Origin of the sequence: Flavobacterium caseinilyticum (genome assembly GCF_004349085.1) — a bacterium.
GTDB lineage: Bacteria > Bacteroidota > Bacteroidia > Flavobacteriales > Flavobacteriaceae > Flavobacterium > Flavobacterium caseinilyticum.
The window spans coordinates 230,686-287,070 of the sequence record NZ_SMFM01000002.1 but is presented as its reverse complement, the minus strand read 5'-3'; the positions used below and the strand labels follow the sequence as shown (position 1 = coordinate 287,070).

The window sequence follows — 56,385 nt, the reverse complement described above, 5'->3', positions numbered from 1 at the left end:
AAGCGAGGTTTAAAATGTATTTTTAAAGTGGTCGAATTTGACCACTTTAGATTTTATAAATTTTGCTCTACGATTTTGAGCAGGTCCTTAACGTTTACTGTATGTTCATAGTCTTCATCCGGAATGGTACATTTAAACATTTCTTCCAACTCTATAATGATCTCCACTATATCCAGACTATCTATTCCAAGGTGGTCTTGTAGATTAGAATCTTCAGTGACTTTCTCTAAATCAACATCTGTTTTATCCGCAATAACTTGTTTAATTTTTGTAATTTCAAACTCTTCTAATGCTCTCATTTTAATTTGGGTTTTAGGTATTTATTTATGGTTACTGTTTTGGTGCCAACATTGCTACTTTGATTTCAGCATCACAAGTGTAGCCTTTTAGTTTAAACATATTAATGTCTGTTAGCTGCATTAATGTATCTAAAGTGATTATTCCTCTTGCAAAACCTTCGCAATTTAATTTGAATTCGTCGTTTATTTCTAGTTCACAATTTTGATGGTGATCCGGATCTCTTTCTAATAATTCCTTTGCCGCTTCGTATTGATTATCATAAAAGTGAACACATTTTAAAGTTCCTTCGATTGCTAATGCTTTGAATCCCGTTATTTGCTCTAACATTTTAGCCAGTAATCCATAAGAAGCAATATTTAATGGAAGTCCCAGAAAAGTATCTACGCTGCGCTGGTTCCAATGCAATTCAAAACCAAAAGTTCCGTTTTCTAATGGCACGCCAATAATCTGAAATTCAGAATGGCATGGCGGTAATGCTGTTTGGTCCAATTCGCTAGGGTTCCATGCATTTACTTTTAAACGGCTTGACATAATATCTTTTTTCATGCCGTCAATCAGCAATTGGATCTGATCTGTTTTGCCGTTGAAGTTCCTCCATTGTACGGAGTAGTTTTGGCCTACCGAACCTACGCCGCGTTCCTGGAAATTCTCAAACGATACTACGTGATTCGCGTATTTTTTATGCCAGTTATAGGCGTCTTCATTCCAGAATACGATTCCGTTTTTGTTCAGGTATTCTACGTTGTTATCGCCACGTAAAAACCAGATTAATTCTCCGGTGGTTCCTTTCCAATACAATCTTTTGTTGGTAATGGCCGGGAATCCGTCTTTGAATTCATGGCGAAGCGTAAAGCTTGGAATCTGGAGTCTTTTTACGCCTCTGTTCTTGTTGTTGTATTCAACGCCAGCAGTAAGGATTAAGCGGCATAATTCGTGAAATTTGTGATCTATTTTTGACATTGTTTTTTTTGGTTAAAAAAGGTTATTAAATTCTTGTTCTTTTTTTATTTCTGAGTATTCTTTAACTTCTGCAATCAGTTCGTCAATTTGGCTATCTAATGGACTGGTTCCTATTTCGCATAGCAATGCAAATAATTTGTATTTTTCTGGATCAATTTGACTTTTTGCTTTTTCAATATTTTCCAGTCTTCTTGTTCTCTCGTCTGCAATTCTTCTTTGTAACCTTTGCATTTTGAAATAATAATGATCTGCTACTGCATCTGGATCCGTTATTAATTCTAATTGACTCAACATTATTTTTACGTCTGCAATTTCTTCACATAAATGACTGAAGTTTTCTGGGTTTGGCTTTCTGTTCTGTTTGCTTATCGCCTGCATAAGTTCACCTATTTCTTCATGAAGCAGCTTTATCTGAGCATCATTTCCCCACAAGTGGATCGCTTCCTGCAGCGTTTGTCGTACTTTGTTTTCGTTCATTTATATTTTTTTTATCGATTTTGTACACATGATTTATTTTGTACAGATACGTTTTGTACGTCATGTAATTTTCTTTAGGAACGTTTAACAGATAGGCTTTGGCAACATTTCCTTTCGTTTTTAATAAGGCCTTCTCAATCAATCTTTTTTCATGGAAGGCCAGATTCAAATTTTCAGTCATATTATATTATTGGTATAAATAATTTATACTAAAAATTATACTTCTTTATTGAAATAAGCCAAGTAATAATACATTTGGCGCTCTTCGTCCCAACCTTTCTCGATAAACTTTTCGGCATTTTCCGGGTTGATAAAATCCAATCTGATACTGATATTGGTATCCAGATTAATCACGTTTTTGAACTTCTTTCTGGCATCGGTAACTGCTGAGTTTGATATTGGAAAGGAAGAGACGTCTTCGATGCTGTATTTTTCTCCTTTGTCTGCTTTGTAACTTTTGAATTCCGGTATTAGATCTGGATTGTCAATTACTTCATTTAAAAATGCTGTCTCTTCGAATTCGTCATTTTTGGCGAAATAATTCATCGAACGATTCATAAACATCACCTCTTCTTTTTTGTCTTCGGCTGGCGCGATCACTTCTTTACCAAAATCCTGACAAAACTTAAGATACTTCTTTGTTAAGAAATTTTCGTCGTGAAAAGCATCTACAGATAAAAAATGCTCTAACCAGTAGCGGCTGTCGTATCGATTGCTATCTACAGTAAGGATCTTATATCCTTCCTCTTTTTTATAATTGAAAATGATGCAGCCTTTGTCTAGTTTGTCCAAAGAAATTCCTTGTTTCAAAATCATATCCAAATGACTTTCGTTTTCATTGAGTTCAATGAAGTCATTTTTTATTTCTGATTTGAAAATTCCAATAGCGTCAACCACATTGTTATCAATAGAAACATTTGTCAAGTACGTCACGTAAACTTCTCCGTTCTTAATGTGCGGATGATTGGATTGTTCGAATAAATGTTTGGTTATAACTTTAGAAACATCATGAATATCACTTGGATTATTAAAGATTTTTGTAGCAAAAAGATACATATCATTATACTCCAGGTCAATATCATGAGCGAATTGAAAATAGTTTTCTTCTTTTTCGCGGAACGGTTTAAAGAAAAATTCTTTGATCAACGGCGTAATTTCGTCGTTTAGGCGGTACGGTTCATTGGATAAAAAAATTGGCTCGTTGCGGCTTTTGTTTCCAACTTTGTGGAGTGACAAACTTTCGATTTGTGTGTTATATAAGTTAATCATTTTTTGGCTGTGTTATTTTAGTTAATTCGTTTTTTAAGTCTAAGGCGCTGCGTTTTAAAGCTCCTATTTCTTTCGTTCCGCTGCATGGATAATAATTGTCTGATTTAATCCTTTCTTTGGCTGCGTCAAGGCGTTTCATGAATCGATAGACTTCTTGTTCTACTTGATTAATTGTTTCTAATGTCATGGTTTTCGTTTGGATTAATATTCGTCTCTATACCAGTTATTGTCATACTTTAATTCATCAACAACTACTTCAACTTGTGCAGAATATAGCCTGAACACTTTATGTTCTATACTTGATAATTGAGTCATTTTGCTTGGCGATACATTTCCTAAATTTGATAAATAAGAAGAGGATTTAAAAGAAAATATTTTCTTTCTACTATCTGAAATGATAAATTTAATTCCGCAATTATGCTGTTTTGTATTTGCATCTAAGTCTAACCATACTTCTGTCCAACCGTGTTTTTCATCGACTTCCACAATTACTGTAATTTCTCCGTTAGAGTCAGAGCTATCTTCCATGGCAGCATCTTTAAACATTTCAACTATATCGGAAAGTTTAATTGTCTTTTGTTTAACAAAACCAATAGCGTCTTGGCATAAATCCATAATTGGCTGTACATTTACCAATTGCATCAAATTGTCGTTTATGGCTTTGGATACTAAATGATTGTAATCTACCAAATCAAATTCTTGAAGGTTTACATCTAGTTTTTCTTCAATTTTAGACTTTATAGCTTTGGCTGTGTCACTGTAGCTTCGGAATACATCATCTAAAACATCATTAACCATTTTAGACACTTTTTCTTCTACTAATTGTGGTAGTTTTTCGGCAAGGAACTTGTCTGTTGCTACTTGAATTTCATTGTTTAAGTTCATAATTTTCGTTTGGTTTTAGATTGCGTTTAACATTGCCGGCATAACGATTGCGATAATTTGCCTATCGTAATCTAAATTAGTGGTCGTGAATAAAATTGCTTTATTAGCAGTTGTGGTTTCCATTCTCAACGTTTGTGGATTTGCACTTGGAATCCCTAAAAGCATTTTTTTTAGAATATGAGCATTTATGCCAACTTCTGCAGGTTTCTCTGGAAAGTCTTTTGGATTTGGAATTATAGCTGGATTGTTATATTGAGGGTATTTACCTTCGATATATTTACATCTGTAAATCATTTCTCCGAACCAGTGAATCTCCGCATAGGTATCAGTAAGAATATATTCAATATCTAATGTCATTTTGCTTTTAGTAGGCAAAGCAACCATGTATCGCAGCCTATTAAAATATTCTACAGGAACAATAACGCCTTCTAATTCAGAATCGTTATCTGTAATTTCAATTGGATAGGCTATTAGCACATGAGCATCTGTAGCTACTAATTTTTTTTCTTTGAAGTCAATGTAAACTCCGCACATTACCGGACGTAGATCATCGTTACTTGCGATGTTTTTTAAATGAGTGTATTTAACCTCCGTCGAATTGATAAATTTTACTTGCATAATTTTCGTTTTTATTTGATTTCCCAATCGGTTTAAAATAAGGCTAATTGTTCGTTAGCTTCTGGTTGTTTTGGTGGAAACATTTCTATATACCTGTTGAGGTAATCTATCATTGCTTCCGTGAGTATTTTGTGGTTTGGGTAATAGCAATCTAATATTAAAACCACTACATCAAGAAAACCTTCATTTGTTTGAACGGTTTCAAAAACCACGCAATCTTGCGTATGAAAATGATCGTGATGCAGGGATTTAATTAGCATGGTTAATCTAATATGTTACTCCAGAAACCCTTTTTTGTTAAATCCTCCTGATTCTTCTTAGCACGCTGTTCCGCTTTCTTAATCTCGGCATCGGTAAACAACAAGCAACGCTCATTTATACCGTTAGAATCCTCTACCCAAATAGCTTTATACGATAAAGCTGCACCAAACTCTCTTTTCGAATTATCAACGTTGATAAGACGACCTTTTTTTACCTTTGCCATAAGCGTTGTAGCACTTTCCCTTGCAATCGGGTTTTTAATTTTTATTTTTTTTGTAGAAACATACCAGCACGATTCTCTTTCCTTGGGTTATTTCTTTAGGATATTTACTATGGAAGCTTTGTGCATTGTATTTTAGTAATCGGTTTGGGTAACTGGTGACTACATCTGTTTTTTCCCATTTGGTTTCGTCGTTTGCGTCTTCAATGATTAACCGATCAAACTCTTCGTTTGTAACTGCTGCAGTAAGTTCAGGACCATGAGTTTTATGATTATAAAAACAAGTGCCGTTTGGAGTAGTTCCCAGTTGCTCGTTGATATACAAAACTGAAGCAATTGCTGTCTTGTGGCCGTTTACCAGATTATCAGCGTGAATGTTTAGATCCATATCGAAACCAGCGTAAGCACTTCGGATAAATGTCAGTACCAATTCGTATCCCGGAATTTTAAAAAATTCCAGTAAATATTTTGGAGTATCCAGTACTGAAAATTCTCTGTCTGCTGCTTTTACAATCTGGAATTCATTTGCTGCACAGTATTCCTGCAGGTCCTTGAATGCTTGTTTTGGTAAAAAGTTGTTGGTTACAGTCATGTTAAATTATTTTTTCTGCTTTTAATGAAATTTGCTTGTCGAAGTATTCCTTTAGGATATTTCTTTTGGCCCGGATAATGATTTTTGGCGAATAACCTGCTACAATTTGTTCCATATCTACTTTGATGCGCTGGCGCTCTAGTTTATCTGTAGATGTTTTTTTAGATTGCTCTTTTGATAGTTCTGTTTTGGCTTGCTGCAGTTTCAATTGGTAATACTCCAGCAATTTCGGATTATTGCTATTTTTTATTTTTCCTTTTTCAACCAGGAAGTCAAAAATATATTCACTTGGATCCGATATTGTGTTAGTTTCCTGATATTCCTGAAAAACTCTGTTTACGCCATCAATCAGGATTTGTTCCTTTTGTCCTTCGGTAACTGCAGCAAGTTGCAAAGTGCTGTTTTTCGATATATCGTGATTCATTTTCATATTCAGTTTCCAATTTTTGTATTTTTTCAGAATCTTAGCGATGTAATCCGCATTAAAAAGCTGAAAATGTTCTGTTTTGTCCTCGAAGCTTCCGTATCTTTCTAATTCAAACGCTTTGTATATTTCTTCCAAGGTTAGATCAGCATACGTGGTTAAAATCATCCTCATAATGTCTTGACCTACCAAAGAATCTATTTCATTTTTTATGCCGGCCAGCGTTCCAATTTTGATAAGCATGGTCCCAATAGTGATCTTAATATCCGGCTCCGTTGTTCTTTCTCTTAACTTTTTGTTATCTAAGTTCGATTTTAAGAACTGGACCGGAGCGAGCATGCATTTTTGTTCGATTATAGCAATGGAATCACTTACTCTTATTTCTTGCTGCACCTGTAGCGCTGCGGTATCTATTCTGTAATGATTGTTTTCCATTTGCTTATATAAATGCGTTGATACTGTTTTTGATTGCTGTCTCGGTCATTCGTCCGGCTAGTGGCTTTTCTTTTTCCGCGGAACTTTTTTTGTTTTGGTAATTACCTTCAAGTATTTTTACGAAATTGTTGGTTTTTAATATCCAGTCAAAATCTGCTTTCCATCCTGTAGGTCCAGCTCCGTTTAAAAAATCACTTTCAGAAACTTTTTGGAATGCCTCTCCTAATTTTTCTAGTCCATTTTCCTTAATTATTTTTCTGAGAGCTGTTTTCCTTGACTCCGTTATTTTTTCCACTTGTGGAGAGTTATTACAAACCATATTAAAAGCGTCAACTATTTTTTTGAAATCAATTTTTGCTTTTTCTCCTTTTTCATTTGTATTTTCAATTTCATCTTCAATTTCAATTTCATTTTCCATATGTTTATCATATGATTTAGATATGAAACCGTCTTTATTAATATCTTTTAAACCTTTTTTTCTATTGGTAGAGCGACTTTCGGAGTATCTTTTTCTTTTTTCTATCTCCGTTTTTAATCTTAAATTTTCGAATAAATTTGTTTCTATATTCAAAACAAACTTGCTTTTGATTAAATTATGTATATCACTTGATTGACATATGATTGACATATGTTTTTCAGAAATACCGTTTTTTGAAGCCTGAATACACATGCATTTTATGTAAGCTCCGGTTTCTTCATTTGTCATGTCTGAAACTCCGGTGAAGAAGTCTTGGTGATAAAACAAAAATGCTGGATCTTTACTCATGAGTAATTGATTTTGTTAATTCTAAAATTGTATATGGGTTCATTTTACTTACCTCTAATAATAAAAGATGTAATTCAGATAATAAGTCTGGATAAATAAACTCTTCATCAATTATTCTTTTCACCTCTTTTTTCTTCCAAGTAACTTCTGCATGACACGTTTCGCAAAGTGTTATTAAAGAATCATTTTCATATTCCCAAGGATCAGTATTAGCTAAGTATTTTGTATGATGAACATGAAGACTTGTTTCAAAATCGCCACAACATTTACAAGAAAAATTATCTCTTTCTAATATTTCAAGCCTTTTTTTTTGCCATTTAGGACTTTTAAGTTTTTCTAAATAAGTCATAAATTATTTATCGAGTTATAGATTGCAATTGCGTTTTCAATTTCATTTTCTTCTAAATGATGTTCAACATAGGTAATTGTGCGGCCAAACTTATTTTTAGCATTCACCGGTTTTGATTTCAGTATTAATCCATGTTCTAATGTCAATTCAGAAACTCTGGTCCTGAAACCGGATAAGTATGGATAATCTTCAATTGATACTTTGCCGTTTTTTATTAGCGTTAGTAACACTTCTTGCCGGTTGCTTTTTGGTTGAGGTAATAGACTCATATCATTAAAAAACAAAACCTTTAAAATCAACCGGCATCCACTCCGTTTCATTTAAAGGTTGTTTTGGTTTAAAAACCAGTAGCTCTTAATGTAGGTGGATGATCTACGGAGCAAACTTAGGAAAGTTATACTGATAATACAAATTATTTGTACTAAAAATATCATGCAAAATTCTCTTTTATGAATGTGACTTCTCCTGGTAATAGGTAGCCTTTGCCAATTATTCTTATTGTTCCTGCTATGACTGTGAATTTTATTTCAATTGCATAATCTCTGAACAGAAAATACGTGCTTTGATCATAGAGTGCCGGAACGATAAAAAAATCGGTTTCCATTTATATTAAAAAGGCAAGTCGTCGTCTTCTTCCTCTTCTGAAGGTAGAGCAGCAGCCGGAGCCGGAGCTTTGTATTGTGCTGCGTTGTCAGCAGCTGGTTGTGGGTGCTTTGACGTATCCTGGCGCTCAATTCTCCAGCCTTGGATCTGGTTGAAATATTTAGTTACTCCTTGTGGATCTACCCATTCACGGCCTCTCAAATTTATAGAGACTTTTACCGCTTCGCCTACTTTGTACGGATCTACTAAATCAACTTTATCCTGAACAAATTCAATTAGAATATGTTGTGGGTATTGCTCTTCGGTGGTCACTACCAATTCTATTTTGACAAAATCACCGGCACCTACCTTTTTTACTTCTCCAATCATTTTAATTTTTCCTTCTACTTGCATTTTTTTTATTTTTAAAAGTTGTTTTTATTATCTAGTTAATGTTTGCATGAATTCGTACATGCCAATTTTTTCTGAATTTTTCCAATCCTCTTTTTTGTTTTGCTCGTACATTGCTGTAAGCTTCTCCCAGTTTTCGGCTAAATTTTTCCAAGGAAGAGATAGTTTCGAAAGTTCTAATATTCTTCCTTTCCATTCCGGGACCGCTTCTAATAATTTGTAACATCTGCTAAAATCATCTGGATCATGCGGATGGTTAATTAGAGGGTTATCTTGGTGTAGAAAAAACAGCCACATTGTTTTCGAACTTAAACCTACGTGTCCGTTTGCGATCCACCATAAAGCCTTTGTTTCAATATCTTTTGATTGATCCGCTACTGGCTCTACATACGTTTGTTCGCAATCTTTGTGTAAATCGGCAAATAATTTGATTTTGCTATTCATTTCAGGAATCTGTAAAGGAAATTTTAAAGTAAATTCACCGCCACAATTAGTGCAAAATAATTTTTCGTTTTTTATTGTTGTTGACATTTCGTTTGAGATTATTCAATACCGTCAGGATCAGTCGCGAATCCTTTTAGATATTTAGGTTTAAAAAGTGTACGTTGTGAATGATCAAAGAAATTATAACTTTCTTCCCATCGGTCCTCTGCAGCGCATTTTTCGAGCATGGATAAAAGGTATTTGTATTCTCGTTTGCCGTATTCGATAAATGAACGATCAATAACAATATCACAAAAATTCCCTTTGGCATCAAAAGCAATGATTACATATTTATCCAGTGTTCCTGGTGTAGCATCATCATACATTCCGGCCTGCATGTAATATTTCATTTTGACAATATCACGTTCAAAAGCATCCGGATTGGCATTCTTGGTGTATTTTAGGTCAAACTTTAAACCGGTAATTTGGCCGTCAATATATCCTAAGAAATACCAGCCGTTTGCTACCCATTTTACCTCGACTTCTACATCTGATAATACTTCCAGGTATTTTAAAAATAAAGGAGTACTAATGAGATAATCAGTTAGTTTTTTTGCTTTGTCGTACACTTCATTCGTGATGATCTCTTTACCAGATTGTACTGCTGCAAAATAATCTTTCAGTTCCTCGTAAATCTTGGTATGACTCCCTGTTTTATAATTGTTGCTATAAGCCTCTTCAATTGGTAATCCGGATAAATAATCTGCAGCAAAAGCAATCTGATTATCTGTTGAAGGTCCTTTGGAAACTACTACAAATTTTTCGTCAAATAAATGCGGCTGCAAAATAAGCACGTGGCATAAGGATCCAAAAATCATATCTGGACTTGCTTTGAATTTTTTTAGTTTGTATTCTAAAAATTCTTTTGGAGAAGTAAACGATTTTAAAGAAGAGAATGACAATCGCAATTGTTTCTTTCTAATTTTCTCTATTAAAATTTCTCTTGGAGTTGGTTCTTGCTCCGGTACTGGAATAATCTGTTCTTGCTGCTGGTTCATATCTTCGAATGTTTGTTTAGACAATCCCATTATTAAACTACTTTTTCTAATTTAGCTAGCTTATCTTCCAGTAATTTTAAATCACCAGCTCTGGCTTTAAGCTTTCCTTTTTTGATCACATTAATAGTTGACTTCAATTGCTTCACTGTACTTTCTAAAGCTGTATTTACCTGATCCGGTGTAATCCATGGCGATTCTGGTCCTTCTGAAGTCATTACTTTTTCCGGTTCTGGTTCTGCTGGCGTTTCCGGCGCTGGTGTTAGCTCTACAATCTTGTTTTGTATCTGCAGGATTTGTTCAGCTGTTGCAATCACTTTTTTATTAGTGATCCCGTCAATGGTGGCATTCAATCCTTTTAAATCACTTAGCAATATTGCTTTTAATGATGTGGCATCAATTACTTTAGGTGGCTTTGGCGGTTTTGGAGCTGGTGGCACCGGAGCTGCAGGAGGATTGAATTCGTTTTTCATTTCTTCTACATATCGGGTATCATCAAATTTCCCTAGAAAAATATCAGCATTAAAACCAAGTTTAGATATTGCTTTAGTCAGCGTATCTGTTTCCAGTTTTTTAGCAAAATTATCGTCCAGTTTCGTCATGTCATTGTTAGTGAATAAACTAATGGAGTTAATTATTGGGAATTCCCCTCCAGGATAAAAGAAATCAGCTTTGAATACTACTAAACCCATATAAGCATCTTCGGTTCCAACTATTTTTTTATTTGGATAAACTCCTTCTGATTTTTCTCTTTTAAACGCTGTAGCAACTAATGAATAATCCAACTCTATATTTTTAAATCCCCAGGTAGCTCCATAAGATCCAAACTGTTCCGTTACATTCATTATCTGAAATTGTGGACCTATGCTAGTAATTTGATTGCCTTTTACGTTTGCGCTCTTAGTGTACTTTGGATTTGTTTTTTCAACTTTATGCCAAAGTTCTAAGTGATCTATTTTTTCTACTTCCATAATTTCAATTTTTTTAAGGTGGTTGACTGATAAGAAACTTTGTATTTCTCGATTAAAATTTCATTTGTTTCTTTTACACATTGTTCGTCTGTAAAATAGAATGTTTCTCTTTTGGTATCGATAAAAAGCTTATCAGCTAATTCATCTGGAGAAACAACTTCGTCCAATTCTGTATAACCTTTTTCAATTAGTAGGTTTGCTATGTCTTGTAATTTTTCTGAGGCAACGTAAAATCTATTGTTCATTGTTTATGTATTTGTTAAAGTTTTCTTCAGTTATTAGCCAGCTTTTACCCACTTTATCCGCTTTTAGAATTTTATCTCTAATGTGTCTGGCGATAGTGTTTTCTGTTTTTTTAGTCCATGCCGCTACTTGCTTTACGGTAAACAAATTGGATTTTGATTCGGTTTCTGGCTTAGGATTATTTTGATTTTGAATTTCGACTACTCTTACCGCTATAGCGTTAATATTTTCGTCAGAAAGTTTCATTGTGACTTCCATAATTATTTTGGGGTTGGTGGATTATAATTTTCTTCTAAGAAGCTTAAGAAGCTTAGAAGAGTAGGCTCTTCCATCGCACTATTGAAGTACTCCAATACGATAGCGGGCCAGCCTTCTAGTATAACTTCTTCCGGCTCTTCAATTGTTGTTGCTGCTGCGGTTACTTTTATAGGTTTTGGCTGTTCGATTATCGGTGTTGCTGGAACAACTACTTTAGCTTCAATTACTACTATGTTTTCTGCCGGGATACTTACTTTAGGAATTACAGCAGCAATTTCTTCTACAGGTTCCGGAATTGGTTTTTTGTCCTCTTCTATTAATAAATTCCAGTCTTTTATAAGATCATTCCAATGAACATCTGTACCTGATTTGATATGACTAAAAAAGCATTCAATTTTTGATTTGTCTTTTAGCTCAAAATCATAACTTTTATTCTCTTTATTTAATACAAAAGATAAATCCTTGATTTGTTTTACCCTGGCTTTGGAACGGTCTTCTAAAATTTTAGCTTCGTTGGCTTTATTTACTTTAATAAATGAATTACAGCAGATATTCCAATCTTCTACAGTCATTGACTTTAGATTTTCTTTAGAAACAAATTCAGAAGGATCTTCTGTAGCGGTATTAACTAGTGTAATTCCAAGTTCAGAAATAGTGGCGCCTATAAAAAGTAATGCTTCTAGTCTAACATTATAGGCAAGTAATCGTTCGTTTTCTAGCCTTGTTTCTTCGTTTTGAGTAAGAAGTGTCACGGACGATTTTAAACGATCTAAAACAGCTTGATGCTTTACTGAAAACTCAATTTGAAACTCTTGAAAGTCTTCTAAAACTAAATCTTCAGTAAATTTGGTAAATTCAGCGTCAAGTGCTTCAATACCGTTATAATCCAGTTTCGTAAGTTTATCATTCCAAGTGTCCTGAAATTCAGCAATCGTATTTTTGATTGTTGATTTTCTCAACTCTTCCGCTTCGGCTTTGGCTTTTTCGATTGCAGCAATTTTCGCTTTCCAGGCTTCACAATTGGCATCGTGTAGCTCTTCCAGTGGTTGTGTCATTGTAGCAATCTCGTCGTAGGTAGCTATCAAAGGTTCAAGTATATTGTTTTTTAAAGCATCAATATCAATTTTTTTGGAAGCGTTTGTAGTTGTTCTCCCTTTTTTTAATGCTTTCCTGCTGGTGTCAGAAATTTTAAAAGTGGCTTCATCTACAATTTCAATAACCGGGTTGTTATCGATCAATTGTTGTTGGTTGCTTTTGAAAAGGTCCACGTTTAAGAAATTAGCAGGAGTCAGATCCTGGATACTAATTAATCCTTTCTCGGTAATAGGTAATTCTTTTTTTTCGTTTTCGTTTGACATAAAAATAATTAAGATTTAAATTGATATTAATAGTAACAATAATTTATATTATTTATTCCAAAAAAAAGGTTTTTGAAATACTTGATTTGCATAATTCTGAGAAAGAAGTTTGAAAAACTACGTCTGCAGGATCCGTTGTTGAACCAGCTTCAATCAGCTCTGTTCCTATTGGAATTCTTTTATTAGTCAACTCTAAATTGTAGTTGTTGAAAATTTCAGATGTAGTCATATTTTCGTTCTTTATCGTTTATAAACGTATTTAAACAGATATTTCTTTAAATAAATTGAAAGAAATAATTAAATTTGTATCTTAGTTTATATGCTTTTTCGTTGAAGCAAATATATAAACACTATTCTAATACGCAAACAATATTCTAATTTATTTTAAAATAAATTGAAAGAATATTCTAACTAATTGATAATGAAACCAATAGACAGGGTAGAAAAACTAATAAAATTTAAAGGGATTTCAATAAGCGCATTTGAACAAGAAACCGGCATGTCTAACAACAGTATTCAGACTGCGATTAAAAGACAATCTAATTTAAAAGACAGTACTATAAACAGTATTCTTGATACCTATAAAGATATTTCACCAATATGGTTGCTAAGAGGTGAAGGAGAAATGCTGAGAGAGCCTGCAGAAGTAAACATTGAACGCTCCGTCTTGCAAAATATACAACACGAGAACGATTATACCAGATCGTTAATTGAACTTCTTTTCAATTCTATACTATTTAAAGAAAAAATTACCGAATTAGTAAAAAACGAAATCCCTACAGGCGAAACTGATAGGGATCTTAATTTAATTAAAGACTTGGAACAATTAATGAATAATAAATCAGTTACTGATTAACTCTTTTTTTTCCTTCCATAAACATTTTTCTCAATAACAGTATGTATTGAGTTCTCTTAGGCATCATAGTTTTTTATTTTTTAATTTGGTGGCTGCTAAACTATAACGATTTAGGCTAGTGTGGTTACGAGAAACCTCATTATCACAAAAAGCTTAACTTTTGTTATATTTCTATTTGTTTTACTTCGTTTGCGTGGATAAATTGTCGGGATCTGGTCGGGATATTAAAAAGCATAAAAAACCCCAACTCCTTTGTTTTCAGGGGTTGGGGGATGTTTTTGAGATAAAAAAGTGACCTTGACTGGATTCAAACCAGTAACCTCTTGAGCCGTAATCAAGTGCGCTATTCAGTTGCGCCACAAGGCCTTTATGCGGGTGCAAATATAAGGATAAATGTGTAATTTGCAAGTCTAAAATTATAAAAAATAAAAAAATATGCCACTAAAAAATTATATACGTGATATTCAGGGATTTCCAAAAGAAGGAATTTTGTTTAAAGACATCACACCCTTGCTAATGAATCCTGATGCAAGGAATAAATGCCTTGAAATATTGATTTCATCCCTAAAAGATAAAAATATAAACAAGGTGATAGGAGTGGAGAGTCGCGGTTTTTTCTTTGGAATGCTGATTGCACAGGAATTGAATGTTGGTTTTATTCCGGTTCGAAAGCCAAACAAGTTGCCTTACGAAACCATTTCAGCAACCTATGATTTAGAATATGGAACGGATACTCTGGAAATTCACACCGATGCGATTCAAAAAGGAGATCGAATTTTAATTCACGATGATGTTTTGGCAACCGGAGGAACAGCGAAAGCAGTTTGTGAATTAGTGGAGCGATTGGGTGGCGAAATCGTGCAATGCAATTTCCTGATGGAAATAGCTTTCTTAAATGGAAGGGCAAAAATCAAAGGCAATGAAATTTTTGCCGCAATTACGTATTAATTCAGTGCACGTGTGGTTACGTAATATCTAAAACCAATAATTGCCATCTGCCATTTCTTGGCTTTGGCCAAATCCAGACGCTGCTTGGTAAAACTGGGTAAAACGACTTTGTTGATTTTTGCCAGTATTTTATACATAAAGTTTGTTTTGAACAAAGATATAAAAAAAGACGATCTTGTTTGGGACCGTCTTAAATTGTAGCGTATTTTTTATTATTTTGTGTATACTTTTATAATTCGTTTCTGATTTTTAGTTCTACTTACATCAAGTCGTTCAATGGTGTTATGGTCTAATTTTTCAATTTTACTTCTAGTTACTTTTTTGTCATTGATATAATATTCTGCATCTTTGGGTAAAGAATTGATTTTATCATAAGAAACTGTCATTTCCCAAGTTTTACTATTGTTTTGATCGTTAACCGTCGATTTAGTGTTGTTCTTTTCAAAATTCGGTTCCTTGATTTCTGTGGCTATGACTGTAAACGCAGTATTAGCATCATCATTTTCTGAAATTTCAATGTTTTTTTGATTGCGTTTTTTATTTGATCTCTTGGAATCATTTTCAGTCAATGATGCATTTTTATTGTACACCACATTCTTAATATTTTGGGTTCTCGTTATATTATTTTGTGGCGTGGAAGTTCCAAAACTAATTTCCCAACCTTTATTATCCTTCGTTACAACTTCGACAGCTCCATAAATAGCCTGGTCACCATATTTATCAACTGCATTTTTATCCTTTAATACATTCACAGTAGCTATAGTATTCGGGTCAATATCGTTTAAATTTACATCAGGATCTGCTTTTTTACCATTTATAATGATTATCGGTTTCTCATTTCTATCATTTATTTTGACTTCTTTTGCGTTTGGTGGCGTTGGAGGAATTGGAAATTCTTTAACATCAAGATTCGGCATCACTTCCTTTTTGTAGTCTTTTAAAGAATTTAAATGATCATAATGAATTTTCAGATGTTGATTGTCTTTTAAATTAGCACTAAAACCGAAGTTTATTTTATTTTCATTGTCCTTTTCTGCAAAAATATTAAAAGGTTTAATAGGTGACTTCCCATCAATTTGATTTGTTTTTTTAATTCCTTCTTTGTTTTTCAATTCAACTTTAATGGCAATAATTTCCTTGTTTTTATTTAATTTAATTTTCGAAAAATTCATTTCCAAATTATATTCTTCTTTAAAAAAATCTTTTTCAGCATTTAGTTCTTCCTCCGTTGAATTTGAAGTAACATGAAGTTCTACCTTAATGCCATTGGCTACAACGGTATACTTTTCTGCTTTCTCTTGCGCAACAACATTTATTTGAAAAAGCATCACAAATGCTACTAAAGCTGGAAGCACTATTGCATACTTCCAGGAATTCGATTTTTTTGATTGATTTTTGTTTAACATAACGATTCGTTTTTTGATTAATGATTGATAAAAATGATTGGTAATCGCAACACAGTTTTCGTGCGTTGTTATTTTTAAAAGCATGAACTGATACGCTTTTTTATCGGATATCTTTTTTGTGGCTTCACTGTCAGCAATGAATTCTAAGTTTTGTATGATTGCCTTTTTGTACAACCAAATTATTGGATTGAACCAAAAAAGGGCACAAAAAACTCTCGAAATCAATACGTCAACAGTGTGATTTTGTTCGCTGTGTACTTTTTCGTGTTCCAAGATATTTTCTAATTCCGAAGAACTGTATAATGACGAATTGTAAACAATAGTGTTAAAAAAAGAAAATGGAGCTACATTTTCAGTGGTATCAATAAATTTAAAATCAGCGTGATTTTGAATGGTTTTTCCTTTTAAAAGGGTATTTAAACTATAAAAATCGCAAACAAATTTGGCCAGAAAAAATAGGATTCCTATTCCGTAAACTACTGAAAAAATTAAATACCAATTGATCTCAAAAGCTTCATTTTCCGAAATATTTGCTACAGGAATTTTAGACCAATCGATGTTTTTGGAACTTGATTCGACTATTATAATTTTCGTATAAATGACTAACGGCAAAACCACAGAAGTAAATAAACCCAATAACAGAAACCAACGATTGCTCGTAAAAAAGGTTTCTTTTCGCAATAAAATATGATAAGCCAGATAAAACAATGCGATTAACCCGCTGGATTTGATGAGGTAAATGTATAATGCTTCCATAATATCTATTGTCAAACTAACGTTTATTTTTCCTCTTTTTTACCTTCAATCATTGCCAATATTTCCCGTAATTCGGCTGCAGAAATTTTCTCTTCCTTGGCAAAATGAGATACCATATTTTTATAGGAGCTATCAAAGTAATTATCGATGGCTGTGTTCATAAAGCGTTTTCTGTATTCCTCTAAACTTACTATTGGATAGTATTGGTGTGTGTTTCCAAAAGCATTGTGCGACACAAATCCTTTTTCTTCCAGATTGCGCACAATCGTCGAAAGTGTGTTGTAATGGGGTTGCTCTTCCGTGATTTCCGCCATGACTTCTTTTACGAATGCTTTTTTGAGCTTCCATAAAATGTGCATGATTTCCTCTTCTTTATTGGTTAACTTTTGCATGAGTTTTTATTTGAATCAAACCTACAACTATATTTTTAGTTATGCAACTAAAAATATAGTTAATTAACTAAAAAAACAGGTTTAACGCTAAGGTCATATTTATAAAGTCCAAAAAAGAAGATCAAAATAGTAAAAGCGGAACTATTTGTTTTCTAGTTTAATTAATTTTTGAAGCCAAATACAACCAGCTACCGATAGAATACCTAAAGTGCCCATGACAAACCAATTGGTTTGGTAGCCACATGCTGCAATGACTTCCAGTCCGGTTTTGGAACTCGCAATGTGCGCTAAGCTGAAACTCATTGTAAACAAGGCCATGTAGCGGCCTTCGTGGCCTTTTGGCGCGCGGCTTAACGCAAAAGAATTGGAGAAAGGGAAAATAAACATTTCACCAAACGTGATAAAAAGAATACTGACAATTAATATTCCTGCCCACATATTGATCATTAATACATAGAAACTAATGGACATCAGTAGCGAACCCCAAAGTATGATTTTGAGTTTATCGATGTTTTTTCGCTGGCTAATGCTAACAATTGGCATTTCCAGGAAGAAAATCAGCAACCCATTTAAGGACAATAAAAGTCCGCTTTGAAACTCTGTCAGACCAAATTTTTCATTGTGATACAATGGCAAAGTGGTGAAAAGTTGAAAGAAGAGCATGGCGGTTAAGAAACATACAAAAAGAAAAATCCAAAATATTTTGTCTTTAAAAACAGAAACCGGAATTTCTGTTTCGCTACCTGCAGTATCTAAATCGGCTGGTTTTTTACGATCTTTTACCAATAATGTAAAAATTAAAATAGATACAATACACGAGCTTCCATCGACCCAAAATAATCCACTGTATCCTATATTCATAATGATTAAGCCTCCTAAAGCCGGCCCGGCTGTAAAACCTAAATTCACAGCTAAGCGAACTAAAGTTAGTGCTCTGGTACGATTTTCAGGCTTTGCATACGTGCCCAGAGATACAAACATCGCCGGACGAAACATATCGGCAACGGTCATGATGAAAAACATTCCAAAACACAATCCCCAAAACGTCCTGATGTATTGTACTAGAAAAAATAAAATCCCGGTGGTAAATAAACTGAAAACCATGATTCTGTAAAAACCTATTTTATCGGATAATTTGCCGCCAAGCCAAGATCCCAACATCGAACCAAGTCCAAAAGCGACCATGATCCATCCTACCTGAGCATAGGAAAAACTTAAATCTTCTTTTAAATATTTGGATAAAAAAGGCAAAACCATCGTGCCTGCACGGTTAATAAAGGTAATCAGAGTAAGAATCCAAACTTCTCTTGTAAATCCTCTGAAATTATTGATGTAGCGTTGAAAAGCAGTTTGGAGCATATATAAAGTTCTAATTTTGCAAAGGTAGAAAACTTTGTACCGATGCGCCTTTGTGTCCTAGTAACTTTTAAACTATTTTTGCATAAAATTATAGATGATTGTCCGCTAAGCAGACAAAAAAATCACTTTATTTTTTTTACCATTAAGAAATTAAGAAAATTAAGTTTTTTATCCTTAATGAACTTTAATTTCTTAATGGTTTAAGAGAAAATAACTTTATTTTTTTAAGACCAACAAAATCTCGATTATTATTAATAACGGATAGTCAAAAAATTATAATTATGAAAACGCTAATTACTTTATTTCTTTTGCTTCAATTGAATTTTGGTTTTGGCCAAGATAAATTTGATGTTTCGGCTGTAGCCAAATTCCAAACGGAATTGAACGAAGAATATGCGGATGCCAAGAAAAGTCCGTTGACTGCAGAAGATTTAGCGATTTTCAAAACACTTGATTTTTATCCTATTGACGAAAAGTTTTTTGTGGTCGCAAAGTTTATCAGAACTCAAAATGAGAAGCCTTTTGAAATGAAAACATCAACGGATAGGAAACCATTGTATGTAAAATATGGTGAACTTTCTTTTACAATTGATGATCGGGATTTTAAACTGAACGTCTATAAAAACATTGAACTTTCCAAAAAGAAGGACTACAAAGACTATTTATTTCTGCCGTTTTCCGATTTGACTTCTGGAAAGGAAAGCTACATTGGCGGGAAATATATCGATTTAAGAATCCCAAAGGGTGATACCATTGTGATTGATTTCAATACCTCGTACAATCCATATTGCGCTTATAATTCTAAATATTCCTGTCCAAAAGTCCCGTTGGAAAATGATTTGGATATCGAGATAAAAGCAGGAGTTAAAAAATTTCATGACTAATGGAATTGTTTAATCTTCATACTCATAAATGGACTAATCAACCAAATGTGTTGGAATTAGTGAACCAATATCCACAGGAATTTGACGCAACAATTCCCTATTATTCCATCGGAATTCATCCGTGGTTTATCGTTGAAGAACGCATAGAAACTGATTTGGCGATAATCGAAAGTAAGTTACAAGACGCAAATTGTCTTGCTATGGGCGAATGCGGATTGGACAAGCGCATCGAAATTCCGATGGAACTGCAACAAATGGTTTTCGAAAAGCAATTGCTTTTGGCACAGAAATATCAGAAACCGGTTGTAATACATTGTGTGGCAGCTTTTCAGGAATTGATTGCAATTAAGAAGAAATTGAATATTTCAGTTCCACTGATTATTCATGGATTCTCGAAAAATATACAAGTCGCCAAACAATTACTGGAGAATGGATTTTATATTTCGTTTGGGAAATATTTATTGCTCAATAAGGAGTTAGAAACGGTTTTTAAGAGCGTTCCTGATAATCGATTTTTTCTGGAAACAGATACGGTGGATGAAGGAATTGAAGCTGTTTATGAATTGGCAGCGAAATACAAAGGAATTTCCGTTAAAGAAGTACAGGAACTGGTGAATAATAATTTTTTGGAAGTATTCAAGATTGAATATTAATTGATTTAAGAATGTAGATTAACGATTGTTGATTTCAGATTTTTTAGAGCAGCAAACTATAAACAATAAACTAAAAAAAATGGCAGAGTGGACAGAAAGAGCCGAACTTTTATTCAAAAAAGAAGGTTTAGATAATTTGAAAAATGCAAATGTATTAGTTGTCGGACTGGGAGGTGTAGGGTCTTTTGCGGCCGAATATTTAGCACGAGCAGGAGTAGGAACCATGACTATTGTAGATGGTGACATAGTTGATATTACGAATATAAACCGACAATTACCGGCTTTACACTCTACCGTGGGACAACCCAAAGTGACTGTTGTTGGGGAACGATTGATGGACATTAATCCGGAATTAAAACTGACTCGCGTACAAGAATTTCTTTCGCCGGAACGTGCCTTCGAAATTGTTTCGGAGGAATTTGATTATGTTTTGGATTGCATCGACAGCGTGACTCCAAAGCTGAATTTGATTATTGGCGCCAAGCGAAAAAGAGTAAAAATCATCAGTAGTATGGGCGCTGGCGGAAAAATGGAAGCTTCTAAAGTGAAAGTGACGGATATTACCAATACCGTGAATTGCTTCTTTGCTAAAACTATTCGAAGACGATTGAAAGAATTTAAAATTGACAAACTGAAAGTAGTTTTTTCTTCTGAAATTCAGGACGAAACGAGTTTGAAAATGACCGACGGATCCAATTTCAAAAAATCATTTTATGGAACCAACAGTTACATGCCGGGATTATTCGGTTTATATGCAGCAGAAACCGTAATCCGCTATTTAATTAAGAAATAGTGTTCAGTCTCAATATTCAGTATTCAGTTCTGGAAATCAAATAATCTAAGTAGTCTAAAAATCAAAAAAAAAAATGATACAAACTGTAATTTTTGACATGGATGGTGTAATTGTCGATACTGAACCTGTACACCGTTATGCTTATTTCAAACAATTTGACGAGTTGAATATTCCAGTGACAGAGGCGATGTACACTTCATTTACCGGTTTTTCTACTCGAAATACATTTCAAAAATTGAAAGAGGTCTTTGTAATTGAACACGAAGTTGAAGATTTAATCCAGCGAAAAAGGACAATTTTTAATGATGCTTTTGACAGTAAAGCTGATTTGGAATTATTAGAAGGTGTTGAAAATCTTATTAAAGAATTGCATCAAAACGGTATGCAATTGATTTTGGCTTCTTCGGCATCCAAAGTGACTATTGAACGCGTGTTTAACAGGTTTAAGTTGCATGACTATTTTACGCATGTGGTCAGTGGGGAAGATTTTCCGAAATCGAAACCACATCCTGCTATTTTTGAACATGCCGCCAGTTTGTCAATTGCTCCAAAAGAAAACTGTATTGTGATTGAAGACAGTACAAATGGTATTAAAGCGGCGAAAGCTGCCGGAATTTTTTGCGTGGGATACAACAGTATTCATTCAGAGGCGCAAGATTTATCAGAAGCGGACGTTATTGTTAATCATTTCAACGAAATGGATTTTAAAAGGATAGAGAATTTTCATTCTAAATTAGGAAATTATTAACATTTTAACGGGACTGAATTTGTAAATTTGGACAACATAAAAAAATTTTAACATGAAAAAAATACTTATTGCATTAGCAATTATCATTGCAAATTTCTCTATCGAGGCGCAAGTAAAGACGCCACAGTCTAGCCCTAAAGCTAAATTAATGCAAACTGTTGGATTAACGGATGTCGAAATTAATTATTCCAGACCTAGCGCGAGAGGAAGAGCGGTTTTTGGGAATTTGGTTCCTTTCGGAAAAGTATGGAGAACCGGAGCAAATGAAAATACGACAATTTCATTTAGTGATGATATAATGATTGACGGTAAAACATTGAAAAAAGGAAAATATTCCTTATTTACCATTCCAAAAATTGAAAGTTGGGAAGTGATTTTTTATAAAACTACTGACAATTGGGGTAATCCAGAGGAATGGAAAGAGGATAATGTGGCATTGAGAACGACTGTTAAACCGGAAACTTTAAACAGAAGAACGGAAACATTTACAATCGGAATAAGTGGTTTGGATGATAATTTTGCATTTTTAGAAATTTCTTGGGAAAATTCTTATGCAGCGTTAAAATTTGAAGTTCCTACTCAAAAAACAGCAATAGCAAATATTGAAAAAGCTTTGGCCGGACCTACTGCAGGAGATTATTTTTCTGCCGCTCAGTTTTTACATCAATCTAACGGTGATAGCACTAAAGCATTGATGTATGTCAACAAAGCATTGGATATGTCTAAAGATAAACCTTTTTGGTACAACAGATTAAAGTCATTAATTCAGGCAAAACTTGGAGATAAAAAAGGTGCCATCGAAACTGCTAAAGCATCACTTGCAGCAGCTGAAATTGCAAAAAACCAAGACTACGTGAAAATGAATAAAGATAGTATTGAAGAATGGAGTAAGAAATAATTATTCTAACTTTTTTACAAAAAAATCCCGTTTCAAATATATGAAACGGGATTTTTTTTGTTTGAAAAAGAAGGAGTTATGATTTTAAATGTAGAACTTAATACCATTTTCCTTTTGTAATTACTGTAATAAACAACCGCACAATTTGTCGTTCCTACGAAGGAGCAATCTCATCAAGTTAATCAGAATGTGTGATTCCTCCTTCGTTGTAAGTACAATAGAACCAATAAATATTCCAATGTTTCAATAATAAAATGGCATTTTCAATATAATTTTCGAATCTTCTGTTAATGGATTTTAAAAATTAAAACACAATTATTTAGTTTAGAAGTTATAGAGCGACACTACTTTTTTTTAAGCTGTAATCGCTCTCTGTTTTCTGAAAATCGTCCATTGTAAGAGCAACGAAATTACAATCGTCAACATTGCTCCAATGAAATTAAGCCACAAATAACCCAGTTTTTCTTCCCCGCTTGGAAAAATATAAATAGCGTAATAATAAATAATAAAGATCGTAATCTGACTTACAACCGCACTATAAAAAATAGCTTTAGAGTGTACGTTGTGGATGTAAAAACCAACCAGGAATATACCCAAAACAGTACCGTAAAATATGGATCCAATGATATTTACCAATTGGATTAAGTTTTCAAAAAGCGTTCCGACACAGGCAAAAAGGATTGCGATAATTCCCCATAATAAGGTGAAAAATTTGGTAGCGTAGAGGTAATGTCTTTCTGATTTTTCTTCTTTAAGATTGCGTTTATAAATATCTATTGCCGTTGTAGAGGCCAGTGCATTCAGTCCGGAAGCGGTAGAGGACATAGCAGCTGAAATGATAACGGCCAACAATAAACCAATAAGTCCTTTTGGCAAATAATTGAGGATAAAATGAAAAAAGACATAATCTTTATCGTTGGTTTCACTGTTGCTGTCGGCTTTCATAATTATTTCTTTAGCCCGATCTCTTAAATCTTTTTCTTTATTGGATAAAGCCACTAATTCTTTTCGAAGAATTGGATTGTCATAATCCTGATTGAGCTGATCGATATAGAGTAGATTAATTACTTTTTTATCTTCAGATAAATCGTCTAATTTTTTCTCTAAGGTATTGTATTCACCTTTGAAAGCCGATTTTTCAATCATGGCTTTGTTGTTTGGATTAAAATTTAAAGGGACAGGATTAAACTGAAAAAAAACAAAAACCATAACTCCGGTAAGTAGAATGAAGAACTGCATGGGAACTTTTAAAAGTCCGTTCATAATCAGTCCCATTTGACTTTCCCGCACTGATCTTCCGGATAAATAACGTCCTACTTGCGATTGATCGGTTCCAAAATATGCTAGTGCAAGGAAAAAACCTCCTGTAATTCCGCTCCAAAACGTATATTTTTCTTCCGGATCAAAAGAGAAATTGACAATGTTCATTTTGTCATTTGCACCGGCAATATGCAAGGCACTGGTAAATGTCATATCGTTTGGTAAATAATGCAATATCAGGAAAAACGTGATAAACATTCCGGACATAATCACAAACATTTGTTGTTTTTGAGTCACATTAACTGCCTTTGTTCCTCCCGAAAAGGTATAAATGATGACTAAAACCCCAATAATAATATTCATGTAAGTAAGATTCCACCCTAATATCGCCGACAAAATAATCGCTGGCGCATAAATGGTTAATCCGGTTCCTAATCCTCTTTGAATCAAGAAAAGTATGGCGGCAAGCGAACGGGTTTTTAAATCAAATCTTTTTTCAAGATATTCATAAGCGGTGTAAACTTTGTATTTGTGGTATAAAGGGATAAAAGTGACGCAAATTACCACCATGGCAATAGGCAATCCAAAGTAAAATTGTACAAATCCCATTCCGTCATGATAGGCTTGCCCGGGAGTAGAAAGAAATGTAATTGCGCTGGCTTGTGTGGCCATAACGGAAAGCCCGACAATGTGCCAAGGCGTTTCGTTGCCACCCAAAATAAAGTCTTCTACATTTTTACTTCCTTTAGTTTTCCAAGCTCCATAAATTACAATAAATAATAGCGTCGCTACTAGTATAACCCAATCAAATAACTGCATAACTTAAGAGTATAATTTCATTATGAGACAAAAAATTAAGATATAAATAACATTGGCTATTAACACCCAAGTATAGTTTTTCGTCCAGGTTTTTATTTTTTTTGTTTCCATTTTACACTGGTTTAGTTTTTGATTTTTTGGGAAGGATTATTTTCGGAAGATTTCAGTGAAATAATATTTGAAATTAATTTGTACGCACCAGTAACACCTTCGGGTAATTCTCTAAAAAAACTTAAACCCGTATAAACGTAATGTCCTTTTCCGTGAGATGCAATGAGTAGAGCTCCGTTTTTAGGGCTTTCACCGCGATCATTTGACGATAAAATAGGAGTGAAGGCTTTGTCATATTCACTTGGGTAATATAATCCTTGCTCTTGCTTCCAACCTTGAAAATCTTCAGCTGTAATTTTATTTGGAAAATTCATAACGGGATGGTTTGCCACCAAAAATCGAACTTCCGCATCTTCTTCAGTTACTCGGTCGCGAGACAGTTTCAATGGATAAGGCGCAATATTTTCGGTGACAAGATCGCCCGCTGTGTTATACTGAACCACCATTGTTTTTCCTGATTTTACAAAATCAAAAAGTATGTTTTGTTTGCTGGCCAATGCCGTAACCGTATTATAAGCGCGAATACCAGTGATGACTACATCAAAATTTCCTAATTTTTCAGCTGTTATTTCTTCGGGTTTAAGTAGTGTAACAGAGTAGCCCAATTGAGTCAGGCTGCCAGGAACTTCATCTCCTGCACCCATAATGTAAGCGATTTTCTCACCATTTGTCTTCAAATCCGTTTTAATGCATTTGGCTTCAGCAGATTTTAGAACTTGCTGCTTAGTAATATGGTCATAATTAATAATAATTTGCTCTTTGTCAAATCGTTTATTGTTAATGATTGCAACACTTTTGGCTATTGCTTCTTCAGATTTGTTTGGTGCAGTTACTTCAAAATAAACAATTTGTTCCGTTCCTTTTTTTAGGATATTGAAAGGAATTGATTTTGGAGAAACACTCCAGTTTTTTGGTAGTTCAAGTTGTAAATTCCCTTTTAGAGCATCTTTCCCCGCTTTAATTTTTACCCCTACGTATTTAATTTTCGTATCCTTAAAAATCAATACTTTGTCAACGATTGAAGTGGTGACCTCAGGGACTATGTCGAGATAATTATACACTTCGCCTTTTACATCATCATTATATTTGTAAACCACGGTTCGCTCAAACGGGATTTCAATTCCGTTAATTTGAACATTGAATACCACTTTAGCTTCCCTGATAATATCTGGAATACCTATATTTTGCTGTTGATTTACGGCATACATTCCATCGGTTCCATTTTCCATTAACCAATACGGTTGTGTGTAGTTAATTGATTCAGGTAATTTTAAATCTAAGCTGATATTATTTAGAATATTATTTTTTAAGTCCCGGTTATGAGGAGTGTTTGTTTCTATTGGCAAAGCCGTCACACTGATCAGCTGCATTGGCGCGGAGCTTCTGTTAATGGCTTCGAGTTTTACTTTAATAATACTTCCGGGAGTTGCTTCCTGATTTTGGGCTACTGCTTCAAGATAAAGTCCAGAGCAGGATGCTATGATTTCTTTGATGGCTGCAGATTTTAAAGGTGTCCATTGATTCTCTTCCAAAGCATTTATCATAGCATAGGCTTTCGCCAAATCTGGAATGCTAGCCGAAGGATTCTTATGGTCAAATGCAGCTGCAATGGTTGTCAATAATTCTCCAATTGCTTTTCCTCCTTTGACCCGATTCCAAGAGGTATCAATGCCCTCGAAAAGAGATTTTTTTTCTTTTAAAGCGTCTCCATTTATAAACTCTAAATATTCCGTTTCTTCACCGCGAGCACCAGTGCTGCCAAATCCTTGCGACTGATGGCGACTGCGACTTAATGCTGCTATTTCTTGATTTGATTTGCCTTTAACAGAATAATACACTCCAGTTTGTAAAGCAATTAAATTCGTTTTATCAGCGGCATTAAATTTCTCTAAACTTCCGTAAAACCACCAAGAGGTATTAAAAAACTGGCGTTTAGTTTGCCACGGTTTCACATATTGTAACTGTTCTGGAAAAATTGTCGGATCATTGGCTAATTCAAAACTTTCGACACTTAACATTGCCGACGCTGTGTGGTGTCCGTGTGTGCTTCCGGCTGATCTGTGATCAAATCGGTTGACAATAACGTCCGGTTGAAATTTGCGGATGGCCCATATAACGTCAGCCAATACCTTTTCTTTATCCCAGATTTTTAGCGTTTCTGTTGGGTTTTTGGAAAATCCGAAATCATTGGCACGAGAAAAAAATTGTTCGCCGCCATCGATTTTTCTGGCTTCAATAAGTTCCTGTGTGCGTATCACTCCCAATAATTCCCGTAATTGAGTTCCTATTAAGTTTTGACCACCATCACCGCGTGTCAAAGATAAATAGCCCGTCCTTGCCTTTTGTTCATTTGACAAATAAGAAATTAATCGGGTATTTTCATCATCAGGATGAGCAGCGATATAAAGAACTGATCCTAAAAAATTTAGCTTTTGAATTTGATTGTAGATTTCAACTGAATTTAATTTTTGCGGTTCTTGACCAACTGATATTTGAAAACAAAAAAGTACTATTATAACAGTTAGAATATGTTTTTTTCGCATTTTTTTAAATTTAATTTGCAATAGCTTCAAATGTAGGGATTAAATGTTTTTTTCTGAAATGTTTTTAGTTTTCTTTAAAAATAAAAATTTCCTTTAATAAATAAAGAGAGAAAACTAATTTTTGGTTCTCTCTCTTTTTGATTCTTTTGCAAAAGTTAAATTGGAATTAGTCTCTGTCATTGTCTCGCTCATCGCTATAACCATTTCCACGTCCTTTTCCATTGCTATGTTTATTTCCGTGTTTAATTCCATGACCGTTATTTTCATAATTGTAATTTTTACTTTCTCTGTAATTCCCATATTGTATGCGGTCATTATAATTTCTGTGATAATTATTGTATCCTACTATTCTTTGCTCTCTTCAACGATATTCTTTGTAGTAAGTAACTCGGTGTTTGTTAAAGTTGGTATAAGGCTTCGAACCATGATAATCATTTAAAACCACTTTATAACCCCGATGTAAATCATAATTTCGGTATTGATTTGGTAAATATCTTGATCGGATCCATCTTCCTCCACCGAAATAAATAAATTGATTAGCTTTCACGTCATAATATGTTTCAACATCCGGTAAATAATACCGTGCTTCTGTAAAACCTACAGGTCCCAAGATGGCGCTGAACCCATGTTTTACGTTTACAGAAACTTATGCCTGTATAGCTTGCCTGGATACTAAAAAGATAACTCCGAACACGATTAATTTTAATATTCTCTTTGTTTTAAATTTAAATCGGATAATTTTAAATCGGACTTCATTTAATAAATATTTTTCGAAAATTTAAAAAATTGTGCCAATATGAAATGATTAACATTCTGTTTAAGATCTAATTAAAAATTTTTTATGCAAAAAAAAAGAACCTTGATGAGAGGTTCTTTTTTTAAACATGTCAATATATTATTTGTTTTTTCCGTTTCCATGGCCTTTATTTCCATTTCCGTGCCCTTTATTTCCGTTTCCTTGTTTGTTTCCATTTCCTACACTTTTATATTGTTTAGCGTTGGTGTTTCGATAGGAACCAATTGTTTTTTGGGGTTTGCCTTTATATCCTTTATAATATTTTGCTTTATGACTCTTAAAGTTAGTGTATGGAGTTGAACCACGGTAATCATTTAATACAACTTTATAACCGTTATATAAATTATAGTTTCTGTATTGTGTTGGCAAATTTCTGGAACGAATCCATTTTCCTTGACCCAAATAGATAAACTGAGATGCTCGAACATCGTAATAAGACTGAACATCCGGTAAATAATAATAGTCTACTGCGGAGTAGCCTGCCGGACCCCATGCTGGAGGAGTACCTGTATTTACATTGACCGTAACTTGGGCCTGCATCGAATGACCAGATACCAAAATAATTATTCCTGCAATGATTAATTTTAAAGCCTTCATTTTTAATTTTTTTAATTAAAACTCATTTGTTTGTACTTACTTAATAATACTTGTTGTCAAAGCCAAGAACTGTGCCAATAAAAAATTAGTATGGCTCTATGGTCTTTAAAATTGGGCATAAAAAAAGGAAACGAATGTTTCGTTTCCTTTTCTCTTGTTCTTCTAAATTCGTTTATTTTATAATAAAAGAATTAATAAAAGAACAACTATGATAATTGCACCAACAGACAAGTAAATGCCATTTCCTGAAGATTTTAATTCCTCTTTAATAACACGAACTTCTTTACGCAATTCTTTTTTCTCTGCAGAATTTAATGAAGATTTGTCCATTGCTTTTATTTCGTCAAGTCGGTTTAGCAAAACTTTTACTTCAGCAGGAACTTCTTTTGGAGTGTTTGCAATAGAAGTTGGAGTTTTTTCAGCCGCTAACATTTGTGTAGGAACAACGCTTAATGATAATACCATCATCATTAAATAAAAGGAAACTTTTTTCATTTTTTTAGGTTTAGGTTATAAATTTTTATAAAATAAAAGTAAACATTAATAACTAATAATTCCTTACACAATTGCTTTTTTTAGTTATATAATTCACACTACAACTCATATTGTAAGTAGTTTGAGGTTTTGTAAACTGTAATTTGTAAATCATAGCAACTGATAAATACGAAATGATGCTTTTATTTATTTTATTTAAAAAGTACCGTCCGTGGTTTACCAAATTCAAAATCCTGAAAACCAAAATCAGTAGTTTCAAAAGAATTAGTTTTAAAAATATTTATTCCATTTCCTGGAATAGAAGGATAATAGGAAAGAGAAATCTGAAACGAACTAAATACTAAAAAGTCATTGTTCACAATAAATCCAATTCCAATTTTTGAGTAGGTTTTGTTTTCCAGCATACCTTTGCTGGCATTACCAATCATTGCAACTGAATAGTTTAAAAATGGATTTAGTCTAAAGCCCCAAAGATCCCAAGGAGCATATGCTTGAGTTTGCAGGGTCAAAATTGCTTTTTCTGTTCCGTAAGTAGCGGTATTAAATCCCTGCAAGCCGTAATTATTGTTTATTGTAAGCAAATCGCCGATGGCATCGACACGATTTAAGCCAATTACCACTTGGGGTTTTACAAATTGTCGTACTTTCCACCTTCCGATAGTGAGCAGATTCGTAAAATAATTGGCCTGAAAAGAAAAGGCAGTTTGCTTGCTTTCGGATTTTTCAAAGAAGCTTCCAAGTTCAAAATTTGCACTTAGGAAACCCCATTTGTAAAAATTTCCAAATGCAGCACGAGCACCCAAATAATATCTTCCCGCATCATTTTTATATTGATATCCGGTAGTCAGACCATATATTTTTCCAATGGGCACATCTTCTATAATTCCATTTTTGAAAATGTATCGGTCTCGTATAAATTTACGGGATGATATACCTAAGCCCAAAATCCCGAATTTTTCATCGGAATAGAAATCACTGCTGTCGTATTCGAACACAGGACTTTCCGGGAATTTTACACTCAGATATCGACTGCTTATAATTAAATTTGTGGTTCTTTCACTTTCAGTATTTCCTTTGAAAATTCTAAAAGCCCGTCCCAGCCATACATCCAATGAATTGTATTTGAAATTCTGATAGGCAAAAACTAAGTTGGAATCCGGGAGTGTATCACGTCTAAACTGCTGGTCTGCATATAGCCCTCCGGCCCATTTTGTCAATGGGGAATAAAAAGGACGTTCCACGTCGATACTTTTGGCATAATAATTATCTAAATCAACGTGATAGCTAATTCTAGTTTTGATAAACGTATTTTTTATATTTGGAATACTGTAAAATACACTATAGGCAGTTTTGCCGTCAACGAATCTGTTTCTTACCGTATTATTAAACTCATGGCCGGATCCTAAAAAATTTCTGTCGTTCAGTCCAAAACTCAACCTTGAGCTGGATATTGAACCTTTTGGAATAATACTCCAGGAATCTAAAACCCGAATAGAAATGTCAACAGAATCCGGACTGTTTTGAATTAATTGAGGTGAGATATCAACTCGATTAATAAAACGCTGGGTCCTTATTATACGTTCAGATTCTTTTACAAGTAAGGAATCGAAGGGCCTGTTTTTTTTGATCAGCAGTAAATTACGAATAGCCAGTCGATTCGTTTTAATGTGGATTCTGTTTCCATAACTTTCAGCCCAGTTTTTCGGTTTTCTGCTCGTGTCAATTTCAGAATATCCAAACGGGTCAAGGGTTGTAATCACTATTTTGCGAATGATTTTTCCCTCAAAGGTTTCGTACTTTTTTTGTATTTTTTTTATTTCTGCAGTTTTCAGCACTGGAGTTCTAAAAATCATTTTATGCATCAACCTGGTTAACTTATTTTTTTGCGAGTAGTTTTTAATATTAGAATAAAAAGTAGAGGAGTCCTTCTTTGTTTCGATAACTTGTGAAAAAGTAATCTGACAAAAAAAGAACATCAAAATAAACAAAAGAGGTTTTGTCTTTTTATACATTATTAACGAATAAACGTCAGAAACGCAGATAATAAAAATAGATTATAGCTGATAATATAGTTTAACTGCGTTTTGGCAATTGAATCTTATTCCTCTGTTTTGCTGGGTTCCGTTATAGTTGTGGTTTCTGTAAAAACAGGAACAACAATATCCGTTTTGATGATATTTTTTTTTGATGGTGCTTCCGAGTCAAAAAGAGGTAATTTTATTTTACGCCAGGTGTAAGTTTTAGGTAAATGATCGCCCATTAAATAACCCCAAGGCTCCAGTGATTCTACTCTGTCAAAAATTACTTTAAGGACAGCTAGTGTCGGAAGGGCCAAAAACATACCTGAAACTCCGGCAATTGCGCCACCAATAATGATTCCAACAATCGATATAAACGCATTAATTTCAACTTTAGAACTTACAATCATTGGTACAACAATATTGTTATCAATAATCTGTACCACAATAGTAACTACAATAACACCAATTATTATCGATAAGTCAGGTGAACCTGTTAACGATGCAACGATACTCAATAAACCTGCAAGCAGGATGCCAATGTATGGGATTAAATTTAAAATTCCAGTAATTATTCCCAATAAAATGGCATACTTCACGCCGATTATCATAAACCCAAGAGTGGTCATGGCAGAAATTAAAATCATTTGGATAATTAAACCTACGATATAACTGTTGATAGCGACTCTGATGTGCATTAATATATCTTTTAACAGTTCATGATTCTCTTTATTGATTAATTTGGACAAAAACAGTAAAAAGTGAGTTCTGTACAACAGAATTAAAAAAGTATAAATCGGAATTAAAGTTAAATTAATCAATGTATCCGTAAAGGACATTAAGGTTGAGCCAATCATTTCCTTTCCTTTTTCCATGGAATCTGCGGTGGCGGTATCGATGTATTCTTTTTGTTCTCTGGAACTTAAATGAAAATTTTCCCTTATAAATCCTTGAATATTTCTAAGATGGATGTTAATATTTCTTTCAATTTTATCAAAATCGTTAGCGAAATCACTAATCTGAATGGACAGAAATACGAATAGACCGATAAAAAACAGAACAAATAGTATAACAGCCAGCATTACCGCTAGTACATGAGGAAAACGAAGTTTTGATTTTAAAAATAACACAATTGGATACAATAATACCGCAAATAAAAACGACATCATTACAGGAATTAATATGTCTTGACCTATATAAAAGATAAACATAATAGCAATTAAACCTAGTAAAGTCAGGGTTATTTTAGCATAAAACGGAAATTTCATGATGTCGTTCATATATTTTTAGTTTTTTTAGGAGACTATATTTAATATTTTAATAAATAGGTTTTTAACAGACAAATATGTGGTATTTGAAAAAGAAAAGTATTATATTTTTTAAAACATTAGTTATATAATTGTCACATTTGTAGATTTAAATATGGAAATAAAAGAAAAGTAATTCTGCACACCTTTCGAATTAATCCATAAATTCTTTATCATCAAAATGATTTTTAATAATTGAAATTCCTTTTTGCAAAAGTAAAGTGTTGGGATAAATGATCTTTTCCCCTTCATGAGTGTTCAGGAAAACATGAAAAGCACCAATATCTTCGATTTCGGCTTCAATTGGGAAATCCTTATCATGGATTTTTATAACGTCACCAATTTTAAACGGAAAAGAAAAAAATAAAATAACACCAGAGGTAATATTACTCAAAATAGACCATTGAGCGAACATCGCAACACCTACAACGGTTGTGATAGATGAAAGCGCAATGAAAATATCTTTAGTCTGAACTCCCCAAATGACAATTAACGCAATAATTACCAGAATATGAATAAAAAGATGGAGGTATTTGATTATTAAATTGGTTCTGTGCTCGAGATTATGGTTTGATGCTGCGTAGCGACGAACCATTTTTGTAGCACCGATTCGAAATACAATCAACAAAATCCCCAGAATTGCAGTTGCAATTATTTCTCTTGTATATTCTTGAAAGAAACTCATGTCCATAATTTTGTTACGCTAATTTACTTAAATATTCGTAGACTTTATCCGTTGGCATTCCCATCACATTAGCATAAGAACCTTCAATTTTTGAAACGCCTACAAACCCAATCCATTCCTGGATTCCATACGAACCTGCTTTATCATACGGTTTATAATTTTCCAAATAATAGCGAATTGATTCATCGCTTAATTCATTAAAAGTAACTTTTGTTATTTCGTGCAAAAGCTCAACTTTCTCATTGGTTTTAAAACAAACCGATGTGATTACTTCATGAGTAGCATTCGATAATGATTTTAGGATTTCAAAAGCATCCTGTTCGTTTTTTGGTTTTCCCAAAGCCTTAAAGTTATGCCAGACAATCGTGTCGCTGGTTATCAGAATTTCATTTGGTTTTAATTCTCCTTCAAAAGCACGGGCTTTCAATTCAGCCAAATAATTAGTGATTTCGTGCGCTTGTAATTCAGGTGGAAAAATTTCTTCAATTTCTTTCAATCGTATTTCAAAATCCAAGTCTAAATCTTTGAAAAATTGTTGGCGTCTTGGTGAACCCGAAGCCAGAATTAAAGTGTATTTTTTTAATTTATTTCTAAGCATTGTATTTTATATTTAAACTGATAACAACAACGGAGAGGATTCCAAAAAACAGAATCCATTTTAAAAGTCCACTCAAAATGTGCAATTCTTTTTTGGTTGTAGCTGTCCACATTTTTACGGTAAAAAAAAGTAGCAGACTCACAACAAAAAGCAACAGATAAATGGTAACGAATAGTAATTCAAATAAGTATTTATTTATGTAAAACAAAATAAAAAAAAGTGGAATAAAACTCAATCCAAAAACTATTTTTCCAGTTCTGGATTTTCCTATAGCAATAGGTAAGGTGTTCATTCCTTGTTTGTAATCACCATCAGTATCTTCAATATCTTTAACGATTTCCCGAAGCAGATTAATCACAAAAGCAAAAATGGCATAATCCAGCAAAATAGAAAAAAGCAATCCCATTTGTTGTTGATTCTCAATACCTGTGACAGGATACAAATCGAAAATTCCAATGATAACTACACTAAAAGAAAGCAGTAATGCCACAACTATGTTACCAATAAGCATCATTTGTTTTAGGCTTGTGGCATACAAATATAGTGTTGCTGCAATCAGAATAAAGATAGATGCAAAACCTGGTTTGTCTATAACATTTGATAAATAAAAACCAATTGCCACACCCGTTGCAGTAAGTCCAATGTATAAGTTATAGGCATGCGTTTCCGAAATGCTTTTGCCGACAACAACCATATTGGGTTTGTTGACAGCATCCGTTTGTTGGTCAAATATATTATTAATCACATAACCACCAGCAGCGATCAAGATGGTTGATAAAACCAATAAACCATATTGCCAATCCGCTAATGCCAAAGGAATATTTTGAATTTTAAAAAATCCGTACCTAAAAATTAGCTGCATAAAAGCTAACATTAAAAGATTTTGGTATCGGATGAGTTTTAGGAACTTCATATTTAGTGTTCAGTGTTCAGTTTTTTCGTGTTCAGATTGGAGAATCTAGTATTCAGGGGTCAGTTTTTATGGTTCATATAAAATTCAGTGTTCAGAAAAAAATAGAACTAAATTACTTTTTAACAATCATTGAAACTGATTACTAAAAACTGACCACTGATGATAAATCAATCGTGTTTTCCGTCAAAATGCGCCATCCATTTTCCTTGCGCTTTCATAACTTGTTCAATGACATCTCTCGCAGCGCCTTTTCCTCCATTTTTATGCGAAATATACTTGCAAATAGCTTTAATTTCCGGGCTTGCGTCTTGAGGACAGGTTGGTAGTCCTACTAATTTCATGACATGATAATCAGGAATATCATCGCCCATATATAAAACGTGTTCCGGATTTATTTGGTAAACATCAGTATATTCATCAAAGGTTTCTACTTTATCTGGTGTGCCCAAATAAATATCTGTAATGCCAAGATTTCGCAGTCTGACCCGAACGCCTTCATTGCTTCCTCCCGAAATAATACATACATTATAACCGCTTTCTACCGCAGCTTTCATCGCATAACCATCCCTGATGTTCATCGTACGCAGAATTTCCCCTTCATTGGTTACAAAAACAGAACTGTCAGTAAGTACGCCATCGACATCAAAAATAAAAGTAGTGATATCGTTCATTATTTCCTTATAACTTTTTGCCATTCTCTTGTATTGATTGTGTTAATGTTTTATAAATATCTAAATGATTTGCCTGTGATAAAAAAGCTTCATGTGCTGCAATAGTTTCTGTGTCATTGCGTTTTGCAGGACCAGTTTGCGCCTCTTCAGGAGAAAGTACCATTATTTTATTGGCGGTTTCAGCGATTAAAGGTTTCAAAATTTCGAAAGGGACTTGGTGTTCCTGGCAAATTTCCTGAGCTATTTGGTACAAATGATTCGTAAAATTATTGACAAATACCGCTGCCACATGCAAGGCTTTGCGTTGGTCAGAATTGATTGCGAAAACTTTTTCAGAAATTGATTTGGCCACCTTATCTAATAATTGAAAATCAGTTGCATTTTCACTTTCCAAACAAATAGGTATAGTTTTGAAATCAACGGGTTTGTTTTTGGTAAAGGTTTGCAAAGGATAAAAAACCCCTTTTCGATTGTCTTCATCCAAAGCATTCAACGAAACACTGCCGGAAGTATGCACGACCAACCTGTTTTTAAACGGAAGTTGCGAAGAAATACTGGCAATAGCATCATCTGATACACTGATAATATACAAGTCAGCTTCCGCTAAAGTGTCTAAATCATTTGTAATCTGTTCCAAATCGAGTAGGTGGGAAACACTTGCTGTTTGTCTGGAATACACCTGAACAAGCTCAATTTCCGACCCCTGAATTTGAGCATTTTGAAAAGCGGCAATCAGATGTTGCGCTACGTTACCGGAACCAATAATTACTACTTTGACCATGGGACAAAATTAGCAAAAAAATATTAAGAGTTTTATTCGAAATTTACTAGGTTAAAAAATTGACTTTAGCCTTGTAAAGAGCCTTTTCAGGGTTTGCGAATCATTCTTAATTTTGGATTTAATTAACAAATGTCAGAATAAAGAAGTCAACATTTTTAAGTACTTTTGTGGCACTTTTACAAAACATAATCCCATAAAAATGGATAAAAAAATATTCTCTTTTTTGTTTTCTACACGTTTAATGGCCTTTTTATTTATTTCTTATGCCGTTGCCATGGCTACCGGAACTTTTATCGAAAGTAAATACAACACCGATACCGCAAAAATTTTAGTTTACAATGCCTGGTGGTTTGAAGCCATTCACGTATTTTTTGTCATCAATTTCATTGGAAATATCAAGCGTTACCAACTCTTAAAGAAAGAAAAATGGGCTACACTGTTACTCCATTTATCTTTTATTTTTATTATTACTGGTGCATTTGTAACGCGTTACATTAGTTATGAAGGAATGATGCCCATCAGAGAAGGCGCTTCAGAAAATCAAATTTTTTCAGATAAGACCTTTCTGACCGTTTTTGTTGATGGGGAATATAAAGGTGAAATGAAACGCCGCGTTTTTGAAAAGCAAGTGTTGCTTTCTCCAGCTGTAAATAATAATTTCCGTATTTCTGAAAAGTTTGCCGATACACCATTTGAAGTAAAATATGAAAATTTCATAATGGGAGCCAAAGAATATATTAAACCAGATCCTAAAGGAACGTTATTTTTAAAAATTGTAGAAGCTGGCGATAGTGGTCGACACGAGCATTTCTTGAAAGATGGTGAAGTACAAAATATACATAACGTATTATTTTCGTTGAATAAATTTACAGATGGTGCCATAAACATCAACACTACAGGAAGTGCCTACACAATTCAAACGCCTTTTGAAGGAAACTTTATGCGAATGGCGGATAAATTGCAAGGCAAAGTAACTAAGGACAATGCACAACCATTGATGATGCGTTCGTTATACAGCATAGGTGAAATGAGATTTGTATTTCCAGATCCTGCAGTAAAAGGGATTGTTGATTATGAATCGGATAATGATTTCAAAGCTAAAAATCATGAGGATGCGGTAACGATAAAAGTTACTGCTGACGGTCAAGAAAAAACTGTTACCGTTTTGGGTTCCAAAGGTAAAGTAGGAGAGGCCAAAACTGTAAAAATTGGAAATATTGATTATTCTTTTTTCTACGGAAGTAAAGCGTATGTGTTGCCGTTCAAGATAAAATTGAATGATTTTATTGCTCAGAAATATCCAGGAACGGAGAAAAGTTATTCTTCGTTTGAAAGTAAAGTAACCGTTGAAGATAAAGAACCATTTGATGCCAGAATTTATATGAATAATGTATTGGACCACAAAGGATATCGCTTTTTTCAATCTAGTTTTGATCCTGATGAAAAAGGAACGGTTTTATCTGTAAATCATGATTTTTGGGGAACCACACTGACTTACATTGGTTACTTTATGTTGTATTTTGCAATGATGGCGATTATGTTTACTAAATATTCTCGTTTTGCGGATATCAAGCGCAAACTGGAAGTGGTGAAAATTAAAAAGGCAAAATTACTGACGATTTTAATGTTATTATTCAGTTTCAGTAGTTTCGCTCAAGAGCAAGAACATGACCACGCGGAGCACGAAGGACATGAACATACAGAAGCCGAAGCAGCACCTGCAACACATGAGAATCATACCAAAAAAGTACTCAGTCAGGATGAACTGAATGCTTTGATTGCTAAATACAAAGTGCCTGAAGCACATGCAGCAAAATTCGGTAGGCTTGTTATTCAAGATGGTGGCGGTAGAATGAAACCAATTAATACATTTTCATCAGAATTGTTGCGAAAAGTAAGTCATGATGATTCGTATAAAGGAATGAATTCTGATCAGGTATTTTTGTCCATGACACAGTATGCGAGTTACTGGATTGAAATTCCAATTATTTACATCAAAAGCGGAAACGACAGTCTTCGTAAAATTATTGGAGTTGACAAGAAAGCGAAATTTGCTCCTTTTGTAGCTTTCTTTGATGCCAAAGGAAATTACAAACTTTCTAAATATTTAGAAGAAGCTTTCAAAGCTGCAAATCCTAATCAGTTCGAAAAAGATTTTATCGAAACAGATAAAAAGGTAAATCTGATGGAATCGGCATTAAGCGGTCGAATATTGAAAATTTTCCCTATTCCGGATGATAAAAATAACAAATGGGTTTCCTATTTAGAACTTAACGAAGCAGGTTTCAAAGGAATGGAAGCGACCTATACTAAAAATGTATTGCCTTTGTATTTTGGTTCTTTGGCAAACGCTTCAACTTCTAATGATTATAAAACAGCTGATGAATTATTGGAAAGTATCAATGGTTTCCAAAAACGATTTGGTAGTAAAGTAAGACCAAGTGAAGAAAAAATCACTTCGGAAGTATTATATAATAAATATGACGTTTTCAAGAAATTACCATATTGGTATATTTTTGCGTCGATTTTGATGTTGTTTTTTACGATTTTGCAAATCTTCAAGGAAAGAAAAGCACTGAATTATTTGGTTAATTTTATGCACATTGTTGTGATTGCATTGTTTGCACTACACACTTTTGGATTAATTGCAAGATGGTATATTTCCGGCCACGCGCCGTGGAGTAATGCGTATGAATCAATTATTTATGTCGCTTGGGCAACCATGTTCTTTGGATTGGCATTCGACAGAAAATCAAAACTTACTGTGGCTTCATCAGCATTTGTAACTGCCATGATTTTGGCTGCAGCCTACATGAACTGGATTGATCCGGAAATTGCAAATCTGCAACCGGTTCTGAATTCATATTGGTTGATGATTCACGTCGCGGTAATTGTGGCTAGTTACGGCCCGTTTGCATTAGGATTTATTTTAGGAGCAGTTTCGTTGTTGCTGATTTCGTTTACCAATGAAAAAAACAAAGAAAAAATGGATTTGAATATTCAGGAAATCACTTATATCAACGAATTAGCGTTAACAATAGGTTTGATAATGTTGACTATTGGAAACTTCCTTGGAGGACAATGGGCCAATGAAAGTTGGGGACGATACTGGGGATGGGATCCAAAAGAAACTTGGGCATTAATCAGTATTATGGTGTATGCGTTTGTAATTCATGCTCGATTTGTTCCTTCTTTACGAGGAAAATGGATTTTCAATTTGATGAGTATGTTTGCTTTTATATCTATTTTGTTTACGTATTATGGAGTAAATTTTCACTTAGTCGGATTGCATTCTTACGCAAGTGGCGAAGCACATTCATTGAGTTGGATTTGGTATTCCCTTGGAGGAATTACGTTGTTTGGTGCAATTTCCTATCCAAAATACAAGAAGTATTACAAGAAATAATAGTTATTTAATTTCCACAAAAAAAGGTTCAACTTGTAGTTGAACCTTTTTTGTTTTATTTAGAAAAGAGGCTTTTTATACTTTTCCTAAGGTGTATAACTGTGCCATTGTAGGAGTTAAACTTCCACCTGCAGGTTCTAATGTAATTCCAAAAGCTTCTGCATCATTAGCATTATTTACTGCAAATAATTTTTGTTCATTTACATCAAAGTTTTCCAGTAAACCAATACTGGTAGGAGTAAGCGGGCTTAATTTTAATGCCCAAACCTGATACACCATTCCTTCAGGTGGTTCTGGTAAACCGGCAGCATCGATATGCACTACTTTGGTTTCTTGATTCCAATACACTTTAGCTGAAGATTCAGGAGCAACTGCCTGTCCACCTAGCGTTATAACGGTATTTTTAGTGTCTCTTACAACTGCCAAACTAGTTTCATTAGCTGTATTCTTTAATTTTAAGACATTAAATTCTTTCTCTAATTTAATTTTCTCAGTTTCAGTTTTGGCTACTTGCGTAGTAGTTAAGTTTAATTGATTGTACTGATAGCCAAGGCCCACTAACAATAATAATGCTGCAGCCCATCCAATGTATTGAGATCTATTTTTTGCAGGTTCTAGCTGTATAACTTCTGCATGTTTGAGTTCCAGTTTTTCTTTTATTTTTTCATAATTTGCTACAGAATGAAATGGTGAAAAGCTTGACGATAAAGCAACAATTGCCTTTTCAATTGCTATAATTTCATTGTTAATTTCCGGATTATTTTTGGCCTTGCTGGTGACTTCTTCGTTTTCGGCTTCACTTAGTAAACCGTAAACATATAGCTCCAGAATTCCTGATTCAATATATTCTTTTGTTTCCATTATACTTTCAAATAATTTCTAAGATCATTAATACAGTTTCGATTGTGAGTTTTAACGGTTCCTAAAGGAATCTCCAGTTCGTCCGAAGCTTCCTGCTGGGTGTAGCCTTTAAAAAACAGTAAATCTATTATTTGAATACACTTTGGTTTCAGTCTTTTTACAAATTCCTGTAAACCTATCGTATCCATTTTATCTGCCAGTTTAGAACTGTCTTCAAAGTAATTTACGAAATTATCAGTAGCAAGGTTTTTTTGACTGTTATTAAAGTTTTTTGAACGCAACTTATCTATCGAAGTATTTCTGGCGATATTAAGAATCCAAGTATAGAATCTTCCTTTGCTTTCATGGTACGAATCCATGTTTTTCCAGATTTTTACAAATACCTCCTGCAGCACATCTTCTGCTTCTTCTCTGTTTTTTACCAGAACATTAATGACTGAAAATAAACTTTTAGAATACATATCATATAGATGTGTAAATGCCCTTTCGTCCTTCTTATAAATTAATACTAATAATTCTTCTTGACTCATATTTTACTATTTAACGAATACAAACTTATACATTCTTATTTACAAATTATTGATTTTATGAATGTCAAGACAATAAAAAAATCAAAATCAAAATAATTTTATTTTTTTTAAGAATTTAAAATAATGATTATCAGTTGTTTAAAAAATTAATTAATTTTTTATTACCATTTTTAAAACCAAAACAAATGCAATCCCGTAAATGCATCTATAACCATTTAATTAAAAATAAAATGAAAAAAACAAAAATGATTTTAGGTCTATCGCTGGTGGCGGTCTCAGGCTTAATTTTAGTAGCTGCGGATCACATTGATGCTCCGGCGGTAACAGGAAATGCATCAGACATCACAGATGTTTACGCTTTCCAGGGTCAAAACTCAAACAATTTAGTATTTGCCGTAAACACGCAAGGATTATTAAGTCCTAACACTACTGCTGCTGCAAAATTCGATGAGAATACGATGATTGAAATCAACATTGACAACAATGGCGACAATGTTGAGGATCTGGTGATTCAAGCTATCAAAAGAGATAACAAAATGTATTTCTTTGGACCGGTTGCTCCAGGAACTCCAGGAAAATCAAGTACAGTTAAAACGAGTTCTGCGTCAGGAAACGTAACAATTTCATCTTATGGCGCAACTGCTATAACTGCTGAACAAAATGGAATGAAATTTTTTGCAGGACCAAGAGATGATCCTTTCTTTTTTGACTTAGGTCAGTTTCAAGCAATTCTTGGCGGAACAGCAACAGCTTTTAAAAATCCGGGAACAGACACTTTTGCAGGAACAAACGTATTAGCCGTAGTAGTGGAAGTACCAAAAACGATGTTGGGTAATTCTAATACCATAAACGTTTGGGCTGAAACTAAGAAAAAACAATAACAAATTTTATTTTAAACTTTTTAAATAGTGGAATCCACAATTTGCGATTTCAAAAAAACTTAAATGTAAACATCATGAATAAAACAAATAAATACAAAAGCATAACAATCGCGCTAATTGCGGCAGTTGTTTCAGTAAATTGTGATAATGACGATTCAAATAATGATTCGGTAGCAAGTTTGGATTTTTCCGGAAATTTTGTTCAACAAGATCAAATGGCAAGACCTGCAATTAACACCGTTTTTATTGGTTCAGGAGCGCCAAAAGACGAATTTAACGGTACCATTCCATCTGCAATGGGAACAAAATACCAATCTGTTTTTCAATCCAGATTAATGGCTTTAAATCCGGCTTTTACTACAAATGCTTTGGGGCAAACCGCCGCTCAGTTTACAGGTCTTCTAGCTACAGATGTATTAGGAGTATCAAAAGTTGCTCCAACAACTTTTTTTGACGGAACAAATGTTTTGACAGGAAGAACTTTGGCTGACGACGTAATAGACGTTGAATTATTATTGATTTTTGGTGGACCAATGGGAACTTCTAATCCTGGTTTGACTAAAGATAACGTAAACGCAAATGATAAAGCATTTGGAACAGCTTTCCCTTACTTGGCTTCAGCTTGGTAATATTACCTTAAAAAAAGACAGAGCGCTAACACTAATTTTCGCTCTGTCTTTCTTTTTAAACAAAAACAAATAAACAAACAAACAAACAAAACGCTTAGAGTATGAAAACTTTAAAAATAATCCCGTTTACAGTTTTCACAATCCTATTCATATTCGGTTGCGAGACTAAATCAAATCCTATCACACAAAAAGAAGATTACAACAATTATCTGGAAGTTAAAGACAATAAATCATTGACTTTAGCACAAAAAGAAATTGTTTTTTGGCAGAAAAAATTTGATGCTGCCCCTAACCAAATAACTTATTTAACTCAGTTAGCCAATAATTATAACACGCTTTTCGAATATACAGGTGATATTAAAAATTTACATAAAGCAGAGGATTTATTGACAAAATCAAATGAAGCCTATGATTTTTCAAAAGTTTCAACTGTTCGATCATTGGCAAGAAATTATATTTCGCAGCACCGTTTTAAGGAAGCTTTGGAACTTGCCAATAAAGCATTAGCAATTGGCGAGGGTAAAAAAGAAACTCAAAAATTATTGTTCGATGTTCAAATGGAATTGGGAAATTATCCCGAAGCGGTTAAAAATCTGAATGCAATCAGAGACATGAATAGTTTTGATTATTTGATTCGCTTGGCAAAATGGAACGATCATAAAGGCGATTTAGAAACTGCTATAACTTTCATGGAAAAAGCTAAAGGTATTGCTGAAAAAGATGATAACAAGGTGCTTAAAATTTGGTCCTATTCTAACCTCGGTGATTTTTATGGTCATGCTGGAAGAATTCAGGAATCGTATGACAGTTACCTAAAAACGTTAGAATTAGATCCTAATTATTCCTACGCTTTAAAAGGTATTGCGTGGATTGTTTTTTCTAAAGAAAGAAATGTAAACGAGGCCAACAGAATTATTGATGCCATTGCTGCCACTCATAACACACCAGATTTTTATTTGCTGAAATCTCAAATTGCTCAATTTGAAGGCAATAAAAGTAAGGAAATAAAAAACAGAAATGCTTATTTTTCTATGATGGAGAAAAATAATTATGGTGCTATGTATAATAAATACAACGCTTTAATTTATGCTGATGACAAACAAACCGCTCAAAAAGCATTAGAAATTGCTAAAATTGAAGTAGAGCACAGACCCACGGCTGATTCGTATGATTTGTTGGCGTGGTCTTACTTAAATGTGGGCGAGAATAAAAAAGCATTAGAAATTGCTCAAAATCATGTGGTTGGAAAATCGTTCGAACCAAAGGTACAGTATCATTTGGCAATGATTTACAGCGCAAATAATTTGCCGCTTAAAGCCAAACCTATCAAGGAAGAATTACTGTCCAGTTTATATGAATTGGGGCCGAATTTCGAGAAAAAGTTAAACAAATTGTAGCGTATGAAAAGTTTGATTTTAATGTTAGTTGCCCTTTCTGGGTTGTCAACCTATGCCCAAAAAGGAAAAGTGTTGGACCTTGATGGGAATCCTATTGAAAACGCTTATTTAATGAACACAAGTTCTGACAATCATGCGCATACAAATGAATTTGGTTTTTTTAGTTTAGATAAAACAGTAATTGGTGATGTAATCAAAATATCTGCCTTAGGCTACAAAAAAACGAATTACCAAATTGTTTCTTCGGATGATACAATTATCATGGAAGATGATATTTTTAGATTGAATGAAATTGTAATTCAACCGAAACTTTCAGCTATGAATGTCATTTCAAAAATAGATTTAGAAACCACGCCGGTGAATTCTTCACAGGAAATTCTTCGAAAAGTTCCTGGATTATTCATCGGGCAACATGCCGGCGGCGGAAAAGCGGAACAAATATTTTTGAGAGGTTTTGATATTGATCACGGAACAGATATAGCCATTTCTGTCGACGGAATGCCAGTAAATATGGTGTCTCACGCACATGGTCAGGGCTATGCTGATTTGCATTTTGTTATACCTGAAACCGTAGAAAAAATAGATTTTGGAAAAGGGACGTATTATGCCAACAAAGGGGATTTTGCAACGGCAGGATACGTTACCTTCCAAACTAAAGATAAAATTGAAAAAAGCAGCATTGGTGTCGAAGTGGGACAATTCAATACCCTTAGAACGGTAGGATTGTTTAATCTTTTGGGCAACCAAAAAACACAAAGTGCTTACATTGCCACAGAATATATCCTGACGGATGGTCCGTTTGATTCTCCCCAAAATTTTAACAGAATCAATTTGCTAGGGAAATATTCCGCTATTTTGAAGGATAACAGCAAGTTTTCAATTTTGGCTTCTCGCTTTTCAAGCAAATGGGATGCTTCGGGACAAATTCCGCAACGTTTGGTTGATAATGGAACGATTTCAAGATTTGGAGCTGTTGATGATACCGAAGGGGGAAATACATCACGAACTAATTTTAATGCGAGTTTGAGTAAACCAATTGATGAAAATACGTTCTTGAAGGCCAATGCTTTTTATTCAAATTATCAATTTGAATTATATTCTAATTTTACTTTCTTTTTAGATGATCCAATAAATGGAGACCAAATTAAACAGAAAGAAAATCGCGATATCTATGGAATGAACGCGGAGTTGAATAAGAAGACGAAAATAAATGATACGGATGTTTTGTTGCAATTTGGAGCTGGTTTTCGTGCTGATGCTACAACAGACACAGAGCTTTCACATACTTTGAATAGAAGAACAGTTCTTGAGAATATAAAATTAGGTGATATTGATGAGTCTAGTTTGTTTTCATACGTGAATTCCGAATTTAATTTTGGAAAACTGATGATTAATCCGGCGATTCGATTGGATTATTTCAAATTCAATTATCAAGATAAATTGATGGAGAATTACAAAACACAATCGGAATCCAAAGTTAAATTTTCTCCAAAACTGAATTTCATTTATTCGCAAAATAACAATTTACAGTTTTTTGTAAAATCAGGAATGGGTTTCCATTCGAATGATGCCCGAGTGGTCGTACAAAACAGTGGAAAACAAATTTTACCAACGGCTATAGGAACTGATGTTGGTACCATTTGGAAGCCATTTCCTAAGTTGATTGTAAATTCAGCATTATGGTATTTGTTTTTAGAACAGGAGTTTGTTTACGTAGGAGATGCCGGAATTATTGAGCCAAGCGGAAAATCAAAACGTATGGGAGCAGAGCTTGGATTGCGTTATCAACTGAACGATTGGTTGTATTTTGACGCTGATGCAAATTATACGTATGCCAGAAGCATTGATGAACCCAAAGGTCAGGATTACATTCCGTTAGCACCAGATTTCACCACTACTGGAGGATTAAGTTTCCAAAAAGTGAATGGTTTTTCTGGAGGAATTCGCTATCGTTACTTAAAAAATCGCCCTGCGAATGAAGATAATTCAATTGTTGCGAAAGGATATTTTATTTCCGATTTAAATGTTAATTATCAATATAAGAATATCAATTTCGGAATTGCAGTAGAGAATATCTTTAATACTGCATGGAATGAAACACAATTTGCCACTGAATCCAGGCTTCAAAATGAGCCTGAAAGTGTTGAAGAAATTCATTTTACTCCAGGAACGCCTTTCTTCATGAAAGGAAAAATTACCTATACTTTTTAAATACCACATTAAGATTTGTTGTTTATTTGTTTGGAAGCCTGGCATTTTCATAATGTCAGGTTTTCTTTTTATTTAACTACTGTTTAACTGAAAAACGCTTTGATAAAACAAATTTTTATCTAATTTTATAAAAAATTTCAAATATGAAAAATGTATTATTGCTGGCCAGCTGCGCTTTGTTATTGTTCAGTTGTAAAAATCAGGCACAACCTCAAAAATCAGAAACCAATATGAGCACACCATTAGTAGCTAAAGAAACCGTTTATCAGTTCAAAGTAGAAGATTTATCAGGTAATAGTTTTGATTTTGCTTCATTGAAAGGAAAAAAAATCATGATTGTAAATACGGCTTCAAAATGTGGATTGACGCCGCAATACAAAGACCTTGAAGCAGTTTATAAAGAATATAAAGACAAAGGATTAGTAATAGTAGGTTTTCCGGCAAACAACTTTGCTTCACAAGAGCCTGGAACGAATGAAGAAATTGCTACTTTTTGCCAAATGAACTACGGAGTGACTTTCCCAATGATGGATAAAGTTTCTGTAAAAGGCGATGATATGGCGGCAATTTATCAGTTTTTGACTCAAAAATCTAAAAATGGATTACAAGATTCCACTGTAGAATGGAATTTTCAAAAATACTTAATTAACGAAAACGGTGAATTGGAAAAAGTAATTGCTCCAAGAACATTAGTAACGGATCCAGAAGTGCTGAATTGGATCAAAGCATAATTCTTTACCGCTAATTTGCTAATTTTAAAAAGTAACATAAAAAAAAAGAGATTTTCAGTCAAATGAGAATCTCTTTTTTTTTGCGGTTCGACTATGAATGTAGCGAAGATTAAATTTTAACCATTAAGAGATTAAGTTACATTAAGAATTAAAGCTTGATTTTTCTTAATTTCTTAATGATTTATTTTTTATTTAAATTTTTTCATTTTTGAAAATTTCAGCTACAGCAGCTTCGTAATTCCGAATACTTTGCGCTTTTTTTATTTTTTTCAAAACTTTGTGTGGATTTGAAAACGTAGCCGAAAAGTATTCCCATAAATGATACATTTTTAGTAAAATATGTGTCGACCCGGAAAGTGATTCACTATAAATAGCATACAAAGTATCGTGAAACGCACTGAACATTTCCATTTTGTTGGCAGGATATTCCATCGTGTTATTCTTTATCATACTTGGTAAAAAAGGATCCGAGATTAATCCTCGGCCAATCATCCAATGGTCAATAGTTGGAAAGCGTTGCTGCATTTCATGAAATTTAGCCACGGAGGTTATATCACCATTATAATATAATTTATGTTTGGTGTTATCAACACATAGCTGGAACGCATCCAGATTCACGCCACCTTTATACAGTTGTTTACCAATGCGCGCATGAATGGCAATATTCTTTATAGGATAGGTATCTAAAATAGGCAAAACGTCCAGAATTTCTTCACTGTTTTCATAACCCAAACGCATTTTCATAGACACAATAATATCCGATTCATTATGTGCTCTGTGAAGAATATTATTGATTTTTCCGGGATTACTGATCAGACCGGAACCCATACCGGATTTAGTCACCATCGGATACGGACAGCCTAAATTCCAGTTTAATTCTTTGTAACCCAATTCTCTAACATATTTTGCTACAAATAAAAATTCATCGGCATCGTTCGTTATAACTTGCGGAATCACTTCTAAATCAAGATTGTTCTCCGGAAGCAGGTCGCGTTCGTAAGACGGTTTGATAACCATTTTTCCGTTTAGCCGAATGTATGGCGAGTAAAATGTATCAATTCCTCCAAAAAGTTTGTTTTGGGCATTTCTAAAACGAAAGTCGGTAAATCCTTGTAAAGGCGAAGAGAGTAAGGTATAATCCATGAAATTTTTAGTTGTGCAAATATACTATAAAGTAGGAGGTCTTAAAGTTATAAAATTCCTAAAGTCAAAACATAGTACAAACTGAGCCACAAAATGATAAAATTCGTTTTATTCTAAAATCAATTGCATAAAAACGGAGCTCAGCCAACGATCAAATTTATAACCGGATTCTTTAATAATGCCAACAGTTTCAAAACCATATTTTTCATGAAAAGCAATACTTCCTTTATTCTCGGAGTCAATAACACCAATCATAGTGTGGTATTTTTGTTTTTTTGCCAGTTGAATAAGTTCAGCCAATAATAATTTCCCAACCCCTTTTCCTAAAAATTCATCCGCAACATATACCGAATGTTCCACTGTAAAGCGATATCCTATTTTATGACGAAAGGTGCCATAAGTAGCGTAACCAATCGTTCCATTTTCAGTTTCAGCAACAATAACAGGTAAATCATGGGCCAATTTGTCTTCAAACCATAATTTATGAGTTTCAAAATCTCGTGGCTCATAATCATAAATCGAAGTACTGTTCAGTATTTGGTGATTGATGATTTCCAATATTGTATCTAAATCGGCAAAAACAGCCGGTCTTATTTTTATTTCCATGTAGAATTTATTTTGTTTCAAATTTAAGAAAACTATTTAAGATTAGAGAAAAACCTTTACATCTTTGTATCTTTGTTTCATTGAAAATAAAACAATGATTTACCCCAAAATACCTTTAGCACAAAGCATTATTGAAATTTGTTCTGCCAAAGGAATCACCACCATAATTATTTCTCCGGGTTCTCGAAATGCACCGCTTACAATTGGTTTTGTAAACAATCCCGCCTTTCAATGTTACAGCATTGCTGACGAGAGATGCGCTGCTTTTTTTGCACTCGGAATGGCACAACAAACGAAACAGCCGGTAGCTTTGGTGTGTACCTCCGGTTCTGCTTTATTGAATTATTACCCGGCTTTTGCTGAAGCATTTTACAGCCAGATTCCTATGATTGTGATTTCGGCAGACAGACCGCAAAGCAAAATTGATATAGGCGATGGACAAACCATCCGTCAGGAAAATGTTTTCGAAAACCATTCATTATACAATGCTAATTTGCATGAGGATGTTTCGAGTGAGAATGATTTAGAAATCAATGAAGCCATCAATACGGCGATCACTCAAAAAGGTCCCGTTCACATCAATGCGCCTTTTGAAGAGCCGTTGTACGAAACCGTTTCAGAACTTTCTGTCAATATAAATAATGTCGCTTCTGCAAATACTACTCAGACTATTTCCATTGAAGATGTTTCGGAATATGCAACGATTTGGAACAATTCCACTAAAAAAATGATTCTCGTTGGAGTAAATGAACCAAATGCAATCAATGAAAAAATAATTGAGGCTTTCGCCAAAGATGAGTCGGTTGTAGTGTTGACCGAAACAACATCTAACTTGCATCATGATACTTTTATCAATAATATAGACACGATAATTACGCCTTTTACGAATGAAGATTTTGAAAATTTTCGTCCGGAAATATTGGTGACTTTTGGCGGGATGGTCGTTTCAAAACGAATCAAGGCTTTTTTACGAAAATACAAACCAAAACACCATTGGCATATTGATTCTTGGAGAGCGTATGATACGTTTGGCGCTTTGACCAAACATTTTGAAATTGACCCAAATGTATTTTTTGAAACTTTTTTGCCGCTTACAAACGAAATTAAAAGTAATTATTTTCAGCAATTAAACGCCGTGAAACTATTGCGAAAACTAAAAAATGATATTTATTTAGACAAAATTCCTTTTTCGGATTTTAAAGTTTTCGAAAAAGTGATGCAGAGTTTACCAGTGAATAGCCAATTGCAAATCAGCAATAGTTCAGCTATTCGTTACGCGCAATTAATTGATATTGATCCTTCAATTGAAGTATATTGCAATCGCGGTACCAGCGGAATTGACGGTAGTACTTCTACGGCTATTGGTGCGGCTGTAGCCAATGAAAAACCAACCGTTTTTATAACTGGTGATGTTGGATTTTTATACGATAGCAATGCGTTATGGAATAATTATATCCCAAAAAACTTTAAGATTATTCTAATCAACAATGGAGGTGGAGGAATTTTCAGGATTTTACCAGGACACGAAGAAAGTCCTGTTTTTAATACATTCTTTGAAACTTCCCATTGTTTAACGGCGGAACATTTGGCTAAAATGTATGGTTTTGAATATACAATTGCCAGTGATGAGGTAAGTTTAGCACCAAGTTTGACTGCTTTGTATGCTCAAAATGAAAAACCAAGTATTTTAGAAATTTTCACACCTACTTTGGAAAACGACAGCATTTTACTGCAATATTTTAAAGAATTGGTTTAATAGAGAAAAAATAAGAATTAATTTAGAACTAGTAATTGCCATAGTGATATAAAGACATAACGGGTCCTTTGAAATTTAAAAAAGCGCCCAAAAGGCGCTTTTTTAAATGTACATTACGTAAATTATTTTATCGAATCGGCAGTGGAAAAACCGGTAAACTAGAATGTCCTAATGCGTCAACAGCTTGAACAGCGAAGAAAAAGTTGTCTTTAGAATAAGGAATTTCAGCTTTTGTATCTTTTACGAAAATTGCTTTTTCCCAATGTTGTGAGGATGTTTCTCGGATAAGAATGTTATATCCATAAACCGATTTCCCTTCAGGAGCGGTCCAAACTAAAGTGGAAAAATTAGTCAAATCCTTCACTTCAATTCCTACGTTTGTTGGTGCTTTTGGCGACCAAGCCAAATTGCTAAACGTAGCCAAGTTAGAACAGGTTACTTTTTTCATATATTCAAAATCCATGAATTCTGCTAAATCACCATACTGGATGTTGTTTTCTTTTCTCACGTTTTGATGTTGATGATCGTAGTTTTCGTTCATTTCACAAAAACGAATCGCCGTAAATCCGTTTTGACTGAAAGGAGTGTGATCTCCACCACGCAAGAAACGGTCGTTGCGATACACTAAATTAATATCCAGTTGCTCTACATATTGATTGGTAACTGTTTTGATATATCGGGCTAATTGTCGGGATGGACTGTCATTATCACGATTGGTTGATTTACGCATTTTTGACTCCGCTTCCGTTTCTAAAAAGGGAATTGTTTCACTGAATACGCGGACTCTGGTGTTATCTCGCAATAAAGTTCCGCTCGATAAACTGTTTCCAATCATGTCATTATTGATCATCGCAATAACATTCCATTTTCCTTCTTTGGCAACATCGGCTAAATGTTTGGCTCCGTACAATCCTTGCTCTTCACCAACAACAGCAACAAAAATTAATGTAAAAGGAAATTCTCTTTGACTCATGATTCGGGCAAGTTCCATCATGGCAGCAACTCCAGAAGCATCATCATTTGCACCAGGTGCATCTGATTTAGCATCCATTACATCTGAAGCACGGGAATCTAAATGGCCACTTATAATCATTACACGATCATCTGCAGGATCAGTTCCTTTTAAGGTTGCCATCACATTACCCAGCTGGCTGTCGGTGGTGATGCGTCTTCCATCGGCTTTGATGGTAAAAAAATCAATAACAGAAGTCAGTCTTCCATTTGAAGCTAGTGCATATTTATCAAATTCTGATTTTACCCAGCGTTGCGCTGCGCCAATACCGCGGGTGTTGCTTTTTGTATCGCTTAATGTATGTCGGGTTCCAAAAGATACGAGTTTACGGACTGTAGCTTCCATATTTTCCGATTTTACTTCGGCAACCATTTTTTTTATTTCGGGATCATCGACAGTGGTTTGTGCGTAATTGGTATGAAAAATGAATAGTAGTAGGAACAAAGAGAGAATTGAGGTTGGTTTCATTAATAGTATTTTTTAGTTTCATCAAAGTTAGTAAAAAAGAAAAACAAAGCATAAGTGAAATTGAGTTTTAGGAATTGTTTTTACTTTCTGCATTCAAGATGTTGATAAATTAATCATTTTGAAAAACAAAAAGTTCTACTGTAGCCCCGATGGAAGCAAGTATCCCACGCTTTTGGGCGTGGATACTGCGGACAGCGGGATAACTCGTGCTGGAAACTGACAAATAATCTGCTCCTAAAAAAATAATACGCATAAAAAAACAACAGCCTTCCGACTGATGTGCTGATGCTGTTTTAAAATTTTAGGAAGCTAAAATATCGTCAGATTTGGTTGGTTTACTTTTTGCCAATTATTTTTTTGACCAGGTTTACGATTCCCAAAACAAGCAGTCCAATTGCAAGTCCAACAATAAATTCAGTTACTATGGGTGGTAATTGAGGTAGAACTCCATGTAAAAAATCAATTTCGTGAACAAATATGCCTCCTGCCACTAAAAGCAATGCAATGGTTCCAATAACGGATAAACTCTTGATGACTTTTGGCAAGGCTTGAACCAAAATGTTTCCGATAGTCTTTGAGAAGCTACGCTCTTTGGTACTCATGCTTATCAGTTTTAAACCTGCTTCATCCATGCGGACAATCAGGGCCACAATTCCGTAAACACCGACCGTTGCTATTATGGCAATGATAGTGACCACTATTATTTGTGATGATATAGGTTTTCCGACAACCGTACCTAAAGCAATAATGATAATTTCAACGGACAGGATAAAATCAGTTACGATGGCTGATTTTATTTTTTCTTTTTCGAAAGCCAGAATTTGTTCTTCGGTCAAGGGTTCGAGTGAAACATCAGACTTTGCATGTTCATGCGGAAAGAAGTATTCGTATATTTTTTCGGCACCTTCGTAGGCCAAATATAATCCGCCAAGAACTAAGATTATAATTACGGCAAGGGGTAAAAAAGCACTTAACAGAAAAGCAATGGGTAAAATGATTACTTTATTTAAGAAAGATCCTTTAGTAATTGCCCACAGTACGGGAAGTTCTCGAGACGAGATAAAACCGGATGCTTTCTCCGCATTTACGGCTAAATCATCGCCCAGAATTCCAGCTGTTTTTTTGGCAGCAACTTTACTCATTACTGCAATATCATCCATAAGTACTGCAATATCATCTAATAATGCGAAAAAACCTGATGCCATTTTGATTGTTTTAGTAACTGCGCTGGATTATTTTTTTGAACGAAATTCTGTTTTGGCGCTTTGTTTGTTTATTCTTGCGAATCTAAAACTTTTTTTATTTACTCTATTTATAAAATCGAGAAATTTTAGTTAAGGTTTACCTAAAACCTTTCTGTTTTATCTGTGCTGTTTTTAGTTACTTTTGAAATAAAAATAATATGGGTTTCAAACTCGTTTTTAAAGCCAAATTAGATTGGTTTTTTTCTAAAAAGGAAACAGAGGCTTATACTAAAAGTCATTCCATATCGATTGCTGGCAAGGCTGTTCTTAATGTTTCGGCTGCCAAAGCCTTCAAAGGTGATCCTGCTTTGTACAATCCTGAAGATCTGTTATTGAGCAGTGTAGTTTCCTGTCACATGATGTCATATTTATATCTTTGCAGCCAAAATGGGATTGATGTGGTTTCTTATACAGACGAAGCGGAGGCAGCTCTGGAGGTTTTGGAGGACGGTAGCGGACGTTTTACTGCTATTAAACTGTTTCCAGAAGTTTGTATCAGCAATAAAGAAAAAATGGAAGAGGCACTTAGCTTGCACAAAAAAGCAAACCAACTCTGTTTTATAGCCAATTCGTGTAATTTTCCAATTCTGCATTTTCCTACTTGTGAAGTTGTAAATTAAAGTTGGAACACGTTTTTAACTTTGTTTTTGGAACTAATTATAAAATAGTAAGTAAATCATCCAGTTTGTTCCTAAAAAAATTTGCGTATAAAAAAACCAGCCTTTCAACTACTTTTCATTCTATTCAAATATTTTGATCAAGAAACTGATGCAGATTGATTTTTAGTCAGGAATGTATCTTCGAATCACAGGTTTCATAGATGAGATATTGTAGCAGAAATATATAAAAAAGGAAGTTACATTTTAGGGTAGAAAGAGTTTGAATAAAAGATGCTCTTGGTGTAAGCGATATTTTTGTGTTTTATTTCTTTAAGAATATGAATTCTGAAATTATAATGAATAATAAAAATCATATTTAATTTTTAAATACCTAAAAATAACTATTAGTTTTGTTGGTGAAATTATTTGATAAACAGTTAATAAAAATATATGAAAAAATTACATTACACGCTTTTTTTATTCTTTTTGGTATTTAAAATTTCGAGTCAGAATGTTCAAGTGGATATTATAACAAACCAAAACGACACAATAAAAGAATTTAGATTAAAAAAGGATTATTTACTCGAAAATTTAATGGTTTTGGATTTAGAAAAAAAACTATTCGTAGTTAATGGAAAAGGTGAAAAAAAAGAGTTTTTTCCCAATGAAGTTAAATCTTTTAGTTTTACAAGAGAGAATAAACGATTTGAGTTTATTGCTATTGATGATAACGTATTTGGTTTACTACTGTATTCGAATAAGTTAAAATTATTGAAAGTTATAAAGCCTGGTTACACGACTGTAAATTTTTATGTTATTGTAAGGCCAAATAATGGTAAGAAATCATTCATGGAAGCTATGGGACTAGGCAGGCTCATCTCCAAAAAAGTTATTAGTCGTGAAATTACTGATTGTCCAAGCGTATTAGAAAAGGTAGAGAATAAAATATTAAAAATAAGTGGAGAAGAGGGAGTTATAGAATTGATAAAAGAGTACGAATCAAGCTGTTTTTAGTTTATCGGTAAAAATCTTTTTGAATATAAATAAAAAGACTTCACAGGTTTCATTTCTGTGAAGTCTTTTTTTATAGTTTTTGATTAAGAAACTAGTTCACTTTGATTTCTAAAAACCAACTGCCCATTAAAAGCATCCAACAGAATAATACTATCTGTTGTGATTTTTCCAGCTAGAATTTCTTTAGATAACTGGTTCAGAACATCTCTTTGAATCACTCTTTTCACCGGTCTTGCACCAAATTGCGGATCATAACCTTTTTCGGATAAATAGGCAATTGCCTCCGGAGTTGCGTCCATGGTGATGCCTTGCAGCGCTAGCATTTTAGTAACGCTTTTTAGTTGCAAGCCTACAATTTTAGTAATATTTTCATTGGTAAGCGGCGTAAACATAACAATCTCATCAATACGATTGATGAATTCCGGACGCACCGTTTGTTTCAATAAGCCCAGCACTTCCACTTTTGCAGCTTCGGTTGCGGCTTCGACACTTCCTTTTAGGTTTTCGAATTTTTCCTGAATAATTTGGCTACCCATATTTGATGTCATGATGATAATCGTGTTTTTAAAATCAGCCAGACGCCCTTTGTTATCTGTCAAACGCCCTTCGTCCAAAACTTGTAACAAGATATTGAAGGTATCGGGGTGCGCTTTTTCAATTTCATCCAATAATATCACGGAATATGGTTTTCTGCGAACAGCTTCCGTTAATTGGCCGCCTTCTTCATAACCAACATATCCCGGAGGCGCACCTACCAAACGGCTTACGCTGTGGCGTTCCTGGTATTCGCTCATGTCAATACGGGTCATCGCATTTTCATCGTCAAATAGGTATTCTGCCAAGGCTTTCGCCAATTCCGTTTTTCCAACGCCTGTAGTTCCAAGGAAAAGGAAGGTTCCAACCGGTTTTTTCATGTCTTGTAATCCGGCACGACTTCTTCTAACCGCATCACTTACCGCTTGAATGGCTTCTTCCTGTCCCACGACTCTGTGATGCAACTCATCTTCCAGTTTCAATAGTTTTTCTCTTTCGCCCTGAAGCATTTTCATCACCGGAATTCCGGTCCATTTAGCTACTACTTCAGCTATGTCTTCTCTGGTAACTTCTTCTTTGATTAACGAAGTTCCTCCAATTTGATCTTCGGCCAATTGTTTTTGAAAAGTATCTAATCTTTCTTGGGCTTCTTTAATTTTTCCATAACGAATTTCGGCTACTTTTCCATAATCGCCATCACGTTCGGCTCGTTCTGCTTCGTATTTGAAATCCTCTATCTCCGTTTTTACTCCTTGAATAGTATCGACTATATCTTTCTCGGATTTCCATTTGGCGTAAATTTCGTTTCTCTCTTCTTTTAGGTTGGCCAAGTCCATTCCTAAAACTTTGAGTTTACTTTCGTCTTTTTCTCTTTTTATCGCTTCAATTTCTATTTCCAGTTGCATTACTTTTCGGTCCAAAACATCCAGTTCTTCAGGTTTGGAATTGATCTCCATGCGTATTTTTGATGCTGCCTCGTCCATTAAATCAATGGCTTTGTCCGGAAGGAAACGGTTGGTAATATAGCGTTGTGATAATTCGACTGCAGCAATAATAGCTTCATCCTTTATCTGAACTTTATGATGTGTTTCATATTTTTCTTTGATTCCGCGTAAAATTGAAATCGCACTTTCGGTATCCGGTTCTTCGATCATTATTTTTTGAAAACGTCTTTCCAGCGCTTTGTCTTTTTCAAAATATTTTTGATATTCGTCCAATG

The 56,385-nt window shown here is 34.1% G+C and carries 63 protein-coding genes and 1 tRNA gene (1 of these 64 only partly in view); 16 read left to right on the top strand and 48 right to left on the bottom strand.

What is annotated here, in order from left to right; all coding sequences use genetic code 11:
* Positions 1 to 53: 53 nt before the first annotated feature.
* The 24 genes from E0F89_RS05765 to E0F89_RS17075 form a co-directional block, all read right to left on the bottom strand.
* Entirely contained in the window at positions 54 to 299 is a 246-nt protein-coding gene (locus E0F89_RS05765; RefSeq protein WP_131908900.1) for a phosphopantetheine-binding protein, read from the bottom strand.
* 31 nt (positions 300 to 330) lie between these two features.
* Entirely contained in the window at positions 331 to 1,260 is a 930-nt protein-coding gene (gene thyA / locus E0F89_RS05760) for a thymidylate synthase (RefSeq protein ID WP_131908899.1), read from the bottom strand.
* A 12-nt stretch (positions 1,261 to 1,272) separates the two neighbouring features.
* Positions 1,273 to 1,737 carry a MazG nucleotide pyrophosphohydrolase domain-containing protein gene (locus tag E0F89_RS05755; RefSeq protein ID WP_131908898.1) on the bottom strand — a complete coding sequence of 155 codons (465 nt, stop codon included), beginning with the start codon at positions 1,735 to 1,737 and terminating at the stop codon, positions 1,273 to 1,275.
* On the bottom strand, positions 1,679 to 1,918 hold the full coding sequence (locus E0F89_RS05750) for a hypothetical protein (protein WP_131908897.1): 240 nt from the start codon (positions 1,916 to 1,918) through the stop codon (positions 1,679 to 1,681). The genes E0F89_RS05755 and E0F89_RS05750 overlap by 59 nt, the downstream gene beginning before the upstream one ends.
* A gap of 35 nt (positions 1,919 to 1,953) precedes the next feature.
* Positions 1,954 to 3,006: a nucleoid-associated protein gene (locus E0F89_RS05745; protein ID WP_131908896.1), complete on the bottom strand. Its 1,053-nt coding sequence runs from the start codon at positions 3,004 to 3,006 to the stop codon at positions 1,954 to 1,956.
* Positions 2,999 to 3,193, bottom strand: coding sequence for a hypothetical protein (locus E0F89_RS05740; protein WP_131908895.1), 195 nt, complete (start codon positions 3,191 to 3,193; stop codon positions 2,999 to 3,001). The genes E0F89_RS05745 and E0F89_RS05740 overlap by 8 nt, the downstream gene beginning before the upstream one ends.
* A 14-nt stretch (positions 3,194 to 3,207) precedes the next feature.
* Positions 3,208 to 3,891: a hypothetical protein gene (locus E0F89_RS05735; RefSeq protein WP_131908894.1), complete on the bottom strand. Its 684-nt coding sequence runs from the start codon at positions 3,889 to 3,891 to the stop codon at positions 3,208 to 3,210.
* A 15-nt stretch (positions 3,892 to 3,906) separates the two neighbouring features.
* On the bottom strand, positions 3,907 to 4,509 hold the full coding sequence (locus E0F89_RS05730) for a DNA polymerase III subunit beta family protein (RefSeq protein ID WP_131908893.1): 603 nt from the start codon (positions 4,507 to 4,509) through the stop codon (positions 3,907 to 3,909).
* 32 nt (positions 4,510 to 4,541) lie between these two features.
* Complete coding sequence (locus tag E0F89_RS05725; protein WP_131908892.1) at positions 4,542 to 4,769, bottom strand: hypothetical protein; 228 nt, start codon at positions 4,767 to 4,769, stop codon at positions 4,542 to 4,544.
* Positions 4,770 to 4,771: 2 nt separating this feature from the next.
* A complete protein-coding gene (locus E0F89_RS05720; protein WP_131908891.1) occupies positions 4,772 to 4,993 on the bottom strand; it encodes a hypothetical protein in 222 nt (73 codons plus the stop codon).
* Between the two features lie 34 nt (positions 4,994 to 5,027).
* Positions 5,028 to 5,582: a DUF6445 family protein gene (locus E0F89_RS05715; protein WP_131908890.1), complete on the bottom strand. Its 555-nt coding sequence runs from the start codon at positions 5,580 to 5,582 to the stop codon at positions 5,028 to 5,030.
* 1 nt (position 5,583) lies between these two features.
* Entirely contained in the window at positions 5,584 to 6,441 is an 858-nt protein-coding gene (locus E0F89_RS05710) for a hypothetical protein (protein WP_131908889.1), read from the bottom strand.
* A 4-nt stretch (positions 6,442 to 6,445) separates the two neighbouring features.
* Complete coding sequence (locus tag E0F89_RS05705) at positions 6,446 to 7,207, bottom strand: hypothetical protein (RefSeq protein WP_131908888.1); 762 nt, start codon at positions 7,205 to 7,207, stop codon at positions 6,446 to 6,448.
* On the bottom strand, positions 7,200 to 7,556 hold the full coding sequence (locus E0F89_RS17235) for an HNH endonuclease (RefSeq protein ID WP_207915781.1): 357 nt from the start codon (positions 7,554 to 7,556) through the stop codon (positions 7,200 to 7,202). The genes E0F89_RS05705 and E0F89_RS17235 overlap by 8 nt, the downstream gene beginning before the upstream one ends.
* On the bottom strand, positions 7,553 to 7,825 hold the full coding sequence (locus tag E0F89_RS05695; RefSeq protein ID WP_165929986.1) for a hypothetical protein: 273 nt from the start codon (positions 7,823 to 7,825) through the stop codon (positions 7,553 to 7,555). Before E0F89_RS05695 ends, E0F89_RS17235 begins: the two co-directional genes overlap by 4 nt.
* A gap of 161 nt (positions 7,826 to 7,986) precedes the next feature.
* Positions 7,987 to 8,160 carry a hypothetical protein gene (locus tag E0F89_RS17080; RefSeq protein WP_165929985.1) on the bottom strand — a complete coding sequence of 58 codons (174 nt, stop codon included), beginning with the start codon at positions 8,158 to 8,160 and terminating at the stop codon, positions 7,987 to 7,989.
* 5 nt (positions 8,161 to 8,165) lie between these two features.
* Positions 8,166 to 8,552: a DUF3127 domain-containing protein gene (locus E0F89_RS05690; RefSeq protein WP_131908886.1), complete on the bottom strand. Its 387-nt coding sequence runs from the start codon at positions 8,550 to 8,552 to the stop codon at positions 8,166 to 8,168.
* Positions 8,553 to 8,579: 27 nt separating this feature from the next.
* Positions 8,580 to 9,080, bottom strand: coding sequence for a hypothetical protein (locus E0F89_RS05685; protein ID WP_131908885.1), 501 nt, complete (start codon positions 9,078 to 9,080; stop codon positions 8,580 to 8,582).
* An 11-nt stretch (positions 9,081 to 9,091) separates the two neighbouring features.
* Complete coding sequence (locus E0F89_RS05680; protein ID WP_131908884.1) at positions 9,092 to 10,060, bottom strand: PD-(D/E)XK nuclease-like domain-containing protein; 969 nt, start codon at positions 10,058 to 10,060, stop codon at positions 9,092 to 9,094.
* A gap of 2 nt (positions 10,061 to 10,062) precedes the next feature.
* Complete coding sequence (locus E0F89_RS05675; RefSeq protein WP_131908883.1) at positions 10,063 to 10,998, bottom strand: hypothetical protein; 936 nt, start codon at positions 10,996 to 10,998, stop codon at positions 10,063 to 10,065.
* Positions 10,989 to 11,243, bottom strand: coding sequence for a hypothetical protein (locus E0F89_RS05670; RefSeq protein WP_131908882.1), 255 nt, complete (start codon positions 11,241 to 11,243; stop codon positions 10,989 to 10,991). The genes E0F89_RS05675 and E0F89_RS05670 overlap by 10 nt, the downstream gene beginning before the upstream one ends.
* A complete protein-coding gene (locus E0F89_RS05665) occupies positions 11,233 to 11,499 on the bottom strand; it encodes a helix-turn-helix domain-containing protein (RefSeq protein WP_131908881.1) in 267 nt (88 codons plus the stop codon). The genes E0F89_RS05670 and E0F89_RS05665 overlap by 11 nt, the downstream gene beginning before the upstream one ends.
* A gap of 2 nt (positions 11,500 to 11,501) precedes the next feature.
* The gene (locus E0F89_RS05660) at positions 11,502 to 12,857 is read right to left on the bottom strand and encodes a hypothetical protein (protein WP_131908880.1); all 1,356 of its coding nucleotides are present in this window, start codon (positions 12,855 to 12,857) and stop codon (positions 11,502 to 11,504) included.
* 52 nt (positions 12,858 to 12,909) lie between these two features.
* Positions 12,910 to 13,086, bottom strand: a complete 177-nt coding sequence (locus tag E0F89_RS17075) for a hypothetical protein (protein ID WP_165929984.1) — start codon at positions 13,084 to 13,086, stop codon at positions 12,910 to 12,912.
* Between the two features lie 192 nt (positions 13,087 to 13,278).
* Here E0F89_RS17075 and E0F89_RS05655 point away from each other — a divergent pair, with 192 nt between their 5' ends.
* Positions 13,279 to 13,713, top strand: coding sequence for a hypothetical protein (locus E0F89_RS05655; protein WP_131908879.1), 435 nt, complete (start codon positions 13,279 to 13,281; stop codon positions 13,711 to 13,713).
* A 292-nt stretch (positions 13,714 to 14,005) separates the two neighbouring features.
* On the opposite strand, the gene E0F89_RS05650 is transcribed toward E0F89_RS05655, so the two are convergent.
* Positions 14,006 to 14,079, bottom strand: a tRNA-Arg gene (locus E0F89_RS05650).
* A gap of 69 nt (positions 14,080 to 14,148) precedes the next feature.
* Between E0F89_RS05650 and E0F89_RS05645 the strand changes: the two genes are divergently transcribed.
* Complete coding sequence (locus tag E0F89_RS05645; RefSeq protein WP_131908878.1) at positions 14,149 to 14,661, top strand: adenine phosphoribosyltransferase; 513 nt, start codon at positions 14,149 to 14,151, stop codon at positions 14,659 to 14,661.
* On the opposite strand, the gene E0F89_RS05640 is transcribed toward E0F89_RS05645, so the two are convergent.
* The 4 genes from E0F89_RS05640 to E0F89_RS05625 form a co-directional block, all read right to left on the bottom strand.
* Positions 14,658 to 14,798, bottom strand: coding sequence for an SsrA-binding protein (locus E0F89_RS05640; protein WP_131908877.1), 141 nt, complete (start codon positions 14,796 to 14,798; stop codon positions 14,658 to 14,660). The genes E0F89_RS05645 and E0F89_RS05640 overlap by 4 nt on opposite strands.
* Positions 14,799 to 14,873: 75 nt before the next feature.
* Positions 14,874 to 16,823: a M56 family metallopeptidase gene (locus E0F89_RS05635; RefSeq protein WP_131908876.1), complete on the bottom strand. Its 1,950-nt coding sequence runs from the start codon at positions 16,821 to 16,823 to the stop codon at positions 14,874 to 14,876.
* A gap of 23 nt (positions 16,824 to 16,846) precedes the next feature.
* Positions 16,847 to 17,215: a BlaI/MecI/CopY family transcriptional regulator gene (locus E0F89_RS05630; RefSeq protein ID WP_131908875.1), complete on the bottom strand. Its 369-nt coding sequence runs from the start codon at positions 17,213 to 17,215 to the stop codon at positions 16,847 to 16,849.
* A 141-nt stretch (positions 17,216 to 17,356) separates the two neighbouring features.
* Complete coding sequence (locus tag E0F89_RS05625; protein ID WP_131908874.1) at positions 17,357 to 18,574, bottom strand: MDR family MFS transporter; 1,218 nt, start codon at positions 18,572 to 18,574, stop codon at positions 17,357 to 17,359.
* A 281-nt stretch (positions 18,575 to 18,855) separates the two neighbouring features.
* On the opposite strand from E0F89_RS05625, the gene E0F89_RS05620 reads away from it, so the two are divergent.
* The 5 genes from E0F89_RS05620 (at position 18,856) to E0F89_RS05600 (ending at position 22,550) form a co-directional block, all read left to right on the top strand.
* Positions 18,856 to 19,458 (top strand): DUF1684 domain-containing protein, encoded by a 603-nt coding sequence (locus E0F89_RS05620; RefSeq protein WP_131908873.1) that lies wholly within the window; start codon positions 18,856 to 18,858, stop codon positions 19,456 to 19,458.
* Entirely contained in the window at positions 19,458 to 20,111 is a 654-nt protein-coding gene (locus E0F89_RS05615; RefSeq protein WP_131908872.1) for a TatD family hydrolase, read from the top strand. The genes E0F89_RS05620 and E0F89_RS05615 overlap by 1 nt, the downstream gene beginning before the upstream one ends.
* A 79-nt stretch (positions 20,112 to 20,190) precedes the next feature.
* A complete protein-coding gene (locus E0F89_RS05610; protein WP_131908871.1) occupies positions 20,191 to 20,904 on the top strand; it encodes a tRNA threonylcarbamoyladenosine dehydratase in 714 nt (237 codons plus the stop codon).
* Positions 20,905 to 20,977: 73 nt separating this feature from the next.
* Complete coding sequence (locus tag E0F89_RS05605) at positions 20,978 to 21,652, top strand: HAD family hydrolase (protein ID WP_131908870.1); 675 nt, start codon at positions 20,978 to 20,980, stop codon at positions 21,650 to 21,652.
* A gap of 52 nt (positions 21,653 to 21,704) precedes the next feature.
* On the top strand, positions 21,705 to 22,550 hold the full coding sequence (locus E0F89_RS05600) for a DUF2911 domain-containing protein (protein ID WP_131908869.1): 846 nt from the start codon (positions 21,705 to 21,707) through the stop codon (positions 22,548 to 22,550).
* A gap of 354 nt (positions 22,551 to 22,904) precedes the next feature.
* Here the strand turns inward: E0F89_RS05600 and E0F89_RS05595 are convergent, their stop codons facing one another.
* The 12 genes from E0F89_RS05595 to E0F89_RS05540 form a co-directional block, all read right to left on the bottom strand.
* Positions 22,905 to 24,629 (bottom strand): sodium:solute symporter, encoded by a 1,725-nt coding sequence (locus tag E0F89_RS05595; protein ID WP_131908868.1) that lies wholly within the window; start codon positions 24,627 to 24,629, stop codon positions 22,905 to 22,907.
* 122 nt (positions 24,630 to 24,751) lie between these two features.
* Positions 24,752 to 27,283 carry a PIG-L family deacetylase gene (locus tag E0F89_RS05590; RefSeq protein WP_131908867.1) on the bottom strand — a complete coding sequence of 844 codons (2,532 nt, stop codon included), beginning with the start codon at positions 27,281 to 27,283 and terminating at the stop codon, positions 24,752 to 24,754.
* A 114-nt stretch (positions 27,284 to 27,397) separates the two neighbouring features.
* Entirely contained in the window at positions 27,398 to 27,598 is a 201-nt protein-coding gene (locus E0F89_RS17070; RefSeq protein ID WP_165929983.1) for a hypothetical protein, read from the bottom strand.
* 580 nt (positions 27,599 to 28,178) lie between these two features.
* On the bottom strand, positions 28,179 to 28,676 hold the full coding sequence (locus tag E0F89_RS05580; protein ID WP_131908866.1) for a hypothetical protein: 498 nt from the start codon (positions 28,674 to 28,676) through the stop codon (positions 28,179 to 28,181).
* A gap of 177 nt (positions 28,677 to 28,853) precedes the next feature.
* Positions 28,854 to 29,171 (bottom strand): hypothetical protein, encoded by a 318-nt coding sequence (locus E0F89_RS05575; protein ID WP_131908865.1) that lies wholly within the window; start codon positions 29,169 to 29,171, stop codon positions 28,854 to 28,856.
* Between the two features lie 191 nt (positions 29,172 to 29,362).
* A complete protein-coding gene (locus tag E0F89_RS05570) occupies positions 29,363 to 31,024 on the bottom strand; it encodes a BamA/TamA family outer membrane protein (protein WP_243699483.1) in 1,662 nt (553 codons plus the stop codon).
* A 245-nt stretch (positions 31,025 to 31,269) separates the two neighbouring features.
* Positions 31,270 to 32,469 (bottom strand): AI-2E family transporter, encoded by a 1,200-nt coding sequence (locus tag E0F89_RS05565; RefSeq protein ID WP_131908863.1) that lies wholly within the window; start codon positions 32,467 to 32,469, stop codon positions 31,270 to 31,272.
* Between the two features lie 181 nt (positions 32,470 to 32,650).
* On the bottom strand, positions 32,651 to 33,181 hold the full coding sequence (locus E0F89_RS05560) for a mechanosensitive ion channel domain-containing protein (RefSeq protein WP_131908862.1): 531 nt from the start codon (positions 33,179 to 33,181) through the stop codon (positions 32,651 to 32,653).
* A 13-nt stretch (positions 33,182 to 33,194) separates the two neighbouring features.
* Complete coding sequence (locus E0F89_RS05555) at positions 33,195 to 33,779, bottom strand: Maf-like protein (protein ID WP_131908861.1); 585 nt, start codon at positions 33,777 to 33,779, stop codon at positions 33,195 to 33,197.
* A complete protein-coding gene (locus E0F89_RS05550; RefSeq protein WP_243699482.1) occupies positions 33,772 to 34,641 on the bottom strand; it encodes a geranylgeranylglycerol-phosphate geranylgeranyltransferase in 870 nt (289 codons plus the stop codon). The genes E0F89_RS05555 and E0F89_RS05550 overlap by 8 nt, the downstream gene beginning before the upstream one ends.
* A gap of 218 nt (positions 34,642 to 34,859) precedes the next feature.
* A complete protein-coding gene (locus E0F89_RS05545) occupies positions 34,860 to 35,387 on the bottom strand; it encodes a KdsC family phosphatase (RefSeq protein ID WP_131908859.1) in 528 nt (175 codons plus the stop codon).
* Positions 35,371 to 36,144 carry a Rossmann-like and DUF2520 domain-containing protein gene (locus tag E0F89_RS05540; RefSeq protein WP_131908858.1) on the bottom strand — a complete coding sequence of 258 codons (774 nt, stop codon included), beginning with the start codon at positions 36,142 to 36,144 and terminating at the stop codon, positions 35,371 to 35,373. The genes E0F89_RS05545 and E0F89_RS05540 overlap by 17 nt, the downstream gene beginning before the upstream one ends.
* Before the next feature lie 199 nt (positions 36,145 to 36,343).
* Here E0F89_RS05540 and ccsA point away from each other — a divergent pair, with 199 nt between their 5' ends.
* Positions 36,344 to 39,550, top strand: a complete 3,207-nt coding sequence (ccsA, locus tag E0F89_RS05535; RefSeq protein ID WP_131908857.1) for a cytochrome c biogenesis protein CcsA — start codon at positions 36,344 to 36,346, stop codon at positions 39,548 to 39,550.
* 75 nt (positions 39,551 to 39,625) lie between these two features.
* Here the strand turns inward: ccsA and E0F89_RS05530 are convergent, their stop codons facing one another.
* Positions 39,626 to 40,411, bottom strand: a complete 786-nt coding sequence (locus tag E0F89_RS05530) for an anti-sigma factor (RefSeq protein ID WP_131908856.1) — start codon at positions 40,409 to 40,411, stop codon at positions 39,626 to 39,628.
* Complete coding sequence (locus E0F89_RS05525) at positions 40,411 to 40,941, bottom strand: RNA polymerase sigma factor (protein WP_131908855.1); 531 nt, start codon at positions 40,939 to 40,941, stop codon at positions 40,411 to 40,413. Before E0F89_RS05525 ends, E0F89_RS05530 begins: the two co-directional genes overlap by 1 nt.
* A 230-nt stretch (positions 40,942 to 41,171) precedes the next feature.
* Here E0F89_RS05525 and E0F89_RS05520 point away from each other — a divergent pair, with 230 nt between their 5' ends.
* The 5 genes from E0F89_RS05520 (at position 41,172) to E0F89_RS05500 (ending at position 46,790) form a co-directional block, all read left to right on the top strand.
* Entirely contained in the window at positions 41,172 to 41,822 is a 651-nt protein-coding gene (locus E0F89_RS05520; protein ID WP_131908854.1) for a DUF4331 family protein, read from the top strand.
* Positions 41,823 to 41,896: 74 nt separating this feature from the next.
* Positions 41,897 to 42,451: a DUF4331 family protein gene (locus E0F89_RS05515; RefSeq protein ID WP_131908853.1), complete on the top strand. Its 555-nt coding sequence runs from the start codon at positions 41,897 to 41,899 to the stop codon at positions 42,449 to 42,451.
* A 101-nt stretch (positions 42,452 to 42,552) separates the two neighbouring features.
* Positions 42,553 to 43,848: a tetratricopeptide repeat protein gene (locus tag E0F89_RS05510; protein WP_131908852.1), complete on the top strand. Its 1,296-nt coding sequence runs from the start codon at positions 42,553 to 42,555 to the stop codon at positions 43,846 to 43,848.
* Between the two features lie 3 nt (positions 43,849 to 43,851).
* Entirely contained in the window at positions 43,852 to 46,059 is a 2,208-nt protein-coding gene (locus E0F89_RS05505) for a TonB-dependent receptor (RefSeq protein ID WP_131908851.1), read from the top strand.
* Between the two features lie 143 nt (positions 46,060 to 46,202).
* On the top strand, positions 46,203 to 46,790 hold the full coding sequence (locus tag E0F89_RS05500) for a glutathione peroxidase (protein ID WP_131908850.1): 588 nt from the start codon (positions 46,203 to 46,205) through the stop codon (positions 46,788 to 46,790).
* A gap of 192 nt (positions 46,791 to 46,982) precedes the next feature.
* Here the strand turns inward: E0F89_RS05500 and E0F89_RS05495 are convergent, their stop codons facing one another.
* Positions 46,983 to 47,933, bottom strand: coding sequence for a tRNA dihydrouridine synthase (locus tag E0F89_RS05495; RefSeq protein WP_131908849.1), 951 nt, complete (start codon positions 47,931 to 47,933; stop codon positions 46,983 to 46,985).
* A 108-nt stretch (positions 47,934 to 48,041) separates the two neighbouring features.
* Positions 48,042 to 48,539 (bottom strand): GNAT family N-acetyltransferase, encoded by a 498-nt coding sequence (locus E0F89_RS05490; protein ID WP_131908848.1) that lies wholly within the window; start codon positions 48,537 to 48,539, stop codon positions 48,042 to 48,044.
* A 94-nt stretch (positions 48,540 to 48,633) separates the two neighbouring features.
* Between E0F89_RS05490 and menD the strand changes: the two genes are divergently transcribed.
* On the top strand, positions 48,634 to 50,295 hold the full coding sequence (menD, locus tag E0F89_RS05485; protein WP_131908847.1) for a 2-succinyl-5-enolpyruvyl-6-hydroxy-3-cyclohexene-1-carboxylic-acid synthase: 1,662 nt from the start codon (positions 48,634 to 48,636) through the stop codon (positions 50,293 to 50,295).
* A gap of 127 nt (positions 50,296 to 50,422) precedes the next feature.
* Here menD and E0F89_RS05480 read toward each other — a convergent pair whose 3' ends face one another.
* Both E0F89_RS05480 and E0F89_RS05475 read right to left on the bottom strand, forming a co-directional pair.
* Positions 50,423 to 51,775 (bottom strand): M28 family metallopeptidase, encoded by a 1,353-nt coding sequence (locus tag E0F89_RS05480; protein ID WP_131908846.1) that lies wholly within the window; start codon positions 51,773 to 51,775, stop codon positions 50,423 to 50,425.
* Between the two features lie 335 nt (positions 51,776 to 52,110).
* On the bottom strand, positions 52,111 to 52,980 hold the full coding sequence (locus E0F89_RS05475; RefSeq protein WP_131908845.1) for a DUF808 domain-containing protein: 870 nt from the start codon (positions 52,978 to 52,980) through the stop codon (positions 52,111 to 52,113).
* 197 nt (positions 52,981 to 53,177) lie between these two features.
* On the opposite strand from E0F89_RS05475, the gene E0F89_RS05470 reads away from it, so the two are divergent.
* Positions 53,178 to 53,639: an OsmC family protein gene (locus E0F89_RS05470; protein ID WP_131908844.1), complete on the top strand. Its 462-nt coding sequence runs from the start codon at positions 53,178 to 53,180 to the stop codon at positions 53,637 to 53,639.
* 429 nt (positions 53,640 to 54,068) lie between these two features.
* Complete coding sequence (locus E0F89_RS05465) at positions 54,069 to 54,632, top strand: hypothetical protein (protein WP_131908843.1); 564 nt, start codon at positions 54,069 to 54,071, stop codon at positions 54,630 to 54,632.
* Positions 54,633 to 54,715: 83 nt separating this feature from the next.
* Here the strand turns inward: E0F89_RS05465 and clpB are convergent, their stop codons facing one another.
* A protein-coding gene (clpB, locus tag E0F89_RS05460) for an ATP-dependent chaperone ClpB (protein WP_131908842.1) crosses the window boundary here: on the bottom strand, positions 54,716 to 56,385 show its 3' portion. It continues 937 nt past the right edge of the window; the window shows 1,670 of its 2,607 coding nt (coding positions 938-2,607); its start codon lies beyond the right edge, outside the window; the stop codon is at positions 54,716 to 54,718.

Coding starts and splice junctions, on each gene's coding strand:
- E0F89_RS05625 (WP_131908874.1), bottom strand. CDS start 18,574: ATGCTCCAAACTGCTTTTCAACGCTACATCAATAATTTCAGAGGATTT.
- E0F89_RS05695 (WP_165929986.1), bottom strand. CDS start 7,825: ATGAGTCTATTACCTCAACCAAAAAGCAACCGGCAAGAAGTGTTACTA.
- E0F89_RS05725 (WP_131908892.1), bottom strand. CDS start 4,769: ATGCTAATTAAATCCCTGCATCACGATCATTTTCATACGCAAGATTGC.
- E0F89_RS05530 (WP_131908856.1), bottom strand. CDS start 40,411: ATGGAAACAAAAGAATATATTGAATCAGGAATTCTGGAGCTATATGTT.
- E0F89_RS05705 (WP_131908888.1), bottom strand. CDS start 7,207: ATGAGTAAAGATCCAGCATTTTTGTTTTATCACCAAGACTTCTTCACC.
- E0F89_RS05665 (WP_131908881.1), bottom strand. CDS start 11,499: ATGGAAGTCACAATGAAACTTTCTGACGAAAATATTAACGCTATAGCG.
- E0F89_RS05710 (WP_131908889.1), bottom strand. CDS start 6,441: ATGGAAAACAATCATTACAGAATAGATACCGCAGCGCTACAGGTGCAG.
- E0F89_RS05630 (WP_131908875.1), bottom strand. CDS start 17,215: ATGCAAAAGTTAACCAATAAAGAAGAGGAAATCATGCACATTTTATGG.
- E0F89_RS05465 (WP_131908843.1), top strand. CDS start 54,069: ATGAAAAAATTACATTACACGCTTTTTTTATTCTTTTTGGTATTTAAA.
- E0F89_RS05565 (WP_131908863.1), bottom strand. CDS start 32,469: ATGAACGACATCATGAAATTTCCGTTTTATGCTAAAATAACCCTGACT.
- E0F89_RS05505 (WP_131908851.1), top strand. CDS start 43,852: ATGAAAAGTTTGATTTTAATGTTAGTTGCCCTTTCTGGGTTGTCAACC.
- E0F89_RS05480 (WP_131908846.1), bottom strand. CDS start 51,775: ATGAAACCAACCTCAATTCTCTCTTTGTTCCTACTACTATTCATTTTT.
- E0F89_RS05730 (WP_131908893.1), bottom strand. CDS start 4,509: ATGCAAGTAAAATTTATCAATTCGACGGAGGTTAAATACACTCATTTA.
- E0F89_RS05680 (WP_131908884.1), bottom strand. CDS start 10,060: ATGGGATTGTCTAAACAAACATTCGAAGATATGAACCAGCAGCAAGAA.
- E0F89_RS05685 (WP_131908885.1), bottom strand. CDS start 9,080: ATGTCAACAACAATAAAAAACGAAAAATTATTTTGCACTAATTGTGGC.
- E0F89_RS05490 (WP_131908848.1), bottom strand. CDS start 48,539: ATGGAAATAAAAATAAGACCGGCTGTTTTTGCCGATTTAGATACAATA.
- E0F89_RS05595 (WP_131908868.1), bottom strand. CDS start 24,629: ATGCAGTTATTTGATTGGGTTATACTAGTAGCGACGCTATTATTTATT.
- E0F89_RS05735 (WP_131908894.1), bottom strand. CDS start 3,891: ATGAACTTAAACAATGAAATTCAAGTAGCAACAGACAAGTTCCTTGCC.
- E0F89_RS05745 (WP_131908896.1), bottom strand. CDS start 3,006: ATGATTAACTTATATAACACACAAATCGAAAGTTTGTCACTCCACAAA.
- E0F89_RS05690 (WP_131908886.1), bottom strand. CDS start 8,552: ATGCAAGTAGAAGGAAAAATTAAAATGATTGGAGAAGTAAAAAAGGTA.
- E0F89_RS05645 (WP_131908878.1), top strand. CDS start 14,149: ATGCCACTAAAAAATTATATACGTGATATTCAGGGATTTCCAAAAGAA.
- E0F89_RS17070 (WP_165929983.1), bottom strand. CDS start 27,598: ATGACCGCATACAATATGGGAATTACAGAGAAAGTAAAAATTACAATT.
- ccsA (WP_131908857.1), top strand. CDS start 36,344: ATGGATAAAAAAATATTCTCTTTTTTGTTTTCTACACGTTTAATGGCC.
- E0F89_RS05570 (WP_243699483.1), bottom strand. CDS start 31,024: ATGATTTTTAGAACTCCAGTGCTGAAAACTGCAGAAATAAAAAAAATA.
- E0F89_RS05520 (WP_131908854.1), top strand. CDS start 41,172: ATGAAAAAAACAAAAATGATTTTAGGTCTATCGCTGGTGGCGGTCTCA.
- E0F89_RS05765 (WP_131908900.1), bottom strand. CDS start 299: ATGAGAGCATTAGAAGAGTTTGAAATTACAAAAATTAAACAAGTTATT.
- E0F89_RS17075 (WP_165929984.1), bottom strand. CDS start 13,086: ATGACTACATCTGAAATTTTCAACAACTACAATTTAGAGTTGACTAAT.
- E0F89_RS05670 (WP_131908882.1), bottom strand. CDS start 11,243: ATGAACAATAGATTTTACGTTGCCTCAGAAAAATTACAAGACATAGCA.
- thyA (WP_131908899.1), bottom strand. CDS start 1,260: ATGTCAAAAATAGATCACAAATTTCACGAATTATGCCGCTTAATCCTT.
- E0F89_RS05545 (WP_131908859.1), bottom strand. CDS start 35,387: ATGGCAAAAAGTTATAAGGAAATAATGAACGATATCACTACTTTTATT.
- E0F89_RS05500 (WP_131908850.1), top strand. CDS start 46,203: ATGAAAAATGTATTATTGCTGGCCAGCTGCGCTTTGTTATTGTTCAGT.
- E0F89_RS05605 (WP_131908870.1), top strand. CDS start 20,978: ATGATACAAACTGTAATTTTTGACATGGATGGTGTAATTGTCGATACT.
- E0F89_RS05615 (WP_131908872.1), top strand. CDS start 19,458: ATGGAATTGTTTAATCTTCATACTCATAAATGGACTAATCAACCAAAT.
- E0F89_RS05720 (WP_131908891.1), bottom strand. CDS start 4,993: ATGGCAAAGGTAAAAAAAGGTCGTCTTATCAACGTTGATAATTCGAAA.
- E0F89_RS05755 (WP_131908898.1), bottom strand. CDS start 1,737: ATGAACGAAAACAAAGTACGACAAACGCTGCAGGAAGCGATCCACTTG.
- E0F89_RS05675 (WP_131908883.1), bottom strand. CDS start 10,998: ATGGAAGTAGAAAAAATAGATCACTTAGAACTTTGGCATAAAGTTGAA.
- E0F89_RS05540 (WP_131908858.1), bottom strand. CDS start 36,144: ATGGTCAAAGTAGTAATTATTGGTTCCGGTAACGTAGCGCAACATCTG.
- E0F89_RS05655 (WP_131908879.1), top strand. CDS start 13,279: ATGAAACCAATAGACAGGGTAGAAAAACTAATAAAATTTAAAGGGATT.
- E0F89_RS05555 (WP_131908861.1), bottom strand. CDS start 33,779: ATGCTTAGAAATAAATTAAAAAAATACACTTTAATTCTGGCTTCGGGT.
- E0F89_RS05640 (WP_131908877.1), bottom strand. CDS start 14,798: ATGTATAAAATACTGGCAAAAATCAACAAAGTCGTTTTACCCAGTTTT.
- E0F89_RS05620 (WP_131908873.1), top strand. CDS start 18,856: ATGAAAACGCTAATTACTTTATTTCTTTTGCTTCAATTGAATTTTGGT.
- E0F89_RS05550 (WP_243699482.1), bottom strand. CDS start 34,641: ATGCAGCTAATTTTTAGGTACGGATTTTTTAAAATTCAAAATATTCCT.
- E0F89_RS05575 (WP_131908865.1), bottom strand. CDS start 29,171: ATGAAAAAAGTTTCCTTTTATTTAATGATGATGGTATTATCATTAAGC.
- E0F89_RS05580 (WP_131908866.1), bottom strand. CDS start 28,676: ATGAAGGCTTTAAAATTAATCATTGCAGGAATAATTATTTTGGTATCT.
- E0F89_RS05525 (WP_131908855.1), bottom strand. CDS start 40,941: ATGAGTCAAGAAGAATTATTAGTATTAATTTATAAGAAGGACGAAAGG.
- menD (WP_131908847.1), top strand. CDS start 48,634: ATGATTTACCCCAAAATACCTTTAGCACAAAGCATTATTGAAATTTGT.
- E0F89_RS05600 (WP_131908869.1), top strand. CDS start 21,705: ATGAAAAAAATACTTATTGCATTAGCAATTATCATTGCAAATTTCTCT.
- E0F89_RS05515 (WP_131908853.1), top strand. CDS start 41,897: ATGAATAAAACAAATAAATACAAAAGCATAACAATCGCGCTAATTGCG.
- E0F89_RS05740 (WP_131908895.1), bottom strand. CDS start 3,193: ATGACATTAGAAACAATTAATCAAGTAGAACAAGAAGTCTATCGATTC.
- E0F89_RS05470 (WP_131908844.1), top strand. CDS start 53,178: ATGGGTTTCAAACTCGTTTTTAAAGCCAAATTAGATTGGTTTTTTTCT.
- E0F89_RS05660 (WP_131908880.1), bottom strand. CDS start 12,857: ATGTCAAACGAAAACGAAAAAAAAGAATTACCTATTACCGAGAAAGGA.
- E0F89_RS05610 (WP_131908871.1), top strand. CDS start 20,191: ATGGCAGAGTGGACAGAAAGAGCCGAACTTTTATTCAAAAAAGAAGGT.
- E0F89_RS05560 (WP_131908862.1), bottom strand. CDS start 33,181: ATGAGTTTCTTTCAAGAATATACAAGAGAAATAATTGCAACTGCAATT.
- E0F89_RS05510 (WP_131908852.1), top strand. CDS start 42,553: ATGAAAACTTTAAAAATAATCCCGTTTACAGTTTTCACAATCCTATTC.
- E0F89_RS05495 (WP_131908849.1), bottom strand. CDS start 47,933: ATGGATTATACCTTACTCTCTTCGCCTTTACAAGGATTTACCGACTTT.
- E0F89_RS17080 (WP_165929985.1), bottom strand. CDS start 8,160: ATGGAAACCGATTTTTTTATCGTTCCGGCACTCTATGATCAAAGCACG.
- E0F89_RS05750 (WP_131908897.1), bottom strand. CDS start 1,918: ATGACTGAAAATTTGAATCTGGCCTTCCATGAAAAAAGATTGATTGAG.
- E0F89_RS05475 (WP_131908845.1), bottom strand. CDS start 52,980: ATGGCATCAGGTTTTTTCGCATTATTAGATGATATTGCAGTACTTATG.
- E0F89_RS17235 (WP_207915781.1), bottom strand. CDS start 7,556: ATGACTTATTTAGAAAAACTTAAAAGTCCTAAATGGCAAAAAAAAAGG.
- E0F89_RS05590 (WP_131908867.1), bottom strand. CDS start 27,283: ATGCGAAAAAAACATATTCTAACTGTTATAATAGTACTTTTTTGTTTT.
- E0F89_RS05635 (WP_131908876.1), bottom strand. CDS start 16,823: ATGGAAGCATTATACATTTACCTCATCAAATCCAGCGGGTTAATCGCA.
- E0F89_RS05715 (WP_131908890.1), bottom strand. CDS start 5,582: ATGACTGTAACCAACAACTTTTTACCAAAACAAGCATTCAAGGACCTG.